Source organism: Acuticoccus sediminis (assembly GCF_003258595.1).
Classification (GTDB): Bacteria; Pseudomonadota; Alphaproteobacteria; order Rhizobiales; family Amorphaceae; genus Acuticoccus; species Acuticoccus sediminis.
On sequence record NZ_QHHQ01000004.1, the window covers coordinates 518,780 to 576,450 of the forward strand.

Below are 57,671 nucleotides of genomic sequence, written 5' to 3' on the forward strand. Positions count from 1 at the left end.
CGGTCGCCGAGCGGATGCCCACCGCCGCGCCCGGCGTCGGGTTCATCACGGAGCCGCGCGGCGCCTCGACGGTGATGTTCTCGAAGATACCGTGGTTGAGGGGGATCGTCTTGTCGTTGCTGAAGATGAAGTGCATCAGCTTCAGCGTCAGCCACGGGTGGCGGTGGCCACCGGTCGGGATGTTGTAGGCCGAGAGGACCTGCGGGTCCGAACCGGTGAAGTCGAGATGGATCCGCCCGGCATCGGCCGTCAGCGTGCAGCGCACGCGGATCGGGACCCTGGAATTGTAGTCGTCGTCCATCAGGTCCCAGAAGGTGTAGGACCCGTCCGGGATCATCTTCTGGACCGCGAGCGCCTTCGTGGCGGCGACCTCCGCGAGGTCCGCCTGGGCGTCGAGGAAGGTCTCGACCCCGTGCAGCGCGATGAGCTGCCTGACCCGCCGCTCGCCCACCAGAAGCGCCGAGAGCATCGCCTTGATGTCGCCGAGGTTGACGTCGGGCGTGCGGCAGTTGGCGCGGTAGAGGGCGAGGACGTCCTCGTTCATCACCCCCTCCTTCACCAGCTTCAGCGGCGGGATCTGGAGCCCCTCCTGGAAGTTGTCGCTGAAGCGGGGCGAGATCGACGAGGGCACACCGCCGCCGATGTCGGCGGAGTGGATGAAGTCCCACGCGTGGCAGACGATCTCCCCCTCGTGGAAGATCGGCCGGATGAGATGAAGGTCCGGCATGTGCGTCGCCAGCCCCTCGGAGAGGTAGGCGTGGTTGGTGATGACGACGTCGCCGGGACGCAGATCCTTCACGTGGGCGAGTGTCGGCCCGACGTGGCTGTCGAGGAACCCCGAGACGCCCATCACCTTCGGGTAGGCGAAGAAATGCCCTTCCGGGTTGGCGAGCGCGGTGCCGTAGTCGCCCGCCTCCTTCACGTAGGTGGTGCGGGCGGTGCGCTGGAGGGCGATGGCCATCTCCTCGGCGATGGCCGTCACCTTGTGGGACATGATTTCGACGAGGACGGGGTCGAGCCTCATTGCGCCGCCTCCCGCGACAGGTGGAGTGTGCCGAGGCGGTCGGCGACGGCGCGCCAGCCGGGCAGGATCAGCGTGGTGGTGTCCAGCTGCTCGATGATGGCGGGACCGGGTACCACCGCGCCGCGGCCGACGTCGGCGCGCTGGTAGACCGCCGCGCCGACCACCTCGCCGCGATGCCAGAGGGGGCGATGGCCCCTCGGGGCGGGCGCGGTCGCGTCAGGCTCGGGCAGCGCCACCGGGGCGACGCGGCCGATCACCCCGAGGCGCACGGTTGCCGTCTCGATCGGCGTCTCGTCCTCGCGGAACCCGTAGAGGCGGTCGTGCTCCGCGTGGAAGCGGGCAACGATGCCCGCCTCGTCGATGGTGTCGCGCTCGGCCGGCGGCACGATGATCTCGATCTCGTAGGCCTGCCCGCCGTAGCGCAGGTTGAACGAGACGGAGACGTCCGCCTCCCCCACGAGCCGCCCCTCGCGCGAGAGCCAGTCGCGGGCCTCGGCCTCCAGCGCCTCGATGAGGCTCTCGATGGTGGCCCAGCCGGAGCGGCCGGGCATGACCGCGCCGATCGTGTGGCGCGCGGTCCGCACGTAGTCCCGCCGCACGTCGGCGAGGATGGCGCCCAGCGCGCAGAACGTGCCGGGCGCAGTCGGCACCAGAACGGTGTCGAGCTGGGCCTCCTCCGCGAGGAGGCTCGCGTGGGTCGGCCCCGCGCCGCCGTAGGCGACGAGCGCGAAGTCGCGCGGATCGACGCCCGCAGTGGCGAGGAGCTTGGTGATCTCGGTCGCCATCTTGGCGCTGGCGACGCCGATGGCGGCGGTCGCCGCGCGCACCGCGCGGTCCTCACCGGCCGGGTAGCCGAGCCTGTCGGCGATGCCCTCCAGCGCCTGCCGCGCGGCCGCGACGTCGAGCGTCATCCGTCCGCCGAGGAACGTCGCCGGGTCGATGATGCCGAGCGTGATGTAGCAGTCGGTCATGGTCGGTTGCGTGCCGCCGCGGCCGTAGGACACCGGGCCCGGATCGGCACCCGCCGACAGCGGTCCCACCTTGAGGAGCCCCTGCGCGTCCACCCACACGATGGACCCGCCGCCCGCACCGATCGCGCCGACGTTGACGACCGGCATCATCAGCGGGAAATCGCCGACGAAGGTGGTCGTCGTGAACTCGGGCACCCCCGTCTGGCAGACCGCGATGTCGGCCGAGGTGCCACCCATGTCGAAGGTGACGAGTTGCAGCCGCTCCGCCGCGCCGCCCACCTTGGTGGAGGCGACGACGCCGGACGCCGGTCCCGACAGCACCGTGTCGATGGGCCGGTCGCGCGCGGTCTTGAGGCTCAGCGTCCCGCCGTTGTTGGCGGTGATGTAGATCGGCGCGGTCACGCCGTGCTTCTCGACCCGCGCTTCCAGGCGGTCGAAGTAGTCCGTCATCAGCGGGTGGATGTAGGCGTTCAGGCCGGCCACCAGCCCGCGCTCGTACTCGCGCACCTCCGGCCAGATGACACCGGACGAGGTGACCAGCACGTCGCCGAGGCGCGCGCTCAGCGCGTCGGCGAGCTCCGTCTCGAGCGATGCGTCGCGGTAGGCGTTGAGGAGGACGATGGCGACGGCATCGACGTCCGCGGCGCGCAGCGTCCCGGCCAGCGCATCCACCTCGGCCATGTCGAGCGGGGTGATGAGGCTGCCGTCCGAGCGCATCCGCGCCGACACCTCGAACACGAGGTCGCGCGGCACCAGCGGCATCTCGCGCGGGACGGTGAAGTCATAGGAACTCGGCAGGCGCAGCCGCGCGATCTCGAGGAGGTCGCGATTGCCTCTGGAGACGACCAGCGCCATCCGCGCGCCGCGCCGCTGGATGATCGCGTTGAGCCCGATGGTGGTGCCGTGGACGATCAGCTCGACGTCGCCGGGCGCGATGCCGTGCGCCCTGAACAGCGCATCGAGGCCGCGTTCGACCGCGAGGGAGGGATCGTCCGGGACGCTCGGCTCCTTGTAGAAGGCCAGCGTCGCGCGGGTCCGGTTGGCGAGAACGAAGTCAGTGAACGTACCGCCGACGTCGATGCCGATGCGGTAGGACGCGTCGCTCATGACGGCCTTTCATGATCAGGAAGGGGACGCCCGCGACGAGGCGCGGGCGGGAAGACGGCCGGCCCCGCTGCGGCGCCGGCCGGGTGGGGTCAGTCCATCGTGACCCAGCGGATCTCCAGCCAGTTGTCCGGGCGGACCGGCGCCGAGACGCTGTCCTTCATCGCGTAGACGAGGACCTGGTTGTAGAGCGGGACGTAGAGCTCCGCCTCGGTGATCTCGGCGTAGATGTCCTTCATCATCTGCGTGCGCTTGGCGGCGTCGAGCTCATCGCGCGCGGCGCGGATCTTCTCGTCGAGGGCCGGGTCGGAGTACTGGTTGTAGTTGTAGATGCCCTCGCCCGCCTCGTCGTTGCGGGTCATCAGCATCGTCTCCAGCGCGTACATGCCGTCCGCGAAGGGCGAGTTGAAGCCCATCATGAACGCCGACGTGTCCCGCTCCCACAGCTTCGGGAAGTACTGCGCGCGCGGCATCGCGTTGAGGGTGATGTCGAGGCCGATGCGCGACAGCATCGTCACCAGCGTCTTACAGACCTGCTCGTCGTTGATGTAGCGGTTGTTCGGGCAGTCGAGAGTGTAGGCGAAGCCGTTCGGGTAGCCGGCCTCGGCGAGGAGCGCCTTCGCCTTCTCCGGGTCATACGCCGGTGCCTCGTCGAGCGCGGCGTCGTAGCCGTTGTTCTTCGGCGCGAGGATCTGGTTCGTCTTCGAGGCGAGGCCGCGCATCACGGTCTTGATGATGGCGTCGCGGTCGATCGCGTAGCTGATCGCCTCGCGCACGTCCTTCTTCTTGAAGGGATTGCCCTCGGCCTCGACGTACTTCGGGTCGTCGCTGGCGAGGTCGAAGCCGAAGAAGACCGTGCGGAACTCGTCCACCTGCTCCAGCTTGATGCCGGGCGAGGCCTCGAGACGGGCGACCGCCTGGCTCGGCACGTCGATCACGAGGTCGAGCTCACCGGAGAGGAGCGCCGCGACGCGCGTCGGATCGCTGGAGATCGGCATGAACTCGATCGTATCGATGGAGTCGGCCATCTCGCCCCAGTAGTCCGGGTTGATCGAGAGGACCGTCTTGGTGTCCGGCTGGCGGCTCTCCAGGGTGTAGGGGCCCGTGCCGTTGGCGTGCAGCGCGGTGTAGCTCTCCTCGCCGGACTTGAGGTCCTGCGGCTTCAGCGCGCCGTTCGCCTCGGTCCACTCCTTGTCCATGATGGGGATGTTGGCGAGACGGTCCGGCAGCAGCGGATCGGGCTTCGCGGTGATGACGTCGACGGTGTGGTCGTCCACCACCTCGACCTTGAGGCCCGCGGTGTAGCCGGAGAACTGCGAGGTCTCCGCCTGGCTACGCTCGATGGTGAACTTCACGTCCTCGGCGGTGAACGGCGCGCCGTCGTGGAACGTCACGCCCTCGCGCAACTTGAAGCGCCACGTCGTGTCGCCGGTCTGCTCCCACTCGGTCGCGAGCATCGGCGCCTTGGCCATCTGCTGGTCACGGGTCACGAGCGGCTCGTAGATCCAGGACAGCACCGTGATGGTCGTCTGGATGTTCTGCGCCTGCGGGTCCATCGTTCCGGCGTCGGCCTGCGCGCCGATGCGCAGCGTCTTGGCATCCGCCGCCCCCGCGAGGAGGGTCAGCGCTGCGGCGCTTGTGAGCACCAGGCCGGCGAGCCGGGCCCTAAGGGTTCGTCCGCTCATGTACGTCCTTTCGGTCAGTTCGAGGGCAGTTCCGGCTGCGGCGGGAGGTCAGGGCCCCGCTCATCGCAGCCGCGGATTGAGCGCGTCGCGCAGCCAGTCCCCCAGCAGGTTGACCGCGAGAACGAGGATGAGGAGCGCGAGGCCGGGGAAGATGGCGAGCCACCATTCGCCGGACAGGAGGTAGGCGTTGCCCACCCGGATCAGCGTTCCGAGCGACGGCTGCGTCGGCGGCAGGCCGAGACCCACGAACGAGAGCGTCGCCTCCAGGATGATCGCCACCGCGAGCTGGATCGTCGCCAGCACGAACACCGGCGTCATCACGTTCGGCAGGATGTGGCGGAACAGGATGAACGAGGACGACTGGCCGATGATGCGCGCGGCGGCCACGTAGTCCTGCCGCGCCTCCACCATCGTCGCGGCGCGGATGGTGCGGGCGTACTGCACCCACCCGGCGAGGGCGATGGCGACGATCATCACCCAGATCGCGAACCGGTTGTGCGCCGCCTGCCCCAGCGCCGCGCGGATGACGCCGTCGATCAGCACCGCCACCAGCATCGCCGGGAAGGTGAGCTGAATGTCGGCGATCCGCATGATGACGGCGTCGACGATGCCGCCCCGGAACCCCGCCACGAGCCCCAGCCCGACGCCGATGACCAGCGACAGGGCCACCGCCGCGACGCTGACGAAGAGCGAGATCCTGAGGCCGTAGATGATGGCCGAGAGGATGTCGCGGCCCTGGTCGTCCCCGCCGAGCGGCAGCGACCACGAGCCGCCCTCGAGCCAGGCCGGCGGCCGGAAGGCGTCGGAGAAGTCGAGCGTCGAGAGGTCGTTGACGTTGTGCGGCGCGACGAGGTCCGGAAACGCCGCCGCCACCGCGAAGGCGATCACCACGACCAGCGACAGGAGCGCGACCGGGCTGCGCAGGAGATCGTGGAGGACGTCGTTGTCGCGCAGCACCGACCACAGCCCGAGCGGCGACCGGCGCGCGGCGGAGCGCGGGGCCATCTCGCTCATGCCCGGCCCCCGCTCGCGACGGTCGCCCGAAGGCGCGGGTCGATCGCGTAGTAGAGGAGGTCGACGACGAGGTTGATGGTCACGAAGAAGACCGCGATGAGGATGAGGTAGGCCGACAGCACCGGCACGTCCGCCGCCGCGACCGACTGCAGGAAGAGGAGCCCCAGCCCCGGCCACTGGAAGACCTGCTCGGTGATGACCGCGAACGCGATGACCGAGCCGAGCTGCAGCCCCGCCACCGTGATCACCGGCACCAGCGTGTTGCGCAGCGCGTGGTGGATGTGGACCGAGCGCCCCGGCAGGCCCCGCGCCTGGGCGAAGCGGATGTAATCCATCCGCAGCACTTCCAGCATCTCCGCCCGCACGAGACGCATGATCATCGCGATCTGGAACACCGAGATCGTGACCGCCGGCATGATGAGGGCCTTGATCCCGCTCGCGGTGAGGAAGCTCGTCGTCCAGCCGCCGAGGTCGGTCACCTGGCCGCGCCCGAAGGAGGACAGCCAGCCGAGCTTGACCGAGAAGATCCAGATGAGGAGGAGCCCCATGAAGAAGGACGGCATGGAGATACCGATGAGGGAGACCGCCAGCGCGAGGTTGCTGCCGACCCTGCCGCGCTTGAGCGCGGCGTAGATCCCGGCCGGGATGCCGACGGCGAGCGCCAGCACCATCCCCGTCGTGGCGAGCTCGATGGTCGCGGGGGCGCGTTCGGCGAGGACCCGCGCGACGGGCGTTCCGAGGCGGTAGGATATGCCGAAATTGCCCTGCAGCGTCTTCCACACGTAGTCGGCGAACTGCAGCACGAGCGGCCGGTCGAGGCCGAGTTCGGCGCGCAGCGCGTCGCGCTGGATCCCGGTCGAGTTGGCGCCGAGGATCGAGACGATGGGATCGCCGAGAAAGCGGAACATCAGGAAGGCGAGCACCATCACCACGGCGATCACCACCACCGCCTGCAGGACGCGCTGCACCAGGAAGAGGCTCACGCGCCCCCCTCCCCGCGCTCCAGCGCGACGGCTTCGGCCACCGCCGCGCCGAGGCCTCGGTAGTCGGCCGCCTCGTTGTAGACCTGCGCGCTGATCCTCAGCCACACGGCGCCGGCCAGCGTGGTGAAGGCCGCCTCGATGCCGTGCGCGTCGTAAAGGTGCGCACCGAGGCGGGCGACGCCCTCGCGCGTCGGCTCGGCGCCGGCCGGGAGCGATACCGTGACCATCGACTGGAACGCCGAGGGCACCGCGCCGAGGCCCGTTCCGAGGGCCGCGGCCGCGTCCTCGGCCGCCGCCAGCGCCAGATCCCGGTTGCGGTCCCGCAGCGCCGGTCCGCCGAGCGAGCGATGCAGCGCGACCGCCAGCGGCAGCGTCAGCACGGCGGACATGTCCCGCGTCCCCTGCTTGTCGAACTCCGGCGCGAAGCCCTGGCCGTAGGCGTGGGAAATGGCGAGCGGGTGAACCGGCGCGGCCGAGCGGCCCACCGCGACGAAGGCCGCGCTCTTGGCGCCGCACAGCCATTTGTGACCGTTGCCGACGTAGTAGTCCGCCCCGATCGCATCGACGTCGAGGTCGAGGAGGCCCGGGGCGTGCGCGCCGTCCACCAGAAGCGGCACGGCCCTCGCCCGGCACAGCGCCGCGACGGCGGCGACGGGGAACGTCACGGCCGAGCCCGACGCCACATGGTCGACGATGACGAGCCGCGTGCGCGCGCCGATCGCCTCGCCGATGGCGTCGGTCACCACCGCCGGGTCGGCAATCGGCATGCCCAGCGGCACGGTGACGACGCGCGCGCCGGTCGCTGCCGCGGCAAACGCCAGCAGCTGGCGCACGGCGTTGTACTGGTGGTCCGTCACGACGATCTCGTCGCCGGGCTCCAGCGCGAGCCCCCGGACGACGGTCGCCACCCCCTCGGTGGCGTTGACGACGAAGCCGAGACGCTCCGGATCGGTGCCGACGAAGTCCGCGACGGCGTCGGCCGCCTGCCGCAGCGCCCCCGGCAGCTCGCGCATGAAGAATCGGGCGGGATTGCGCTCCATCCGCGCGCGCCAGTCGGCCTGCCCGGCCTGGATCGCGCGCGGGGTGGCTCCGTATGCCCCATGGTTCAGGTAGCGCGTATCCGCGTCGAGCGTGAACAGCGCCCGTGCCGGCGCACCCCACAGCGCCGCGCCGGTGGCCGGCTCGCCGCGCCAGACCTCGCCCGGGTCCGCGCGGCGAGGCGGCTCCCCGAAGACCGCGTCGTCCGCCGCGCCCGCGCCGGACGCCGCCGACGCATCGTCGCGGCATGACAATTGCGAGGTCTCGTCAGGGCTCACGGCGGTCATCAACGGCATTCCAGAGCGTCGTTAGACTGTATAACAATTAGCCATGCCTTCAATCAAGGCAGAACTGGCCGATCGGCCCCGGCGCCGCACCACCTTCCACCCTTCATCACGCTGAGCCGGGCGGGATCGCCGAGGATGGAGAGGTCGGCCAGCGGGTCGCCGTCGACGAGCACGAGATCGGCGAGGAGACCCGGCCGGATCCGCCCCGCTTCGAGCTCCAGGAGATCGGCGTTCGTGGCCGTCGCCGCGCAGAGCGCCTCCATCGGCGACAGCCCGCCCTCCACCAGAAGCGCCAGCTCGCGCCAGTACATCGCGCCGTGGGTGACCTGGAAGCCGGCGTCGGTGCCGCAGGCGATGGTGACGCCGGACGCCTTCGCGCGTGCCATCGTCTCCCACTTCGCGGTGCGCGAGGCCTCCAGCCAGCGCCAGTGCACCGGGCTCACGCCCTGCGTCGCCCGGTCGATCTCGAAGTTGCGCTCGTTGACGAGCAGGGTCGGCACGAACACCGTCCCGGACCGGACCATCAGCTCGACGACCGCGTCGTCGGTGAAGTGGGCGTGCTCCACGCAGTCGACTCCCCGGCGGATCGTCTCGGCAAGCGCCTCCTCTCCCGTGGTGTGGGAGGCGACCTTGAGGCCCTTGCGGTGCGCCTCGTCGCACGCCGCCCCGATCTCGTCGGGCGCCATCTCCAGCCGGCACCACGCACCCGGTCCGCCATACGCCGGCCCGCAGGTGTTGAGCTTGATGAAGTCCGCGCCGCGCTTGGCCTCGAGGCGCACGCCGCGCCGGAATCCGTCGGCGCCGTCGCACGGCTGCGTCAGGCCGTCGAAGCGGGTCTGGTCGCCCCAGCCCGGCTGGTCCATGTGCCCGCCGGTCACCGACAGCCCACGCCCGCACGCGCGGATGCGCGGCCCCTCGACGTGCCCGGCCGCGATCGCGTCGCGCAGGTCGATGATGACGCCGCCCGGCGCGTGCATGTCGCGCACCGCGGTGATGCCGTGGGCCAGCGTCGCGCGCGCGTACCCCGCCGCGCGCAGGGCGATGGCGGGGTAGGACATCTCCGCGTGCTCGTTGCGGAAGGCCGCCTTCGTCGGCGCGCCGCTGTAGGCGAGGTGGACATGGGCGTCGATGAGGCCGGGGACGAGCGTGCGGCCCGCCGCGTCGATCACCTCGGTGCCGTCGGGGAAGCCGATGTCGTCCGCCGCGCCGACCGCCGCGATCCGGTCTCCCTCCACCAGCACGGCGCCCGGAAAGGGCGCGGCGCCGGTGCCGTCGACGATCGACGCCCGGAGGAGCGTCCGCGCGGGCCGGGCAGGCGCGGCGGGGACGACGGACAACGAGGTGGAATCGGCCATCTCTAGTGCTCCGTGACGATGTGGTCGGCGGTGCGCAGGGCCAACGCCTGCGCCGTGCTGGTCGGGTTCATCGCGCTGCCGGTCACGAAGACGCTGGAGTCCGCGAGGAAGAGGTTGGAAACGTCGTGGCAGCGGCCGAACCGGTCGGTGACCGACGTCTCGCGGTCGTTGCCCATCCGCGCGGTGCCCATGAGGTGAAACCCGGCCTGCGCCTTCAGCGGATCGACCGCGATCGCCCGCGCCCCGGCGGCGCGCAGCACCTCCTCGGCCCGGGCGATGGCGAAGTCGAGCGCGGCCCGGGACTCCGGCGCGAGGCGGTAGGTCATCTTCGCCGCCGGGTAGCCGTCGCGGTCGGTCACCGCGTCCGACAGGGTCACGCGATTGTGCGCCTCCGGCAGGTCCTCCGCGCAGATCGTGAGGCGCGCGACGTGGTCGAAGCGGGACGCGAAGGCGGCGTGGTGCCCCGTGCCCCATGGGAGCGGCCCGCCCACCGCGTCGGGCAGCGCCGCCTCGGCGGGACCCGGCCCCGGCCCGAGCTGCATCTTGAAGCCGCGCGGAAAGCCGCGCGCGGGATCGGGGACGAGGAACTCCAGGCAGACGATCCCGGCCTTCTGCCCCGGCGTCCAGCTCCCGACCGGCGCGTCGAGCAGCCCGTCGACGCGTGCGTGCGGGTGCAGCATCAGGTTCCGGCCGACGAGGCCGGAGCGGTTGGCAAGCCCCGCGCCGGTGCCCGACATCAGGAGCAGGCGCGGCGTCCCCACCCCTCCTGCCGCCAGCACGTAGCGCGACGCCCGCACCCGCACGGCGCCGTCGTCGGTGCCGCAGACCAGCGCCGTCACGCGGCCGTCCGGCCCGGTCTCGAACGTCAGCGCGCGGTGCCCCGTCAGGAGGCGCGCTCCGGCGGCGATCGCGGGCGCCATGTACGTCCGGTCCGCGCCGGCGGCGACGCGCGCCGGGCAGCCCGCGTCGCAGGGACCGGCGTGCGTGCAGAGCGCGCTGTCGCCGCGCGAAAGCTCCACCGGCCAGTGATGCCAGCCGAGCGCGTCGAAAGCCCGGGCCATCCGCCGGCCGACCGGACCGGCGGTCGGCACCGTCCGCGGCGGCGCCCCCAGCCCCGGCCCGCCGCCCCCCGGGGCGCGGTCGGGACCGGCCGGATCGCCCGGCACGGCGGCAAGGCCCATCACCCTCTCGTTGATGGCGTAGTAGCGGGCGAGGTCCGCGTGCGCGATCGGCCAGTCGTGCGCCACCCCGTCGAGGGTGCGCACGCGAAAGTCCTCCTCGCGGAACCGCGGAATGTGCGCCGCCCACCACAGGGTCGTGCCGCCGACCGCGTTGCCGATGGAGGCCTTGATCGGGCTGTCGCGGTCGTCGACCGGCAAGTCGCCGGCGCCTCGCCTGACATTCGGATTCTCGTGCAGCGGGCCGCTCCGCGCCGCGCCGTAGTCGTCGGCGCCGAAGCCGAACGCCGCCGCGTCGCGCGCGGCCCCCGCCTCCACACAGACGACGTCGATGCCGGAGGTCGCGAGGCGCCACGTGGCCGCCGCCCCGCACGCCCCTGCCCCGACCACCACGACGTCGGCCTCGACCGTCGCGCCGGCCGCCGCCGGCCCGCCGCGCGGCATGTCAGGGCGCCTCCCCGGAGACCGCCTGCCCCGGCGCGCCGACCCGCTCCTCGACCGCATCGACGGTGGGAACGGCGGCGATCAGGCGCCGCGTGTATTCATGGCGCGGCGCCTCGAAGATCGCGGCGGCGGGCCCGTCCTCGACCAGCCGGCCGCGCGACAGGACGCCGATGTCGTCAGCCATGAAGCGCACGACGGCAAGGTTGTGGCTGATGAAGAAGTAGGTCAGCCCAAGCTCGTCCTGCAGCTCGCGCATCAGGTTGAGGATCTGCGCCTGGACCGAGACGTCGAGCGCGGACGTCGGCTCGTCGCAGATGATGAAGTCGGCGCGCGTCGCGATCGCCCGTGCGATGGCGATCCGCTGGCGCTGGCCGCCGGAGAACTCATGCGGATAACGCACACCGTCATCCGGATGAAGGCCGACCCGCTCCAGCAGCGTCCCCACCGCGCCGAGCGTCTCCGCCCGGCCCTTGCGCTCGCCCGGCCCCATCAGCGGCTCGCCGATGATCGCGTTCACCTTCCACCGCGGATTGAGGCTCGAATAGGGGTCCTGGAAGATCATCTGCAGCCGCCGCCGGCCGGCCGCGTCGGCCGCCGCCTGGCCGGCACCCGTCACGGCGGCGTCGCCGATGCGGACCGTCCCGCGCGTCGGCTCCAGGAGCCCCGCGACCATGCGTGCGATGGTGGACTTGCCGGACCCCGACTCGCCGACGAGCGCATAGGTCGTGCCCTTGCGGATCGTGAAGGAGACGTCGTCCACCGCCGTGAGGGCGGGCGGCGTGCGGCCGGCGATGCGCATGGCGACGGTGCGGCGCGGGGCGAACACCTTGGTGAGCCCCTCGACCCGGACGAGCGGCGCGTTCATCGCGCGGCGTCCGCGTCGAAGAGGTGGCAGGCGACGTCGACAGGTCCGTCCCGCCGCAGCGACGGGCGCGACCGCTCGCACGGCCCGAACGATGCCTCGCAGCGCGGGTGGAACGCGCACCCCACCGGGATCGCGGAAAGGCGGGGCATGGACCCGGGGATCTGCACGAGCCGCTCAGGGCGGTGGGTGAGCGGCGGGATCGCCGCCATCAGGCCCCGGGCGTAGGGATGGCGCGGGCGGCGCACCACCTCGTCCACCGGCCCGACCTCGACGACGCGCCCGGCGTACATCACCGCCACCCGGTCGGCCATCCTGGCGATCACGCCCATGTCGTGGGTGATCAGCAGCAGCGCCGTGCGCCGCTCCCGGCAGAGCTTGCGCAACAGCTCCAGGATCTGCGCCTGGACGGAGACGTCGAGCGCTGTCGTCGGCTCGTCGGCGATGACGAGTTCCGGCTCGCCCGCCAGCGCGAGGGCGATCACGACGCGCTGGCGCATCCCGCCCGAGAATTCGTGCGGGTAGCTGGAGAGGCGCTGCTCGGCGTTGGCGATGCCGGTCTCCTCGAGGAGCTCGACCGCCCGCCGCCGGGCGCCCGCCGCATCGACGTTGAGGTGGACACGGATGGTCTCGGTAAGCTGGTCGCCGATGGTCAGGAGCGGGTCGAGGCTGACCGACGGGTCCTGGAACACCATGCCGATCCGCTTGCCCCGGATGGGGCGCATCTGCCGCTCCGGCAGATTGTCGATCCTGAGCCCGGAGAGACGGATCTCGCCGCCGGTGATCCGCCCGCCGCCGGCGAGCAGTCCGATCACCGCCGCCCCGGTCACCGATTTTCCGGCACCGGACTCCCCGACGACGCCAAGGACTTCGCCCTTGGAAATTTGCAGCGAGATGCCGTCCAGTGCCGTCAGCGATCCCCGCCGGGTCCGGAACTCTACTGTCAGATCACGAACCGACAGGACCGGTTCGCTCGGCGCGGACTGTGGTGCGCTCATCGGGAAACTGTGGCTTCCTCTCCGGACCCTCGATTGCCCGCTGCGAGGCAAAGCCCGTGCCATGGACGGTGCCATCTCGCCGGGAACAGCCCTGCATTCTTAACCGGTTGCCGCATCGGAGCAGGCCCCACAGCCGTACAAGTTTGTATAACAAACTAACATGATTGGGGGTATTGGCAATCCGCCCGATGCGCGCTGCACTGCCCGTCCCCACACGCGCCCCACAGCTGCCGAGAGGATGCCGATGCGATTGAAGGACAAGGTCGCCGTGATCACCGGGGGCGCGTCGGGCATCGGCCTCAGCGCCGCCCGGACCTTCGCCTCGGAGGGCGCCCGCGTCGTCCTCGTCGACCGTGACGAGGCCGCGCTCGGGCGCGCGGCGCAGGCGATCGGCCCGGCGGTGGCGCTCATCCTCCCCGGCGACGTCGGCGAGGAGGCCGACGTCCTCGCCCACGCCGCGGCCATCGACCGCGCGCTCGGCCCGCCCGACGTGCTCCTCACCGCCGCCGGCTGGTCCACGGGGCTGCGCGCGGCTGACTGCGACCTCGCATCATGGGAGGCGGTGCTGAAGACCAATCTGACCGGCACATTCCTCTGGGCACGGGAGACGGTGAACCGCATGACCGCAACGGGGCGCGGCGGCTCGCTCGTCTTCGTCTCGTCGCAGGTGGCGTTTGCGGGCGCGCGCGGCAACGCGGCCTACGTCGCCGCGAAGGGCGCCGTCGTCAGCCTCGCCAGATCGATGGCGAACGATCACGCGGCGGACAGCGTCCGCGTCAACGTGCTCGTGCCCGGGGCCGTCCAAACGCCGCTGCTGGAGGAGAGCTTCGCCCGCAATCCGGCGCCGGACGCGGCGCGGGCGAGGTCGCTGTCACGCCACCCGCTGGGCCGGCTCGGCCGGGCTGACGAGGTGGCGCGCGCCGCCCTCTTCCTCGCCAGCGAGGACAGCTCGTTTACGACCGGGTCTTGCCTGATGGTGGACGGCGGGTGGCTCGCCGGGTAGGCGGCGTCCCCTCAGCGTCCGACGACTTGGCGGCCGCCTTCGCTACCCCGGCCTTCACCGCCGCGCGCCGCTTCGGGGCGGCCGGTGCCGCCTCCGCCGTGGCCCGCTCGCCGCCGGCGCGCTGGTCCGCGGGTCGCGCCCGGACCGGCTTCGCCGCCTTGGCCGGCCCCTTGGCGGCGGTCTTCGCCGTCCCGCCCGCCTCGGCGGACGCCGCGGCCCCGGCGGACGACGCACCCTGACGCTCGGCGAGAATGTGGTTCTCCAGGATCGGGCGGATCTCCGCCGCGTCGACGTCGCCCTCGACCGCGCTCACGATGAGGTCGCGCAGCGCCTCGTGCCGGCGCACCACGACCCAGAGATCGACGTCGCGGAAGCGCGCCAGGTTGAGGATGATGAGGACGTGCCGGGCGATCGCCGTCCACAACGTCATGTAGATCGGGTTCTGCGCCGCCTCGCAGATGAGGGTGTGGAAGGCGACGTCCGCCTCCAGCATCTCCGACATGTCGCCGTTGCGTGCGGCGCGGGCCATCGCCTCGATGCCGTGGTTCAGCACCGAGACGTCGGACCGACCGTCGCGCCAGGCGGCGATGGCGTCGCGCATGAACAGCGTCTCGACCGCGAACCGGGCCTCCTGCACGCTGGCGACGGTGCGCTCGGAGAACGACACCACCTTGTAGCCGCGGTGCCCGCCGCCTTCGAGGATGCCCTGGGTGGCGAGGATCTTGAGCGCCTCGCGGACCGGCACGCGGCTGACGCCGAGCTCGGCGGCGAGCGCCGTCTCGACGATCCGTTCGCCGTCCGTCAGGTGGCGCGAGGCGACGGCCTGGGCGATATGGTTCGCGATCGCCTCCGGCAGGGCCTCGGCACGCTTGAAGGACGACGCTCCGGCCATTCCAGATCTTTTGCTCATCGCGGCAAATGCAGGCCTTCGCCACCAGTGTTTCGAGGAACGGACGGACCGCAACGTGTTGTGACGTGCCGCCGGAGCGAAGGCAAGCAGCAGCGCCGCCGGTCCGGCGGCGTCCGTCACCCGCGCCCCGGCACCGACATGGGGCGGGCGCCCGCGCCGCGGGCCGCGCCGCGGCGCCCGCGCTCCGGTACAACGGCCCGGAACACTGGCGAACCGCGATTTCGCATTGGTCGCGTCGACCCGCGATGGTGGCTGCAGGGTGCCGCCGCGGGGCCGTGGCCGGAACGGGTCATGGAACCGGGGATAACCTTGGGTGGGTACGGGCGCAGCGGCCGGACCGGGCGACAACACGCGCTAACCCTCGGACGGACCGCCGCCGGCGCCCGCCGCGCTGTCACAGCAATACTCCCCGCGCACCAACAAATCGCGAAAGCACAACCCAGACGTCATGAAGCCATTTGTAAATGACGTCGCGCCGGCTCGGGCGAATTCTGGCGGGCGAGCGTGTATTTCGGTTCAACTCTACTCTGAATTGCGGTAAAAATCCATAGCGAAATCGACAGCGAGACAAGAACCGGGATCGGGAGGAGACGATGCTGCAACGACCTTTCGCACTGCCATTCCGAGGCGAGCTCACCGCGCCGGGCGACGGCGGTTACGACCAGCGCCGCGGCCTCTACAACGGCCTGATCGACAAGCGCCCCGCCCTCATCGCGCACTGCACCGCGACCGCCGACGTCGTCGCCGCCCTCGCCTACGGGCGCGAGGCGGGACTGCCGATCGCCATCCGCGGCGGCGGCCACAACGGCGGCGGCCTCGGCTCCTGCGACGACGGCCTCGTGATCGACCTGTCGGGCATGAAGGGCGTCCGGGTCGACCCCCGCGCCCGCACCGCCCGCGTCGCCGCCGGCTGCCTGCAGGGCGAGGTCGACCACGCGACCCACGTCTACGGCCTCGCGGTGCCGAGCGGGATCTTCTCGACCACCGGCATCTCCGGACTGACGCTCGGCGGCGGCACGGGCCACCTGTCGCGCGCGTTCGGGCTCACGCTCGACAACCTGCTCGAGGCGGACGTCGTCCTCGCCGACGGCCGCATCGTCACCGCCAGCGAGGACCGCGAGCCCGACCTCTTCTGGGCGCTCCGCGGCGGTGGCGGCAACTTCGGGATCGTGACGAGCTTCCTGTTCCGCGCCCACCCCGTCAGCACGGTCTTCGGCGGACCGGTCTTCTGGGACATCGCCCACGCCGGCGCGGTCCTGCGCCGCTACCGCGACAGGCTGCCCGCCGCGCCGGAGGCGCTCGGCCTCTTCTTCGGCATCAAGACCGTGCCGCCGGTCGACATGTTCCCTGAACATACCCGCGGCCGGCGCGTGTGCGTCCTCATCGCCTGTTACAACGGTCCGGAGGACGAAGCACGCCTCGCGCTCGCGCCGTTCCGCAGGGGCCTGCCCGACCCGCTGATCGACGCCACCGGGCCGATCCCCTTCCCGTCGCTGCAGGCGATGTTCGACCCGCTCCTGCCCCCGGGGCTCCACTGGTATTGGAAGGGCGACTTCTTCGAGGCTCTCAGCGACGAGGTGATCGACATCCACCTCGCGCATGCCGCGCGCATCCCCACCAACTACAGCCTGATGCACCTCTACCCGATCGACGGGGCGGTGCAGCGCGTCCCGCCCCGGGCGACGGCGTGGAGCCGGCGCCACGCGCGCTGGTCGATGGTCATCGCCGGGATCGACACCGAGCGCGAGAACGCCGAGGCGATCACCCGCTGGGCCAAGGACTACTGGGCCGACCTCCACCCGCACAGCGACGGCGGCGGCTACGTCAACTTCCTGATGGGCGACGAGGGGGCCGACCGCGTCGCGGCCACCTACGGGGAGAACTACGACCGCTTGCGGCGCGTGAAGGCGGTCTACGATCCGCAGAACCTGTTCCGCATCAACCAGAACATTCCGCCCGCGGTGACGCACTGACGCGCCCTGGTCCGGTCCCCGGGGGGCGCACGATGGCGGGTGACATCGGCCCATGGCTGAAGGCGAACGGTCTCGAGCGCTATGCCGGGGCCTTCGCCGAGAACGACGTCGACATGCGGGCGCTGCCGCTCCTGACGGAGGCGGACCTGCGCGACCTCGGCCTCTCGCTCGGCCACCGCCGCATCGCGCTCGCCGCGATCGCCGCGCTCGCCGGTCCGCTCCCGCCGGCCGCCGACGCGCAGGAGGACGAGCGGCCCCACGCCAGGCTCGACGCCGAGTTCCGGCTGCTGTCGATCCTCTTCTGCGACCTCGTCGGCTCCACGGCCCTGTCGCAGGAGATCGACCCGGAGGCGATGCGAGAGATCCTGACCCGCTATCAGGACGCCGTCGCCGTCGCGGTGACCCGGTTCGACGGCTACGTCGCGAAGTGCTTCGGCGACGGCGTCCTCGCCTACTTCGGCTGGCCGCGCGCCTACGAGGATCACGCCGAGCGCGCCGTCCGCGCGGGCCTCGAGGCGCTCGAGCGGGTCGACGGCATTACCGCCGGCACGGGGCGCCTCGCCGCCCGCGTCGGGATCGCGACGGGCCAGGTGGTGGTCGGCGACCTGCAGACGGAGTACAGCCGGGAGGACGCCGCGGTGGCGGGCGAGACACCCAACCGCGCCGCCCGCATCCAGACCGCAGCGGAGCCCGGCGGGCTCTTGATCGACACCGAGACGGCGAACCTCACCGGCCGCGCCTTCCGCCTCGTCGACCGGGGGGAGATGGAGCTGAAGGGCTTCGCCCAGGCGGTGCACCTCTTCGCCGTCACCGGCGAGGCGGACATCGAGAGCCGCTTCATGGCGCACCACTGGGGCTCGCTCTCCCCCCTCGTCGGCCGCGGTCCCGAACTCGACCTCCTCAAGGCGCGGTGGCGGGCCGCGCAGGACGGCGAGGGCCAGGTCGTCGCCATCTCCGGCGAGGCGGGGATCGGCAAGTCGCGCCTTGTGGAAGCGTTCCTGGAGTCGCTCGGGAGCGAGCCGCACCGGCTCGTCCGCCTCCAGGGCTCGCCCTACCACACGCACAGCCCGCTGCACCCCGTCGCCGAGCGGCTGCGGCGCATCGCCGGGATCGGTGCGGACGACCCGCCGGCGACCCAGTTCGCCAAGCTGAAGGCGGAGCTCACCAAGTACTCCGGCGACCTCTCGTCCCTCGTGCTCCTCGCGGACCTGCTGTCGATCCCGATCGACGCCACGGTCGCACGGCCCAACCTGACGCCGCAGGAGGTTCGCGAGCGGACGTTCGACGCGCTGCTCGTCCGGCTCACCGGCTACGCCCATCAGGCGCCGACGGTCCTCGTCGTCGAGGACGCGCACTGGTTCGACCCGACCACGCTGGACCTTCTCGCCGTCTCGGCCGAACGAGCGGCCCACCTGCCGATCATGATCGTCATCACCCACCGCTCGGACTGGCACGCGGACTGGATCCAGGAGGCCGACGCCAGCATCATCGCCCTCCACCGGCTGGAGCGGCAGGAGGTCGGCGAGCTCGTCGGCCGCATCGCCTCCGGCCAGGCCGACCGGCTGCTCGACGACATCCTCGCCCGCACCGACGGCATCCCGCTCTTCGTCGAGGAGCTGGCGCGCGCGGCAACCGAAGGCCGCCTCACAAACGCCAGCGTACCGGACAGCCTGCGCGGCTCGCTCACGTCGCGTCTCGACCGGCTGTCGGTGGAGGCGCGGCTCGTGGTCCAGCTCGCCGCCGCAATCGGGCGCGAGTTCGACATGAGCCTCCTCCTCGACATCACCGGCCTCGATCCGGCCGGCCTCGACCGCGCCGTGGTGGACCTGCGGCGGGAGCGCCTCATCAGCGAGTCGCCGGCCGGACCCGGCGCCTACATGTTCCGCCACGCGCTCATTCAGGACACGGCCTACGGCGCCCTCCTCGCCTCCACCCGGAAGGCCTTCCACGGACGCATCGCGGCCGCGCTCGAGGCGCGCCCGTCGATGGTGGACGCCGAACCCGAGCTCCTCGCCCACCACCTCGACAGCGCCGGCGAACCCGGCAAGGCGGCCTGCTACTGGATGCGCGCCGCCCGCCGCGCGCTCGACCGCGCGGCCAACTTCGAGGCGGTGACGCTCGCCGGCCGGGCGCTGGAGGGCGTCACGCGCGCCACCCCCGACGACGACGACCGGCGCATGCGCGCCCGGCTTCTGCTCGGCACCGCGCTCGGCAACGCCGGGCGGCTGCGAGAGTCGCTCGGGCCGCTGGAGACCGCCGTCGAGCTCGCGACCGAACTCGGCGACCGCAAGGCGCTGCAGGAGGCCATTTTCGAGCTGGAGCGCTCGTGTTTCCTGCTCGGCGATCCCGACCACGACGCCGTCGACGGGCTGCAGACCCTGCTGCGGATCATCGACGCCGACGATGCGGCGACCGAGTGCCAGATCTCCTGCCGTCTCTCGCGCGCCTCGCTTTTGCGCGGCGACGTCGAAGGCGGGCGCCGCTACATCGCCCGCGCCGAACAGCTCGCGCGGCGCACGAAGGACAACGCCGCCCTTTTCGATGTCCTCTTCACGGCCTTCCAGCTCCCCGCCGGGCCGCAGTCCGAGATCCACACCGACCGCTGGGAGGAGCGCGTCGACGAGCTGATCACGCTCGCCGAGCAGCTCGGCGAGGACGACGCGCGCGGGCGGGCGCGCAGCATGGCCTTCGCCACCGCCGCGGAAATGGGCGACCGGAACCGGATGGACCGCGAGCTGCAATGGATGACCGACTTCGGGGAGGAGCGCGAACGCCTCCACATCAAGTGGATCGCCGCCCACGGCCGCGCGATGGTCGCCATCATGGAGGGCGACTTCGCCGCCGCCGAGGCCAATGCCGAGCAGGCCTTCGCGCTCGGACCGCAGACCTACGGCAGCAACCTCGAGGGCGTCTACGGGGTGCAGATGTTCGCGATCAGGCGCGAGCAGGCGCGGCTCGCCGAAGTGGCGCCGATCATGAAACGCCTGATCGAGCAGAACCCGTCCCAGTCGACGTGGCGGCCCGGATTCGCGATCGTCGCCAGCGACCTCGGCTTCGAAACGGCGGCCCGGCGCATTCTGGACGAGATCGCCGAGGAAGGGTTCACCGTCCCGTTCGACGGCATGCGCTCGACCACCCTCTCCTTCCTGGCGGAGGTGGCGGCGCGGCTCGGCGACGAAGCCCGCTCCGCCACGCTCTACGACCTGCTCGTGCCTTACGGGGCGATGACGATCACGGCCGGGATCACGACGCTCTGTTCCGGCGCCGCGGGCCGGTGCCTCGGCAACCTCGCCGCCACCTCGGGGCGGTGGGACGCGGCGGCCGAGCACTTCGAGACCGCGCTCGCCATCAACGAGGCGATGCGCGCGCCCGTCTGGCTGGCGCACACCCGGGCCGACTACGCCGCGATGCTGGAGCGTCGCGGGCGCCCGTGTGACCGGGCGGAACGGGAGCGCCTCCGGCGCGAGGCCCGCGCCACGGCCGTGCGGCTCGGCCTCGTCGCGCTGGGCCACCGCCTGGACACACCGGGCGGCGGGGCCGGATGAGCGGGCGTCAGGCGAACATCGCCGGCGTCACCTCGTCGACCGGCGTGATGACGTCGGCCGGCACGTTCGCCTTGCGCGCCGCCTCCCGGATGGCCTCCGCGTTGGGGGCTTCGTAGAGGCAATAGGTCTTGCGCTTGTCGGCCGAGAGGAAGGAATAGATCCACTGCACGCCGACCTCGTCGTTGACCGCCTCGATGCGAGGATTGTTCGCCCGCCAGTCTTCGAGCTCAAGCTGCTCGGCGAAATTCCGTTCGATCAGGAACTTGGGCATCGTGTCCTCCGAATTGTTATCGAATTGTGCCGGCTCGATCGAGACGACGACGATACCATTCGCGCCGGACGGGATCCACACGACCGGCCCGGAGACGGGGGCCACGTCCTTATTGTGCCAGATCTTCGTGTAATGAAGACTGCGCGGGGATTAACGGAGACGCAACTCGAACCCGTGCATCCACCGCCCGTCCTCCAATGGACGACGGCAGGCCGCATCCTCGCCGCAGACCGGTCCGCACGTCACACCACGAACGTCGCCTCACACGAACTCCGGCCTAAGGATGGGTGAATCATGTCAAATGTTTGCGCGCGAGATTCGCTTCGGGTTGTCACACGTAGGTCAGATCTGCAGTGTGACCTGCAGGGGCCAATCCCATCCCTTGGGCGCGGCGTCGTAACCAACCCCGCAGTGTTCGATTGAGCCGCCACATGAAATTTCGACCGTCGTCCGTCGCCGTGCTTGCCCGCGTCCCGCGATGGCAGGCCCTGTCCGTCGCGATCATCATGAGTGTGAACGCCGCCGGCCCGGCCTTCGCGCAGCAAGGCAACGCCGCGCCGCCCGCGGTGGTGGTCGCGCCGATCGCCGAACAGGACGTCTCGCGGAGCGACCGCTTCGTCGGCCGCGTCCAGGCGATCCAGTCGGTAAACCTCGTCGCCCGCGTCGAGGGCTTCCTCGAGCAGATCAATTTCAAGGAAGGGTCGACGGTCAAGAAGAACGACCTCCTGATCGGGATCGAGAAGGCGCCGTACCAGGCGCAGCTGGCCGCCGCGCAGGGCCAGCTCGCGTCGGCCAACGCCACGCTCGTCGGCACCCAGGCGAAGCTCAAGAACGCCGACGTCGTCCTCGCGCGGCAGAAGAACCTCCTGCAGCGTGACGTCGCAAGCCAGGCGCAGGCCGACGACGCCCAGGCCAACCGCGACGTCGCCGCGGCGAACGTCCAGGAGGCGCAGGCCGCCATCGAGCAGGCCAAGGCCCAGGTCCAGACAGCCGAACTGAACCTCAGCTACACCGACATCATCTCGCCGATCGACGGGCGCACCGGCGTCGTCTCGATCACCGAGGGCAACCTCGTGAACACCCAGAGCGGGACGATCGCGACGGTGGTCCAGATCGACCCGATCCGCGTCGCCTTCTCGATCCCGGAGACGCTGTTCACCAGGATCGCGCAGGCCGGGTTCACGAAGTCCGACAGGGGGCAGACCGTCCCCAACGTCGCCGGCTTCACCCCCGAGATCATCCTGCCGGGCGGCACTGCCTACGGTCACGACGGCAAGATCACCTTCGCCAGCAACCAGATCGACGCCGCGACCGGCACGCTGGTCATCTACGCCGACTTCCCGAACCCGGACGGGGTTCTCCTGCCCGGCGCCTTCGTCAACGTCGTGGTGAAGCAGGCTCAGGGGCAGCTTCTGCCGATCGTGCCGGTCTCCGCGGTCCTTCAGGACCAGCAGGGGCGCTACGTCTTCGTCATCGACAGCGACAACAAGGCCGAGGTGCGGCGCATCGAGACCGCCGGCCAGATCGAGAACGGCTTCCCGGTCACCAAGGGCCTGACCGCCGGTGAAACGGTGATCGTCCAGGGCCTGCAGAAGGTTCGCCCCGGCATCGAGGTGACGCCGACGCCGGCGAAGCCGACCCAGCCGGGCGACTCGACCTCCAGCGCCGCCAGCACATCGCCGGGCGCCGGCAGTTCGTCCGGCACCGCGCCCGCGAGCGGCGGCTCCGGCACCGCGCCGGCCGCATCCGGCGGCACCTCGACGACGAGCGCCCCGGCACCCGCGAGCGGGAACACATCCTCCGCCCCGGCGAGCACGAGCGGCAGCGGTTCGGACACGTCCGGCGACAGCGCCGGTCCCAGCGCCGCGAGCGACAGCGCCGGCGCGACCGACAGCAGCGGCTCGGCCGACAGCTCGGGCGGCAGCGCGGCCCCCGCGAGCGGTAACGACGCGTCCTCCTCTACTCCGGCCAGCGCCCAATGATCTCGAAGGTCTTCGTCGAACGGCCGCGACTCGCGATCGTCATCTCGCTCGTCCTCACCATCGCGGGCGCGCTCGCGCTCTACTCGATGCCGGTGGCCCAGTTCCCCGACATCACCCCGCCGGTGGTGCAGGTCACCGCGTCCTACCCGGGCGCCGATTCTGAGACCATCGCCGACACGGTCGGCGGTCCGATCGAGGAGCAGGTCAACGGCGTGAAGGACATGATCTACATGTCCTCGACGTCCTCCTCCTCCGGCACCTACACCCTGAGCGTCACCTTCGACATCGGCACCGACCCCGATATCGCCCAGGTGAACACGCAGAACCGCGTCTCCCAGGCGCTCGCGACGCTGCCGTCGACGGTGCAGGCCCTCGGCGTCAGCACCCAGGCCCAGTCGACCAACATGCTGGGCGTGATCAACGTGTTCTCGCCGGATGACTCGTTCGATCCGATCTACATTTCGAACTACACGACCATCAACGTGCGCGACCCGCTGTCGCGCATCAACGGCGTCGGCGAGGCCACCCTCCTCGGCGGCCTCGACTACTCGATGCGTGTCTGGCTCGACCCGATCAAGCTCGCCGCCGTCGGCCTCTCGACCTCGGACATCGGCAGCGCGATCCAGGCGGAGAACATCCAGGCCTCGCTCGGCACCATCGGCGGTCCGCCGATCGGCGACTCGCAGGTCGTCCAGTACACCGTCACCAGCCAGGGCCAGCTCCCCGACCCGACGGCGTTCGGCAACATCATCGTGCGGACCGGCAGCGACGGCGCCATCGTGCGCCTGCGCGACGTCGCCCGCATCGAGCTCGGCGCGCAGACCTATTCGTCGATCTCCAAGCTGAACAACAAGCCGGCCGCCTCCGTCGCGATCTACCAGGCTCCGGGCGCGAACGCGCTCGAGGTGATGAAGAACGTGCGGGCGCAGATGGAGACGCTTTCCCAGCGCTTCCCCAGCGGCCTCAAGTACGAAGTCGTCTACGACTCCACCCTCTTCGTCTCCGCGTCGATCAACGAAATCATCATGACGCTCGGCATCACCGCCGTGATCGTCATGATCGTGACCTTCGTCTTCCTGGGGAACCTGAGGGCGACGATCATCCCGGCGGCGACTATTCCGGTGTCGCTGATCGGCGTGTTCCTGGTGCTCGCGGCATTCGGATTCTCGGCCAATACCATCAGCCTGTTCGCGGTGGTGCTCGCCATCGGCCTCGTCGTCGACGACGCCATCGTTGTGGTCGAGAACGTGTCCCGCATCATGGAGGAAGAGGGCAAGGACAGACGCGAGGCCACCCTCGAGGCGATGCGACAGGTGCAGGGGCCGATCATCTCGACCACCCTCGTCCTCTTCGCCCTCTTCGGTCCGGTCGCCTTCTTCCCCGGGATCACCGGCGAGCTCTTCCGCCAGTTCGCGGTCACCATCTCGGCAGCGGTGTTCATCTCCTCGATCAACGCCCTGACGCTGTCGCCGGCGATCTGCGCCCTGGTGCTCAACCCGGCGACCAAGAAGGTGCTGCCGCTCGCGCTGTTCGACCGCGGGCTCGACAAGGTGCGTAACGGCTATGTCGGCCTCGTCAGCGCCATCGCCCGCCGCTCGCTGATCGCCGGCATCGCGATCCTGGCGGCCGGCATCGCGTCGGGCATCCTCATCGAGCGGACGCCGGGCGCGTTCATCCCGAACGAGGACCAGGGCGCGCTGTTCGTCGACGTGTCGCTTCCCGCCGGCGCCGCCCTCCCCCGCTCGCTCGAAGTGATGCAGCAGGTGACCGACATCGCCAACTCGCATCCGGGCATCGCGAACGTCATCACCGTGGCGGGCTACAGCCTCCTGACCGGCGCGCCGAGCTCCGGCTCGGGCCTCGCGGTCATCGTGATGGATCCGTGGGACCAGCGCACGACGCCCGAGCTCAGCCTGAAGTCGATCTACGCGAGCCTGAACGAGAAGTTCGCGGCGATCCCGGAGGCGAACGTCTTCGCCTTCCCGCCGCCGCCGATCCCCGGCCTCGGCGCCGCGGCCGGCTTCGACTACCGCCTCCAGGGCTTCAGCGGGCAGACCCCGCAGGAGCTGACGGAAGCCCTGCGCTCCCTGCTGGTGGCCGCCAACCAGGACCCGCGCATCGGCCGCGCCTACTCCAGCTACTCTGCCGACATCCCGCAGATCTACCTGGACGTCGACCGTGCCAAGGCGCAGAGCCTCAACGTGCCGATCTCGGCGCTCTACGAGACGCTCCAGGCCCAGCTCGGCTCGCAGTACATCAACAACTTCACCTACCTGGGGCGCGTGTTCCAGGTGAACATCCAGGCCGATGCGCAGTTCCGCAAGAACCTCGCCGACCTGAACCAGATGTACGTGCGCTCGACGGACGGCAACATGGTGCCGATCTCCACACTGGTGGAGCCGAGGTACACGCTCGGCCCGGACCTCTCGTTCCGGTACAACCAGTTCATCTCCGCCGCCGTGAACGGCAGCGCCGCAGCCGGCTATTCGGACGGCCAGGCCATGGAGGCGATGGAGGAGATCTCGGCCAAGACGCTGCCGGAGGGCTTCGGCTTCTCCTGGTCGAGCATGTCCTACCAGTCGGCGCAGCAGGGCAACGCCCTCGGCATCCTGCTGGGCCTGTCGGTGCTCTTCGGCTACCTCTTCCTGGTCGGCCTCTACGAGAGCTGGATGAACCCGTTCGCGGTGCTGGGGTCGGTGACGATCGCGGCACTCGGCGCGGTCGCCGCCATCTCCGCCTTCGGCATCGCCCTCAACGTCTACGTCCAGATCGGCCTCGTGCTCCTCGTCGGTCTGGCGGCCAAGAACGCCATTCTGATCGTGGAGTTCGCCAAGGAGGCGCGGGAGGCCAACCACACCCGCGTGGAAGCGGCGCGGCAGGCCGCCGAGATGCGTTTCCGCGCGGTGCTGATGACGGCTTTCGCCTTCATCCTCGGCGTGGTCCCGCTGGTGACGGCGACGGGCGCGGGCGCTGTGTCGCGCTTCGTGCTCGGCACGACGGTGCTCGGCGGCATGTTCGCGGCCACCTGCATCGGCATCGTGTTCATCCCGGGCCTCTACGTGATGTTCCAGTGGCTGGGTGACACGGTCAGCAACAACAAGCGCACGGTCGAGCGGCGTGGCAACGCCGCCCCGGTGCCCGGCGCCGCCCCGTCGGCGGAGTAACCGGACGGGCGGGCGGCCACGGGTCGCCCGCCTTCCCGCCGCCGCGGTCCCTGCCTCGCGGCCGCCACGTTCCGGCAGGCACTACAGTCAGCCCCCCTACAGAATGAAGTCCGACGCCGTGATGTGGTCGACCCCGTTGAGCTGGAGCTGCAGCTCGATCGCCGCGTCGTCGTCCAAGTTGACGCTGACGATGAGCGCGTCGCCGTAGACCACCGCGCCGACCTCTCCGGCGCCGGGGGCGGCCGTGCCGCCGAAGAAGCGGAACGCCTGGTTGCCGGCGACGCCGGCATCGGCGTCGAGTGCCGAGAGGTCGATGACGTCCTCCCCCGAGGTGAAGTCGCGGATCATGTCGCGCCGGCTGAACCCGTAGCCGGAGTCGCCCGCGCCGATCACCACCCGGTCCGCGCCCTCGCCCAGCACGTAGTAGTCCGATCCGGCACCGCCGTTCAGCGTGTCGTCGCCGGCACCGCCCACCAGCGTGTCGCGGCCCCCCTCCCCGAACAGCCGGTCGCCGCCGCCCTCGCCATAGAGCGCATTGCCGGCCCCGTTGCCGATCATCGTGTTGCGAAGGTCGTTGCCGTAGCCGACCTGTGCGCCGGAGCGCAGCTCCATCCGCTCCACATTGTCGTCGAGGCGGAAGGTCCCGGCGTAGCTGACGACGGTGTCGTAGCCGGCGCCCGTCTCCTCGACCACGACGTCGCTGCGCAGGCCGACGATGTAGGTGTCGTCACCGGTGCCGCCGATCATCGTGTCGTCGCCGGCGCCGCCGCTGATCGTGTCGTCGCCCGCCTCGCCGCGGATATGGTCCTGCCCGCCGAGGCCGTTCAGCATGTTCCCGAAGCTGTTGCCGACGAGCGAGTTGGCAAGGTCGTTGCCCGATCCGTTGAGCGCCGACTTCAGCAGCTCCAGCCGCTCCACGTCGTCCCCCAGCGTGAAGCTGATGTAGCTGCGCACGGTGTCGAAGCCCTCGCCAACGGTCTCGCGCACCACGTCGCCGGCATTGCTGACGGTGTAGCGGTCGTCACCGGCGCCGCCGATCATGGTGTCGGCCCCGCCGCCCCCGTCCAGCGTGTCGTCACCGTCGTGGCTGGTGAGGTAGTCATCGCCCGCCCGGCCGGTGATCCGGTTGCAGGCCGCGTTGCCGATCATCGTGTTGTCGGCGGACGAGCCCTGCACCGACCACGCCGCGCCGCGCAGGATCACACGCTCCACGTTCGCCGGCAGCGTGATGTTGAGGGCGGTCTCGATGGTGTCGATGCCCTCGTCCGCGCGCTCGATCACCCGGTCGCCCGGCTGGTCGACGATGTAGCGGTCGTCCCCGGCGCCGCCGATCAGCGTGTCGGTCCCGGCCCCGCCGTCGAGCGTGTCGTCGCCGCGCCCGCCGGAAAGGCGGTTGCCGAGCGCGTTGCCGGTGAGGAGATCGTCGCCGTCCCCCGACGTGGCGTTCTCGATCGCCGCGTCGGCGGCGAGGCTGAACGTCACGCCGTCGATGCGGCCGATGGCGCCGGCGACCAGACTGATCACGCTGTCGCTGAAGACGGCGGCGGCGTTGATCTCGTCGATGCCGCCGTCCGTGTCCGTCAGCGCGCGCCGGCCCGGACCGCCGGCGAAGTCCGCATACTCCTCGGTGTATATGTAGACGTCGTCCGTCGCGTCATGGCCGACGATGGAGAGCGCGGCGTTGGACGCCGTGCCGGAATCGCCGAGGTAGTCGTCGGTGATCGTCAGGGTCCATGTCCCCGCGCTCAGTTCGCCGAGGAAGGCGTTGCTGGCCAGCGTGAGGTCGCGGGCGCCGTAGTCCGTCGCGTCGGCACTGCCGAAGTTGTCGCGCATCAGCTCGCTCACGGTGCCGTCCGGCGAGGTGAGCTGGATCTCGAGGTCGCTGAGCCAGGTGTGACTCAGTCCGAGGTCGATCGCGACGCGCTCCACCGCGATGGTCTCGGCGACATCGAACGTCATCGTCACGGTGGCGAGGTCGGTGATCGCTACGCTCCCCTCGTTCGCCGCGACGCCCTCCACCAGCGCGCGGCTCTCCCACGTGCCGGTGCCGGTCCAGCTCTCGGCGAGGCGGACGGCGGCGAGCACGTCGACGAGGCCGAAGCCGTAGTCCTCGGAGAAGTGGAACCCGCCGCCGTTCCAGCCGTCGGCGCCGTTCCAGTCCCACTGGTAGCGCTCCGCCCCGGTGAGGCCGCTGCCGTCGAAGCTGTCCGCGCCGGTATGGACGGCGGTGGCGGCGAGGATCGTCTGCACGTCGCGGTAGCCGAGGTCCGGATTGGCCTCCAGCATCAGCGCCGCGACACCGGAGACCATCGGCGCCGCCGCCGAGGTACCGTTGAAGCCGCTCGTCACCTCGTCGCCGACGGTCGCGCGGTTGTAGCCGAGGTGCCCGGTGCGGTCGGTCGTCACCACGTCGCCCGGCACCGGCCCGCCGAAGGCGGAGACGAGGACGCTCGCCCCTTCGGTGGAATAGCTGGAGACGCGCCCGTCCCGCTCCACCGCCGCCACCGCGATCGTGCCCCACGACGCGGTGGTCCACGACCCCGCCGTATTGTCGAGCGAGCCACGCCCGTTGCCGGCCGACTTCACGATGATGCCGCCGAGCCCGTCCCGTCCCTCCGCGACGACGTCGGCGAGTGTCGCGTGAAGCTCCGCCTGCCGGGCGTTGAAGGCCGAATCGTAGAACGGCGTGACGTAGCCCCAGCTGTTGTTGACGACGTCGTAGTTCGCGAAGTTGGCGAACGCGTCCCGGAGCGAGATCGTCGGCCCGGCCGCGAGACCGTCGCCGGAGAGGTCGGAGGCCGGGATGGCGGGCATCGACACCAGCGTTGCCTCGTGCGCGATGCCGACCGCGCCGGTCTGGTTGCGCTGGGCCGCGATGATGCCGGCGACGGCGGTGCCGTGAGCCCCGTCGCGGTCCGGGTGATAGCCGTCGACCCCGGCGACCTCGAGGCTGAAATCGTAGTTCGGAAAGAGGTCCGGGTGCAGGTAGTCGACCCCGTCGTCAATCAGCGCGACGCGCACGCCCGCGCCGGTATAGTCGTCCCAGACCGACGCGCCCCCGGAGAAGAGGTTGAGGTCGCGCTGCCCGCCGGCGCCGTTGGCGAGGTGATACTGCGAGGCGAAGTAGGGGTCCGCCGGGCCGAGGTCGAGCACGACGAGGCCCGTGCCTGTACCCGTGCCGGGGTCGGCGCCGCCTTCCCGCCCCCCCGGGCCCGGGCCAGGGTCGATCGTCTCCACCCCCGTGTGGATGAGCGTCATCGGCGCATGTCCTGTCCCCGCGCCGCTGCCACCGGTCGATGACCTGCGGGCGTCGGCGCACACCTCGGAAAATGGGCAGCGCCTCTCCGGCGCTCTGTTGTTGGAGGGCCGCCCGGAGGACGGGTGGGTGCGCCGCGCGGCCAAAGCCGGTCACGCCTCGTCCGTGCCGGCGGCATCGCGCCTTCGGCACGGCGGATCGCGTCGGACCCGCCCCCCATCGCCCCGGGACGCCGAGCCCGACCCCGCCCGCGGCGTGGCGCCGGCGGCGAAGGGCGGCCCGACGGACCTCGGTCGCTGCGAGCCGGGAGAGCGCCCGGCGGTACGCCATGACGCACCGCCGGGCCCCCTCGCGACCCGGGACGGAGGCTAGGCGACGAAGATGGGTCGAGGCTGTGGCGCGCGCCCGCCGGTCACGCGCGGGGCTGTGACCTCGGCGAGGGCGACGGTCTGCGGCCTTGGTCGGCCGTCAGGCGGGATCAGAGGATGAAGTCGGTTCCGGTCAGGTAGACGACGTTGTTGAACTTCATCTGCAATTCGATCTCGGGGTCGCTGTCGACGTTGACGTAGAGGATCGACGTGTTGCCGAAGCTGTAATAGTTCATCTGGCCCGGCTCGGTGATCTCCGCGGTGCCGATGAAGTCGAACGCCTGGTTGCCGCTCCGGGTCCGGTCCGCGTCGAGCGCGGACATGTCGATCCTGTCGTGGTCGGCCCGGGTGAAGTCGACGATGATGTCCCGCGTCTCGGGCGTGTTGCCGGAATCGCCGTAGGAGATGTAGCGGATCGTGTCCGCCCCCTTGCCGAGCGTGATCCGGTCCTGGCCGGAGTTGCCGACCAGCGTGTCGTTGCCCTCATCGCCCATCAGCGTATCGTCGCCGCCGCCGCCCGAGATGGAATCGCCGCCGCCGGCCCCGTAGAGGCGGTTCGCGTCGCTGTTGCCCTGGATCACGTTGGCGAGGCCGTTGCCGGTCCCCACCGGACGCCCCGACCCCAGGGTCAGGTTCTCGACGTTGGCGGGCAGCGTGTAGCTCGGCATGTAGGAGAGGACATGGTCCGTCCCTTCGCCGCTCGCTTCCACGACGAGGTCGCCGCTGGCGGCGACCACATACTCGTCGTTGCCGGTGCCTCCGGTCATCGTGTCGTGGCCGCTGCCGCCGTTCAGCGTGTCGTCGCCGCCGCCGCCGGTCAGGGTGTCGCTTCCGTCGAGGCCCTGGAGGTCGTTGCTCGCGTCGTTGCCCGTCAACACGTTGTCCAGCGTGTTGCCGATGCCCCGGCGCGGACCGGACCCGCGGATGGTCAGGTTCTCGAGATTGTCGCCCAGCGTGTAGTCGAGATAGGCGAGGACGAGGTCCGTCCCCTCCCCGGCGTTCTCCGTGATCCGATCGCCGGCGACCGCGACGGTGTAGGTGTCGTTCCCCGTGCCGCCGATCATGCTGTCGTTGCCGTCGTTGCCGTTCAGCGTGTCGTCGCCGTCGCGGCCGACGATGTAGTCGTCGCCGTCCTTGCCCGTCAGCGTATTGTCCCGGGCATTGCCGAGGATCGTGTTGTCGAGGGCGTTGCCGATGCCCTGCGTGGCGTTGCCGAAGAGCTCCAGCCGCTCGAAGTGGTCGCCCAGCGTGAAGTTGAAGTAGGCGGCGATGGTGTCCCGCCCGTCCGAGGCCGCCTCCACGACGCTGTCGGTCGCGAGCGTCATGATGTAGCGGTCGTCTCCGGAGCCGCCTTCCAGCGTGTTGAACCCCTCTCCGCCGTCCAGCGTGTCGTTGCCGGCCCCGCCGATCAGCGTGTCGTTGCCGCCGAGGCCGCGCAGGACGTTGCCGCTGCCGTTGCCGACGATCAGGTTGTTCGCCGCGTTGCCGCTCCCGGTGATCGCGTTGCCGGCGAGCTCGAGGCGCTCGAAGTTCTCCGCCAGCGTGACGTTGTCGACGTAGGTGACGACCGTGTCGTTCCCCTCGCCCGGCTTCTCCACGGCGATGTCCTCGGGCAGGCCGACGACGTAGGTGTCGTCCCCCGTGCCGCCCGTCATGCTGTCCACCCCGGCGCCGCCGTCCAGCGTATCGTTCCCGCTCCCGCCCTCGATGGTGTCGTTGCCGCTGTTGCCGACGAGGCTGTCGTTGCCGCCGAGCCCGCTGAGGATGTTGGCCTCGGCGTTGCCGATGATGACGTTGGCGACGTCCGTCCCCGTCCCGGCGATCACCGAGCCCAGGAGCGTCAGGTTCTCGAGATCGCTCGTCAGCGTGAAGTCGCGGTAGGTCTGGACCGTATCGTTGCCGGAGCTCTCGATGATGGTGTCGCCGGCCGCGGCGACGACATAGGTGTCGTCCCCGTCGCCGCCGTCCATCGTGTCATTGCCGGCGCCGCCGTTCAGCGTGTCGTTGCCGGGGCCGCCGACCATCGCGTCGTCGCCGCCGCCGGCGTCGAGGCTGTCGTTGCCGGCCCCGCCGGCGAGCGTCGAATCGTAGTCGCCGATGCTGGTCAGCGTGTTGTCGCCCGCGCTGCCGATCAGCGTCGCGCCGTTGTAGACGGTGACGTTCTCGATCCCCCGCAGCACGTCGCGGGTGTCGCCCTGGTACTGGATGTAGCCGGCCGTCAGGTGCACCGCCCAGTGGGCGTCCACGTCGAGGTCGATGGCCGACCACACCAGCGTGTCGACCCCGTCCCCGCCGTCCCAGGTCGACGAGGCGGCGCCCGTCCCGGCATTCTTGATGAGCACGTCGTCGCCGGAGCCGCCGCCGTACTCGTCCGCGGCGCGGAAGGCGCTGCCGACCACCGTGTCGTTGCCCGAGCCGCCGTCGACGGTGTCGCGGTCTGCGCCGCCGACGATCGAGTCGTTGCCGCTGCCGCCGAGGAGCAGGCTCGGCCCGCCGCCGCCGTGGATGGTGTCGTTCCCGGCCCCGCCGTCGATCGTGTCCTCGCCGCCGCCGCCGGTCAGCACGTTGTCGAAGGTGCCGATCGCCAGGATGACGTTGTTGCCGCTGCTGCCGATCACCGGCGCGTCGTGGAAGATGGTGATGTTCTCGATGTTGATCAGCCGGTCGTAGCGAACGCCGTTGAGGTCGATCCGCCCGGCTTCGAGGTTCGCCGACCAGCCGGCCGCGGCACTGGCCCCGGCGACCGACCACTCCAGCGTGTCGCTGCCGAAGCCGCCGTCCCACGTGACCCCGTTCGGCCCGGCGTCGGCGGACTTCACGAAGACGTCGTCGCCGTCCTCGCCATAGAGCCGCTCGCCGGCGTCGCCGCCGGCCCGCAGCGTATCGTCCCCGTCGCCGCCGTAGAGCGTGTCGAGGCCGCTCTCCCCGTCGAGATCGTCGTTGCCGAGGCCGCCGAGCAGCCGGTCCTCGGCGGCCCCGCCCTTCAGCGTGTCGTCGCCGTCGTCGCCGCTCAGCGTGTCGGCGCCGTTGTCGCCCAGGACGAGGTCGTCGCCGGTGCCCCCGAAGATCTGATCGGCGGACCCGCCGCCGTCCAGCGTGTCCTCGCCCGCGCCGCCGAGAAGCGTGTCGTTGGAGGCATCGCCCCTAAGGACGTCGTTGCCCGCCTCGCCGTCGAGGAGGTCGTTTCCGCCGCCCCCCTCCAGCGTGTCCTGATCGTAGCCGCCGCGGATGCTGTCGTCGCCGTCGCCCCCCTCGAGGAGGTCGTCGTCGAAGCCGCCGTGGATGGAGTCGTTGCCGGCCTCACCGAGGATCGTGTCGTCCGCGTAGCTGCCGATCGCCGAATCGTTGCCGTTGCCAAGCCGGATGTCGTCGTCGCCGTAGGTGCCGTGGACCGAGTCGTCACCATCGCGCGAGCGGATCGTGTCGTCGCCCGCCCCTGCGAAGATGGTGTCGTTGCCCGAGCCGGTGGTGATGCTCTCCGCACCGTCGCCGCCGACGAAGTCCACGGCCGCCGTCCCCTCGTAGGCGAAGCCCTCGAAGCCGGAGACGAGGGAGCGGATCCGGTCGACCTCCATCCGGCCCGTGACGTAGTCGACCTCGATGGTTGCGGTCGTACCGGTCTCGAGGAGCAGCGTGTCCCGTCCGCCGCTGCCGTCGTAGCGCTCGCCGGCCTTCGGATCGTCGGCGACGATGACGTTGTCCGCCGCATCGCCGATCGGCCCCGGGATGACCTCGGCGTCCTCATCCATGGCGTGGTACGCCTCCCGAGCGCCGGCGGCGCGCGGACCCGGGCGGTCGCTCCGGGCGGTTCGCGGAAATGGAGATGCGTGATCGCACCCGGGTGCAGCGTCCTCTCATGGACGCGCATCAGACCACATCACCCTAAGATTGAAAAGAACCAGTATCGCAACTTTTCGGTGGGTCGGCCGCGCATGCCGGATGCGCCCTCCGCCGCAAACGAAAAGGCGGCGGCCCCGGGGGACCGCCGCCTGAAACGTGGAGCTGAGATGCCGCCCGAAGGCCGTGCGGTCAGCGACCGTCCGGGGTCTTGGCGCCGTACCACTTGTTGCGGACGGCGTCGGTGTGCTCCTCGGGACGGTAGTTGTCGACGTTGATGCCGAGCGAGGCGACGTTGAGGCGGCCGACGTTGGACAGGAGCTGGAACGCGGCCGCGTCCTTGTCGCGCTGCGCCTGCACCAGCGTGATCTGCGCGCTGATGAGGTCGCGCTGCGAGTCCAGAACGTCGAGCGTGGTGCGCTGGCCGACCCGCTGCTCCTCGATGACGCCTTCGAGGGCGAGCTGGGCGGAGAACACGCCGGTCTGTGCGTCGAAGATCGAGCGGACCGAGGCCTGGTAGGCCGACCAGGACGTGGCGACCGACTGGCGCACGATGTTGCGGTTGAGGTCGACCTGGATGCGCGCCGCGCCCAGGTTCTCCTTCGCCTGACGCACCTGCGCCGACACCTGGCCGCGCTGGTACAGCGGGATCGTCAGGTTGAGGCCGAAGCGGGCGTCGTCGGTGCGGTCGGCGAGGCCGACCGTGTCCACCGTCGAGCTCGCCGACGCGGTGGCCGACAGGCTCGGCAGGAACTGGCCTTCCAGCGCTGCCACGTTGAAGATGTTCACGTCGACGTTGAACAGCGAGGCCATGATCGCCGGGTGCCCCTGCTGGCCGGTGTTCAGCGCGGCGGCGAGGTCCTTCGGCAGCAGCCGCTCGACGTTGAAGTTGTCACGCAGGTTGTTGGCGACGAGGTTCGTCTGGCGCTGGTAGGTCGCCCGGGCCGCCTCGTAGTTCGCCTCGGAGGCGTTCAGCAGCGACTGCGACTCGGCGCGCCGGGCCTCGGCCTGCGAGACGTCCGTGCGGGTCCCCTCGCCGACCTCGAAGCGGTCGCGCGCCGCGCGGACCTGCTCGCCGAGGAACTCGACGTCGTTGCGGCGCAGGTTCACGATCTGGCGGTAGAGGATCACGTCGAGGAACGCGACCGCCGAGTTGAGGAGGATGTCCTGCTCGGTCACCTGCAGGTCCGCCCGCTGCGCCTGAACCGACGACTCGGCCTGCCGGATCGTGTTGCGGACCTGGAAGCCCTGGAAGATCGGCTGCTGGAGCTGCAGCGCGAACTCCACCTGGTTGTTGGATGTGTAGCCGCGCACGGCGCGAGCGCCATACACCTGCGTCGCCGAGGTCAGATAGGAAATGGACGCCTGCACGAGCGGCCGGTTCTGGGACCGGGCGATCGCGATATCCTCGTCCACGGCCCTGAGCTGGGCTCGCGCCACATTCAGCTGCGGGTTGGTCGAGTATGCTGACGCCAGGGATTCCGTCATCGTCTGAGACGACGCCGGGTTCCCCCAGACGGCCAGTGCGACCGCGGCCAAGGCTGAAACTCGGATACGACTTGGCATGCTCACGCCCTCTAGGAACCAGAGCATGTTTTAAGTGCAGGTCAATTCCTTGAGCCAGACCCCAGTTCCCCCCGACAGGGTCAGAACCATCAGGCCATCAGCGTGTGCGTCTTTCCTGCAACGACACATGAACCATACATGAAGGTCGCCGAGGATTGTCCACAGAGCGCAACGATCAGAGGTGGAACCGTGTCCGATCCGCCGTCTCCCGTCGACCGCGCCGCGGCGGTCAGAAGACGAACGCGGGCTCGGCCTTGAACCCGGGGAGAATCGTCGCCGCCGCGTTGATGCTGTAGCGCATCGAAACGCCGTGCTCGCCCTTGGCGAAGATCTGCACGCGGCCCGCCAGTCCCTCGCCGTGGATCGCGACGAGGCGGCCTCCGACCTTGAGCTGCTCGATGAGCTTGACCGGCTCCACGAGGATGGCACCGTCGACGAAGATCACGTCGTACGGCGCTTCCTTCGGCCAGCCCTCCTCGAGCGGACCGGTCACGACGACCACGTTGGAGACGTCCTCCTCGAGGTCGGCGGTGGCCCTGTCGGCGAGCTCCTCCTCGCACTCCAGCGCGATCACGGAGCCGGCGAGCTGTCCAAGGATCGCCGCGGTGTAGCCGAGGCCGGCGCCGACCAGCAGCACCACGTCGTCCTCGACCGGCTGGGCGGTCTGGATCATGCGCGCCAGGATCGCCGGTCGCGTCATGGTGCGGACCGGGCGGCCGATGGCGTCACGCTGGATCGGGAGGGCCTCGTCGGAATACGCGATGGCGCGCAGCTCGCCCGGCACGAACTTCTCGCGCTGGATCGAGAGGAACGCGTCCTGGATCCGGTGGTCTGTGACGTCGAACGTACGCAGCTGGTTGTTGACCATCCGAGTGCGCAGAATCGCCTCGTCACCCATCGTCGTTCTCCTCACGGGTCAATACCCGCGTCGTTGGGCGCACCGGCGAAGCCACCACCGCGCCGGTCAAGCTGGAGGCGACGGCCGGAATCGAACCGGCGTACACGGATTTGCAGTCCGCTGCGTAACCACTCCGCCACGTCGCCGCAGCCGGTTCGATACGCGAAAGCCCGGTGGACGGCAAGCCTGACATGTGCCCTCCTTACTTCACCCACAAGTACGACACCCCGGTGTTGCTGGCATGCGGCGGACTTGCCGGGGTAAGCACGCGTGCGAAACGAGCGTTCAAAGGTCCGATGGCGAAATTGATCCTCATCCTGATGGCAGCGCTGCTCGCGGTCGGTGAAGCGCAAGGCGCGCCGCAGGTGAGCGACCTCGTCTCCAGCGAGGCCCGCCTCAGCGCGAACGTGCGCGAGGACTGGCAGACCGGATCGGTTGTCGACGTGACGATGTCCGTCACCGAACCGGTCGACGGCTGGACCGTCGAGCTCGACGCCGGCGGCAGCATCGTGAACATCTGGAACGCGGTCGTGATGTCGCAGCGGGGGACGCGCTACGTGCTGGGTCCGGCGAGCTACAACCACCAGATCCGCGCCGGGACCAGCATCGAGTTCGGGATGGAGATCGACGGCGGCGGCGCCTTCTCGCTGGTCACCGCCGAGGTCAAGCTCGCCGCGGACGTTGCGGGCCAGGCCGCCGATGCCGCCATCGCCCCCCCGCCTCCGCCGCCGGGCACGGCGATCCCGACGCCGGGCGGCCAGCGGGCGCCGGCGGCACCCGCGGCGCCCGCCACCACCGCCGTCCCGGCTCAGGCCGTCGGCCTCGGCGTCTCCAATCCCACCGTCGCCGAGCCGCCGGGCGCCGCGCTCCAGCTCGCCGCCTTCGCGCCCGGGCCGTTCTCCGTCCGCGGCACGCGCATCGTCGATTCCGGCGGTCGCCCGGTCGAGATCCACGGCATCAACTGGTTCGGCTTCGAGACCGAGATCTACGTCCCCCACGGGCTCTGGGCACGCAACTGGCGCGACATGATGGACGAGGTGCGCTCGCTCGGCTTCAACACGCTGCGCATCCCCTTCTCGGGCGAGCTGGTCGCCACCGGCGGCGACGTCTCGGGCATCGACTTCGCCCTCAACCCGGACCTCGCCGGCCTCAACGGCATCCAGATCCTCGACCTCATCGTCGACTACGCCGACACCATCGGCCTCAGGGTCCTGCTCGACTATCACCGCGGCAAGCCGGGCGGCGGGCCGAACGACAACGGCCTCTGGTACGGCGACGGCCGCACCGAGGCCGACGTCATCGCCGAGTGGCAGGCCATGGCCGAGCGGTACCGCGACAAGCCGGCGGTGATCGGCGCCGACCTCATGAACGAGCCGCACATGGCCACCTGGGGGGACGGCTCGGCCACCGACTGGGGCGCGGCGGCGGGGCGCATCGGCAACGCCGTCCTCGAGGTGGCGCCGGACTGGCTCGTCATCGTCGAGGGCACCGCGGTCTACGACGGCGACACCTACTGGTGGGGCGGGAACCTGCAGGGCGTGCGCGACCATCCGGTCCGCCTCAGCGCGCCGGACAAGCTGGTCTACTCGATCCACGACTACCCGCCGTCGGTCTACGAGCAGCCCTGGTTCAGCGACGGGCGCCCCCTAAGGGAGGTGTGGGACAAGAACTGGGGCTACATCGTCAGGGACGGCATCGGGCCGGTGCTGATCGGCGAATGGGGCAGCTTCCTCGAGACCCACGCCGACCTCACCTGGGCGGCCGAGCTCTCCGACTACATCACGTCGCTCGGCGTTCCGTGGTTCTGGTGGTCGCTGAACCCCAATTCCGGCGACACCGGCGGCCTCCTCGCGGACGACTGGACCACGGTGCGGCCAGAGGTGATCCGCGTCCTCCAGCCGTTCCTCGCCACCAGCCGCCCGCCGGTCCCGCTCGCCGCGAGCGCGACGAACGCCGGCGCGGTGTTCGCGGTCACGCTGGACGCGCCGGCGGCGGAGAGCGTCGCGGTCAGGTTCGCGACGGTCGACGGCACGGCGACGGCCGGCAGGGACTACGTCGCCACCGCCGGCACCCTGACGTTCGATCCCGGCGAGACGCGCAAATCGGTCTCCGTTCCGATCCTGCCGGACGGCGGCGCCGGGGGCGACACGCACTTCTACCTCGTCGTCGGCGACGCCAGCGGCTCGCGCGCCTCCGGCACCGCGATCATCACCGGCGACTAGCGCGCGCCGGGCCGCCGCGCCGACCGGCGGCGCATGGAACGGAGCGGTCGCCCCCGGGTGCGTCAATCAATTTCGGTTTCATCGAATACCCGGAGATATCCTGCACAATCGGCAGTCTGGCGAGGCGCAGCCCGGCCTCGCTGTCCAATAACTGCGCAGACGGTGTTGAACGGTTGAGCGACTTGTACGTTGACTGGCCGAAGTGGGCGCCGCCGCGCCCTCTTGGCGCCCGACCGCGCAGACGCCCTGCCGCGGTCCCATTCCTCACGCGGGCCCGCTGGCGCAGGGCCGCAGTCCGGGAGCGTTCCATGAACGTGACGAACACTATCATCACCATCATCATCGTGGCCCTCATCGCGGCAGGTGGCGCCTACTACCTGGGCTACTTCGATGAGACCCCGCTGGAGCAGACGGGCGACGCGATCGAGAACGCGACCGACCGTGCTGGCGACGCGGCCGAAAACGCGGCGGACAGCGCGCAGGAGGCGGCCGACGACGCGGCCGCGGCGACCAACAACTAAGGGCACTTCGCACGCCATCATCAGCGTCGCGCGATCCGTTCGGCCGTGCTAGCGTATTGCTATGCAAGGTATGAACAGCGTCTGTGTTTATTGCGGATCGGCGACAGGCCATGATCCTCGTTTCGCTGCCGCCGCAGACGAGCTGGGCACGGCGCTCGCGCGCGCGTCCATCACGCTCGTCTATGGCGGCGGGTCCCTCGGCCTCATGGGCCGGATTGCACACAGAGTTCTGCAGGAAGGCGGCCGGGTCATCGGCATCATCCCCCGCTTCCTGCACGACCGTGAGGTGATGCTCACGGAGGTCACGGAACTCATCGTCACCGAGGACATGCACGAGCGGAAGCGGCTCATGTTCGAGCACGCGGACGGCTTCGTCGCCCTCCCCGGTGGCATCGGCACGCTGGAGGAGGTCGTCGAGATGATGACCTGGTCCCAGCTCGGCCGGCACGAAAAGCCGATCGTCCTCGCCAACGTGGCGGACTTCTGGGCCCCCCTCAACGCACTCATCCAGCACATGGTGCAGGCCGGCTTCATCCGCCCCGGCTGGGATGTCTCCTACGACGTCGTGGACACGATCTCCGAGGTCGTGCCGGTCCTGGTGGAGCGGCACGACGCCCTCGTGCGCGAGCGCACACCCGAGCAGGCCATGCTGCGCCGCCTCTGAGGCGGCGCCGGCAACCCCGCCCTCCCCCCGCACAACACCGCCCGCGCCACCCCACCGGTTGGACACCGATCCCGCCCGGTTCCCTGCGGCGCGCGCGACACCGCGGATGCCGATCCCGCCCCGGTACCCTGCGGCGCGGCGATCATGCCCGCATCGAGAACCGACCCCGTTCGGACGCCAGAAGGCCGGCACCGCCGGGCCTGTCCACCGGCGTGACCGGGGCGGCGGTCCGCACGCGGCCGGTCCCGCCGGCCGGAAGGGCTCGCGGCACCGGTGCGGATGCGATATCCGAGCGGCATCCGAGAGCCCCCACCCAGAGACCCCCATGCGTGACGAGAACGGCTGGACCGCCTCCGCGGAGGCGTGGATCGCCGACATGAACGGCGACGACGGGGACTGGAGCCGCCAATGCGTCCTCGATGCGCCGATGACGGCGCGCGCGCTCGCCGCACCGGTCGGCCGAATGCTCGACGTCGGCTGCGGCGAGGGGCGGTTCTGCCGGAAGCTGGCGGCGCACGGGATCGCGGCGGTGGGTCTCGACCCGGTGCCGGCCCTGCTGGAGTCCGCCCGCGCGCGGCACCCCGATGGTCCGGGCGGAGCGGGCGCGTACCTGTGCGGCCATGCCGAGGCGCTCCCCTTCGCGGCGAGCAGCTTCGACCTCGTGGTCTCGTACCTGACGCTGATCGACATCGACGATTGCGCCGCGGCGGTCGCGGAGATGAGCCGCGTCCTGACGCCCGGCGGACGGCTGCTGGTCGCGAACCTCGCGCCGCACTTCACCGCCAGCTCCGGCGGGTGGACCGAGGACGCGGAGGGCCATCCGCTATTCTCCATCGACCGGTACTACGAGGCGCGGTCGGAGTGGTTCAGCTGGCGCGGCATCAACGTGCGCAACTGGCACCGGCCGCTGAGCCTCTACATGGAGGCGTTCCTGTCCGCCGGCCTCGCCCTCACCCACTTCGACGAGCCACGTGCGGCCGGCACCGACGAGCGCGCCGTGCGTTACCGGCGCGTCCCCTGGTTCGTGATCATGGAGTGGCGGAAGCCGGCGTGACCGGCGCCGCCGTCAGGTCGCGAGGGACCAGGTGGTCGCGGGCCTGCCGTCGGCGTCCTTGCCGTCCTTGAGGACGACACCCTCGGCCTGGAGCTGATCGCGGATCGCGTCGGCGCGGGCGAAGTCCTTCGCGGCGCGCGCCGCGAGCCGCTCGGCCACCAGCGCGTCGACGTCGAGCGACAGGCCCGCCGCCTTCTCGGCCACGGCCGCGTCGACCGACGCCCGCACCCGGTCGAGGTCGATGCCGAGGAGCATGGCGCTCGCGCCGACGCCGGGCGCCCCGGTCCGCGCCATCTCGCCGAGACGGGCGATGGCGAGCGGGGTGTTGAGGTCGTCGGCGAGGGCGGCCACCACCGCCCCGTCCGCCTCGCCGTCCGCCGAAGGGGCGGCGGCCCAGGCACGCAGCATCGTACGCGCCTCGTCGAGGCGGCGCTCGGTCCAGTCGATGGGCTGGCGGTACTGCGTCATCAGCATCGCGAGGCGCAGCGTGTCGCCGTCGGCGCTGCCGAGCGCCTGCCGGATGGTGATGAAGTTGCCCTCCGACTTCGCCATCTTGCGCCCCTCCACCTGGAGGAAGCCGTTGTGCATCCAGACCGAGGCCATCTCGTCGTGGCCGAAGGCGCAGCAGGTCTGGGCGCGCTCGTTCTCGTGGTGCGGGAAGGCGAGGTCGATGCCGCCGCCGTGGATGTCGAACTCCTCGCCGAGATAGCGGTGGGCCATCGCCGAGCACTCGATGTGCCAGCCCGGCCGCCCCTCGACCTCGATGCCGGCGGGGCTCGGCCAGGACGGCTCGCCGGGCGCGGACGGCTTCCACAGCACGAAGTCCATCGCGTCGCGCTTGTAGGGCGCCACCTCGACGCGCGCGCCGGCCATCATCTCGTCCAGCGAACGCTTGGAGAGCGCGCCGTAGGCGCCGAACGAGGCGACCGCGAAGAGGACGTGCCCGTCGGCCACGTAGGCGTGGCCCCGCTCTACCAGGCGCTCGATGAGGTCGCGCATCTCGCCGATATTGTCGGTCGCGCGCGGCTCCACCGTCGGCGGCAGGCAGCCGATGGCGGCGATGTCGGCGTGGAAGTCGGCGAGGGTCGCCTCGGTGAGGTCGCGGATGGAGATGCCGCGCTCGGCGGCGCGCGCGTTGATCTTGTCGTCGACGTCGGTGACGTTGCGCACGTAGGTGACGTGGCCGTCGCCGTAGCGCGCGCGCAGCAGGCGGAAGAGCACGTCGAAGACGATGATGGGGCGCGCGTTGCCGATGTGGGCGAAGTCGTAGACCGTCGGACCACACACATAGAGACGCACGTTCCGGGGGTCGCGCGGGACGAACGGAGCCTTGCGGCGGGTGCGTGTGTCGTAGAGGACAATGTCGGTCATGTGGCGCGGTTATCCCGGCCACGGGCGGCGTGCAACATATTGTTTACGCCAACTTCGCGCGATTGTGGCGATACCGTGAGGATGACGTTCACCCGATTGCCCGTAAAGCCAATCACGCGTAATACGCAAGAAACGGCCCGTTACACGGCTTGATTGACCAGCTGTGTAGCAACATCTTAAAATTGAGGGCAGCCGAGATGGGAAAGTGTGTAAGCGCGATGGCCGCGTTCGCGGTTCTGATCGTGATGATCGTCGGGCCGCTTTATGCCGCGGTGAGCGGCTCTCATTCGTTCTCTGACGGAAGCCGCTGCACGATGGGCCAGATCGGCTGTGATACGCCGGAACGCGAGTCGTTTCCGAGCTGAAGACAGCGCTTCGGGGCCGGTGACGGCCCCGAGAGCGACGCGATACTGATGCGATATTCAGGTTACCTGCGGGCGATGACCCACACCGCGTGAATGATGCCGGGGATGTATCCGAGCAGGGTCAGGAGGATGTTCAGCCAGAACTGAAGTCCCAATCCGACCTGCAGGAAGACACCGAGCGGCGGCAGCAAGATAGCCAGCAATACGCGAACGACGTCCATGGTTGCACTCCTGTAGCTCTCTGCGAACAGAACGATCCAACCGCCGAAAAGATCCGTAAAACCTGCGACTTTTTGCGTAGCTGGTAGCGCCGCGCCTCCGGCCGCCCGCTTTCGGCGCCCGCCATGGCCCCCGACGGGGCGTCGGCTGACACGCGCCCGCGCCGTCGATCCGCCTCCCCCATCCAGTCCCGGCCCCACCCCGCCACCCGTCTCGGGACGCTCGCGCGGGCATGCGGCGTATGGGCGGGAGCGCAGGATCCGGTGCCCGCGCGCTGGACCGACCGGGGCCCGGAATGGAAATGGGGCAGCCATCAAGGTGCTGCCCCATTCCCTCGCCAAGTATTAAATCTTCGTAACCGGCGGGGCCGGCCTTCGGCACTTCGCAGCAGCGTCCGGCGGCAGTTCGATGCCGGTCGCCGCGCGCGGCCCGACCCGTCAGCGGACGGGGCGGATCATCCTCACGTCGAGGTCGCGGATCTTCTTGCGCAGCGTGTTGCGGTTCACGCCGAGGAGCTCCGCCGCCTTGATCTGGTTGCCCCGCGTCGCCGCGAGCGCGGCCGAGACCAGCGGATACTCCACGTCGCGCATGATGCGGTGGTAGAGCCCCGGCGGCGGCAGCGAGGCGCCGAACTCGGCGAAGTAGTCGTTGAGGTGCCGCTCCACCGACTCCTGCAGCGTCTCGGCCTGCGCCGGTCCGCTGCTGGCGGGCTGGGCGGGCGTCGACTGGTCGTCGAGCTCGTGCTCGATGTGGGCCCGCGTGATCACGTCCTCGGGGTAGAGGGCCGCGAGGCGGCGGATCAGGTTCTCCAGCTCGCGCACGTTGCCCGACCACCGGTGCGCCTGCAGCGCCGCCACGGCGTCGTTGTCGAGCCGCTTGGCGGGAAGCCCCTCCGACTCGCACTGCGTGAAGAAGTGCCGCGCGAGGTCGGCGATGTCCTCCTTGCGCTCGCGCAGGGGCGGCAGGCGCAGCGGCACGACGTTGAGGCGGAAGTAGAGGTCCTCGCGGAAGAGGCCCTGGCTGATCCACTGGCGCAGGTCGCGGTTGGTGGCCGCCACGATGCGCACGTTGGTGCGGATCGGCGAGCGGCCGCCGACGGTGGTGTACTCGCCCTCCTGCAGGACGCGCAGGAGGCGGGTCTGCGCCTCCATCGGCATGTCGCCGATCTCGTCCAGGAAGAGCGTGCCCCCCTCTGCCTGCTCGAACCGGCCGGGGTGGCGCGAGGTGGCGCCGGTGAAGGCGCCCTTCTCGTAGCCGAAGAGCTCCGCCTCGATCAGCTCCTTCGGGATCGCCGCCATGTTGATCGCGACGAAGGGGCCCTTGCGGCGCTTGCCGTAGTCGTGGAGCGCGCGCGCGACCAGCTCCTTGCCGGTGCCGGACTCGCCGTGGATCAGCACGGTGAGGTCGGTCTGCATCAGCCGGGCGAGGACGCGGTAGATGTCCTGCATCGCCGCCGAGCGGCCGACGAGGGGCATCGGCTCGCCCTCGGCGTGGTTGACCCGCTCCGGCGGCTTGCCCCGCGGCTCGTTCAGCGCGCGGCCGACGACGTTGATCAGCTCCTTCAGGTCGAAGGGCTTGGGCAGGTACTCGTAGGCGCCGCGCTCGGAGGCGCGGATCGCGGTCATGAACGTGTTCTGCGCCGAGATCACGACCACCGGCAGGTCCGGACGGCGCTTCTTCACCCGGGGCAGGAGCTCGAACGCATTCTCGTCCGGCATGATGACGTCGGTGATGACGAGGTCGCCGTCGCCTTGGTCGATCCAATTCCAGAGAGTCGCCGCGTTCGAGGTGCAGCGGACGTCGAAGCCCGCCCGCGACAGGGCCTGATTGAGAACCGTGCGGATCGCCCCATCGTCGTCCGCGACCAGGATCGTGCCACTCATGGGGTCACTCTCTCACTTCCTTCATATGCGGGCATCAGGATGCGCACCGTGGTACCGGCGTTCGAATCGATCTCGATGACGCCGCCATGGTCGCCGACGATCTTGGCCACCAGCGCGAGGCCGAGGCCCGTGCCGTTGGTCTTCGTCGTCACGAAAGGTTCGAAGAGATGCGGGACCAGGTCCTCCGGGACACCGGGCCCGTTGTCCTTGACGCAGAACTCCAGCGGCAGGGATACCTTGTGCGGCGAGCCGGGAGCGGCGACGCGCATCCCCGGCCTGAACGCCGTCGTGAGCGTGATGATGCCACCCTCCTGATCGGACAGCGCCTCGGCCGCGTTCTTCACCAGGTTGAGGAACACCTGGATGAGCTGGTCGTGGTTCGCATTGACCGGCGGCAGCGACGGGTCGTACGCCTTGCGGATCTCGAGGTGGCTGGCGAACCCGGACGCCGCGAGGCGCTCGACGTGGTCCAGCACGGTGTGGATGTTGACCGGGGCGCGCTGCACGGGACGCGCGTCGCCGAACACCTCCATGCGGTCGACGAGCTTGACGATCCGGTCGGTCTCGGCGGTGATCAGCCGGGCGAGCGCGCGGTCGTCCTCGTCGAGGGTCGGCTCGATCAGCTGCGCCGCGCCGCGGATGCCGGACAGCGGGTTGCGGATCTCGTGCGCCAGCATCGCCGCGAGGCCCGTCACGGAGCGCGCGGCGGCCCGCGAGGTCAGCGCGCGGTCGATCTTGTCGGCCATCGACGGCCGGTCGAGCGTCAGGACAACCATCTGCGGGTCTTCGGGGAGCGGCATCGCGTGGATGTCCACCACCTGGCCCTGCCCTAGACGGGGCGAGGAGAGGTCGACCCGGTACTCGACGAGCCCGGCGCCCGCCTGCCGCACCTTCGCGGGCAGCGACAGCAGCGGGCTGCCGAACGGCACGAACCGGTCGAGCGGCTTCTTCTGCAGGTGCGCCATCGAGGCGCCGAAGAAGGCCTCCGCGGCGTCGTTGGCGGAGATGATCTCGTCGTCCGGCCCCAGCACGACGATGGCGTGCGGGAGCGCGTTGAGGATGGCCGACGGCGTTACGCGGCGAGCGGCGGCGGTCATGCGGCGGCCTTCAGGGTTGCGCCGTCGGCCGCTGCGAACAGCGCATCGATGGCTCGGAGGGCCTCGGCAGGCGCCTCCGCGGTGAGTGCGGCTTTGCGCAGCGCGGCGGGCGCTGCGACATGGTCGGCGTAGGCGGCGGTGTGCTTGCGCATCAGGCGAAGGCCCAGCGCCGGGCCGGCATGCTCGAGGAGCAGTTCGGCATGTTCGCGCGCCAGCGCGCCGATCTCGCCGGCGGACCGCGGCACGGCGGGCCGGCGGCGCCCGTCGAGGTCGGCGCTGACGACACCCGGGAGCCACGGCGCCCCGAGCGCGGCCCGGCCGATCATCACCATGTCCGCCCCGCTCGCGGCCAGCGCGGCCCGGGCGGTCGGCGTGTCGACGATGTCGCCGTTGGCGGTGAGCGGCACCGTCACAGCCTCGCGTGTCGCACGGATCGCCCGCCAGTCGGCGGTGCCCGTGTAGCGCTGGCAGCGGGTGCGGCCGTGGACGGTGATCGCCACGGCGCCCGCGTCGACGGCGCGGCGGGCAAGCTCCGGCGCGCTCAGCGTGACGCGGTCATAGCCGAGGCGCATCTTCACCGTGACCGGGACGCTGACCGCGGACACCGTCGCCGCGACGAGGCTCGCGGCGTGCACCGGGTCCCGCATCAGCGCCGAGCCGGCCCAGCCGCCGACGACGCGCTTGGCGGGACATCCCATGTTGATGTCGATGATGTGGGCACCGGCCGCCTCGGCGATCCGCGCGGCCTCGGCGAGATCGTGCGGCCGGCAGCCGGCGAGTTGTACACAGTGAACATCGAGACCGCGGCCTTCGAGTTTCAGCCGCGTCTCCGCTTCGCGGGCGACCAGGCGGTCGCTCGCCACCATCTCGCTGATGACAAGTCCGGCACCGTAGCGGGCGGCGAGCTGGCGAAATGGCCAGTCGCTGACACCCGACATCGGCGCCAGCGTCGCGCGTCCCGCGAGGGTAACGTTGCCGACGGCACACTCATTCATATTTGGTTGGGCACCTCTGCGGCCTCACGGTGCTCATCTTTTGACCATGACACCAAAGTTGGCAAGTCCGTGTTGAACCGTTGAGGGGAAAACCTGTTTCGAGACCGATGAGCGGATCCCTTGTGCAGCGTCTGCCTGAAACGCCGCCGCCGTGCACCGCCGCCATCTGCCCGCATCCTCCGCACTGTCCGCGACGGCGCATCGGATTGCCCAACGGGGCGCCATATCTAAGGTCGCAAAATGGTCTTGGGTACCCACCCTGCGTCGCTCCCCACCGCTGATCTGGCCCGCGCGTGGCGGATGGCGCGTCGTCGCGGGGCGGGCTATGACGCCGCCATGATGCCCATCGACGCGATCATCGTTGCAGCCGGCCGCGGCACCCGCCTCGGCGGGGCGCTTCCCAAGCAGTACCTGCCCCTTGGGTCACGCACGATCGTCGCCCGCGCCGTCGACGCCTTTTTGGACCATCCGGTCATCCGGGACGTCGTCGTCGTGATCGCCGAGGGCGACGAGGAGCGGCTCGGGGCGGCGCTCGCCGACCGGCCGCGTGCCGTCCGGGTCGTCCATGGCGGCGAGACGCGGCAGGCCTCCGTCGCGAGGGGCCTCGACGCCCTCCCCGCTGCCGATCCCGCCGCCGGAGTGATGGTCCACGACGCCGCGAGGCCGTTCGTCTCGGCCGCCGTCATCGACCGCGTGGCGGCGGCGCTCGCGCAGTCGGCCGCCGTCATCCCGGCGGTCCCCGTCGCGGACACGCTGAAGCGCGTGGACGGCTCGGAGGTTGTCGCCACCGTCGACCGCAGCGCCCTCGTCCAGGTGCAGACCCCGCAGGGTTTCCACGTCGCGGCCCTGCGCGCCGCCCACGCCGCCGCGCGGGAGAGCGCCACCGACGATGCCGGCCTCGTCGAAGCCCAGGGAGGCCGCGTGACCACCGTTCCCGGCGAACGCACCAACTTCAAGATCACCACCGAGGATGACCTCGCCGTCGCCAGGGCGAGCCTCCTCGAGGTGCCGGTCGTCGGCCACGGCTTCGACGTCCACCGCCTCGAGAAGGGCGGGCCGATGATCATCGGCGGCCTCGTCCTCGACGTTCCCATGCGCCTGCAGGGCCATTCGGACGCCGACGTCGCCCTGCACGCGATCACCGACGCCCTCTTCGGCGCCATCGGCGACGGCGACATCGGCCACCACTTCCCGCCCAGCGACGAGGCCTGGCGCGGGGCGGCGTCGGACCGGTTCCTCGCCTACGCCGCCGACCGCGTGCGCAAGGCGGGCGGGCGGATCGTCCATATCGACCTCACAATCATGTGCGAACGACCCAAGATCGGTCCGGTTCGCGAGGCGATGCGGGCGCGGATCGCCGAGATCGTCGCCGTCCCCGTGACCGCCGTGTCAGTGAAGGCGACGACCACGGAGCGGCTCGGCTTCACCGGGCGCGGCGAAGGCATCGCCGCGCAGGCGACCGCCACAGTGCTGAGGAGCATGGAATGATCGACGACGACATCCGCGAGCGCGCCGAGGCCCTCCTGACCGCAGCGCGCGAGGCCGGCGTCATGGTGGTCACGTGCGAATCGTGCACCGGCGGGCTGATCTCCGGCTCCCTCACCGCCATTGCCGGCTCGTCGGACGTGGTCGAGGGCGGCTTCGTCACCTACTCCAACAGCGCCAAGATCCGCCTCGGCGTGCCCGAATCGCTGATCGAGGCGCACGGCGCCGTCAGCGAGGAGGTCGCCCGCGCCATGGCCGAGGCGGCCCGCGACCGCTCCGGCGCCGCGCCCAACCTCGTCAGCGTCTCGGTGACCGGCGTCGCCGGACCGGGCGGGGGAAGCGCCGAGAAGCCCGTCGGACTGGTCCATTTCGCCGCAGCGGCGGCAGGCGCGACCGTCCACCGGGAGTGCCGCTTCGGCGATATCGGCCGCGATTCCGTGCGCAAGACGAGCGTCCTCGAGGCGCTCAACCTGCTCGACGGCCTGATCGCGCCGGAATAACTGCGCAGCGCGCCGGGACCGATCTTCCCCGGCCCGGCGTTGATGTCCCGCAAAGGAGCGTCACCGGTGAACTGGCCCATCCTCGCGATTTTTATATTTGCAACGCTCCTGGCGGCCGCGACCGGGGCCTACTTCCGCCCCGGCCAATGGTACCGAACCCTCGCCAAGCCCGCATGGACGCCGCCGAATTGGGCGTTTCCTGTTGCGTGGACCATTATTTACGCGATGATTGCTTCGGCCGGATATGTCTTCACAGTTGCTGCGACGCCCGCCGAACGCGTCGTCCCGCTAACGGTTTTCGGAATTCAGCTCGCCCTCAATGCCGCTTGGTCGCCGTTGTTTTTCGGCGCGCATCGGATGGGATGGGCGCTAGCTGACATTCTTGTAATGATTGTCGCGATAGCTGCGACGATTGTCCTATTTACGCAAATTTCCCCTGTGAGCGGGGCGCTTTTACTCCCCTATCTCGTGTGGTCAGCCTTTGCTTCGTACCTGAACTACACTATCTTGCGGCTCAATGACCCGCGGCGCCGAGCCGCGATCAGACAATCAGCGGCAGGGTGATCCATGGATATGAACCTGGTCGTGTTGCTCGAGATCCTGTTGATCGCCGGCAGCCTTTTGACCTTTGCGGCATGCGAATTGCGCGATGCGCGTCGCAGCCTGTCGAGGGCGAAGGTCGATAGCCGAACCCGCAACGCGAATTGACCGATCGGTTTGTTTTGAGACAAACCGATAAGCGATGACACAAACCGCCGGATCGGACCTTACCAGAAGAGTCGAGGACGCTATCCGGCGGCACATCGCGGGGCGATGCGCCCCACCCCGCCTCGGACGCGCGATCGAGGACGCCATGCTCGCAGGCGGTTCCCGCGTCCGGCCCCGCTTCGCCCTCGGCGTCGCGCTGGCCTGCGGCGATGACCGCCCCTCCCTCTCCGACGCCGCGGCTGCCGCCATCGAGTGCCTGCACGCCGCCTCGCTCGTCCACGACGACCTTCCCTGCTTCGACGACGCCGCCATCCGCCGCGGTCGCCCCTCCATCCACGTCGCCCATGGCGAGGCGCTGGCGGTCCTGACCGGCGACGCCCTCATCGTCATGGCCTTCCAGGTCCTCGCCGACGTCGGCGACATCGCGGCCGAGCGGCTGCCGTGCATGCTGGCGGCGCTGTCCGCCTCGGCCGGCGTGCCGCGCGGCCTCGTCAGCGGACAGGCGATGGAGTGCGAGGAGACGGCCGACCTCGACGCCTACCACGCCGCCAAGACCGGGGCGCTGTTCGAGGCGGCCGGCGCGCTCGGCGCCGCCGCGTCGGGCGGCGAGACCGCCGTCTGGCGCCGGGTCGGCGCCCGGCTCGGCGCGGCCTACCAGGTCGCCGACGACATCCACGACGCGCTCGGCCTCGGCGGCGAGGGCAAGCCAACCGGCCAGGACGGCCTGCACGAGCGCCCCAACGCCGTCTCCAGCAGCGGGATGGACGGCGCCGTCACGCTGCTGCGCCGCCACCTCGACGACGCCATCGATGCGATCCCGGGTGGTGACGACGCTGACTCCCTTCGGGCCCTGATTCGCGAACAGACCGGCCGCTTCCTCCCCGCCGAGCTCGCCGCGCAGATCAGCGCATAGGCCCCTCACCACGCCTCACGGCAGCCGGTGCCTCCCGACGGCCCCGCGGCACATTCAAATTTCCGTGCGCCGGACCGGCGAAGCCTCGGAGTCCATTGCCGGATCGTGCCGTCGCGGCAACAATTGCGGCGAATCGAAAGCGCTGACGGATCAAATGGCCGCAAGCGACATTTGATTGCGCGCTATCCACGATAAGATGGCCCCGCGAAACGTTCGGGCGCGTCACCCTCTTGAAGGACCAGCCAAAGCATGCCTCGTTCCCGTGACTGCCATCGGTCGGGCGCCGGGTCACTGACCCGCCGTTCCCTGGTCCTGGGATCCACCGCCGTCGCCGTCGCGGGTTGTCAGTCGACCGCCGCCGTCGTCCCCGTGACGATCGCTGTCCCGGCCACGCCGGACATGTCCTATTTCCGGACGATCTACGGCCCGATCACCGACGAGCCCTTCCCGCTTCCGGCCGTCGACCTCAACAAGGTCCAGCCGGAGTATCTCCGGCGCGAGGTGCGCAACACCACCGGCGAGCGGCCGGGGACGATCGTCGTCGATACGACCAACAAGTTCCTCTACTACACCCAGCCCAACGGCCTCGCGATGCGCTACGGCGTGGGCCTCGGCCGCGCCGGCTTCGGCTGGGACGGCGAGGCGACGATCCCGCTGAAGCGCACCTGGCCGACCTGGACCCCGCCGGACGAGATGATCGACCGCGACCCGGCGCTCGAGAAGTACAGGGACGGCATGCCCGGCGGCCCCAGGAACCCCCTGGGCGCACGCGCCCTCTACCTCTTCCAGGGCGGGCAGGACACGCTCTACCGCCTCCACGGCACCGCCGAGGCCTACTCGATCGGCCGCAACGTGTCCTCCGGCTGCGTCCGCCTGCTGAACCACGACATCATCGACCTCTACAACCGGGCGCCCAAGGGCACCCGCGTCATCGTCCGCCCCGCCGCGATCTACTGATCTTCCGCACAGCGACGACAAGGCCTCCGCCGCTCGCCGCGGCCCCGCATCGACCTGCGGGGGCGCCCGAGGCGTCACGCGGCGCCGGCCGGTGCTGCTCTGGTTGCCGTTTCGGTCAATCGCCGACTAGCGTATTGGACCAGAAGAAGCGACGAGCGTCCGGAGGAACGATGCCCACGCCTGCCCCCACCACCCGCCGGAGCGGCTGCCTGTGACGACGGTGATCGTCGCGCCCGACGCGCTGGAGCGCTTCGTCCGTGCCGCCCTCGAAGCCGCGGGAGCCGACGCGGCGACCACGAACGCCGCCTCCCGCGCGATGATGCACGGCTCGCGCCTCGGCGTGGACAGCCACGGCGTGCGCCTTCTCGAGCACTACATCTCGGTGATGGAGGGAGGGCGCGTCAACAAGGCGCCGAAGCTCAGGTTCTCGTCCGGATTCGGTGCCGTCGCGGCGCTGGACGCCGACCACGCCCACGGCGCGCTGGCGGCCTACGCGGGGATGGACAAGGCCGTCGAGCTGGCCCGGACGGCCGGCATCGGCGCGGTCTCGATCCGCAACTCATCGCACTTCGGACCGGCCGGCGCCTACGCTCTGGCCGCGGCCGAGGCGGGCATGATCGGCTTCGCCACCTGCAATTCGGACGCGTTCGTACGCCTGCACGACGGCGCCTTCCGCTTCCACGGCACCAACCCGCTCGCCTTCGCGGTGCCGGCGGAGGGTAATCCGTGGCTGTTCGACATGGCGACCAGCGCGATCCCCTTCAACCGCGTGCAGCTCTACCGCAGCCTCGGCGTGGAGGTCCCGGCGGGCACCGGCTCCGACGACGCCGGCATCGACACGCTCGACGCGCACGCGGTGGAGATGCTGGCGCCGCTGGGCGCAGCCTTCGGCTTCAAGGGCGCGGGTCTCGCCGGCGTTGCCGAGATCTTCAGCGCGGTGCTGTCCGGCATGCGGCTCAGCTTCGACATCCTGCCGATGAACGGCGAGGACAGGTCGACCCCGCGCGAGCTCGGCGCCTTCGTGCTGGCGCTGCGCCCGGACGCGTTCGTCGACCGGGCCACCTTCGAGGATGGGATGCGCCGCTATCTCGCCGCCCTCCGCGCCTCGACCCCGCGCGAGGACGGCATGGTGATGGCCCCCGGCGACCGCGAATGGGCCGTCGCGGCCGAGCGCGTCGACGGGATCCCGCTGGATCCGGTCACGGTCGAGGGCTTCGGCCGCCTCGCCGAGCATTACGGCCTCCCCTCGCTGGACGTCCTCTGACGCCTTCATAGCCGGCCGTTGCCCCGGGTGCGGGCCGCGCCTCAGCGCTCGGCGCGCACGTTCGACGGGGTGATCGGCTCGCCGGTCGCCTCGTCCACCACGACGGGGCGCACCGGCTCGCCGGTGGCGCGGGAGACGAGCCGCAGCGGCGGCGTCTCCCCGTCGCACGGCACCACCTTCTCCCCCCACGCCATCAGCGTGACCAGCACCGGGTGGAACGCACGCCCGGTCTCGGTCAGGCGGTACTCGTAGCGCACCGGCCCGTCCTGATACGGCTCGCGGCTGAGGACGCCGGCGTCGACGAGCTTCCTGAGGCGGTCGGCCAGCACGTGCCGGGTGATCCCGAGCCGCTCCTGAAACGCCTCGAACCGGCGGACGCCGCGAAAACAGTCCCTCAGCACGAGCAACGTCCACCGGTCGCCGATGACCGACATCGCCCGGGCGACCGGGCACGCCTCGTCCTTCAATTCCTGCCAGCGCATCCCCCAGCGATACCGCACCTTGACAGGTTCCGAAAGGGAACTCACCGTTCAGTTCCAAAAAAGAACCGACTTGGGAGGAAGCGGATGACCGCTTCAGATGGCATGACGTGCGTCGCATCGCCGTCCGCGCAGGGTCTCGCCGCACCGCAGGCGCCTCCTCCCATGGCGACGGCACCGACGCGCATGGAGCTCGCGGCGATGCGCCGTGCGGCCCGCACCCGCCTCCTCCTCGAGGGACCCATCGGGCCGACGCTGGCCCGCCTCGCCGCGCCGAACATCCTGGCGATGCTGGTTTCCTCCATCCTCGTCATCGCCGAGGCGATGTTCGCCGGGCGGATCGGCATCACCGCGCTCGCCGGCCTCGCCCTCGTCTTCCCGCTGGTCATGCTCGTGCAGGCGATGGCGGCGGGGGCGATGGGCGGGGCGATCTCCTCGGCGATCTCGCGGGCGCTCGGCCGGGGCGATCCGGAGCGCGCGGCCGGGCTCGTCGTGACCGCCTGGGTCATCGGCCTCGCCGCCGCCCTCGTCTTCGCCGTCACGGTCGTCACCTTCGGGCCGGTGGTCTTCGGCTGGCTCGGCGGGGACGGCGAGGCGGTGGACGCGGCCTACGCGTACGCGCTGGTCTTCTTTCCCGGCTGCGTCACCTACTGGCTGCTCCACGGCACGCTCAGCGTCATGCGCGGCACCGGCAACATGCTGACGCCCGGCCTCACCCTGCTCGGCGTCGCGCTCGCCTCCGTGCCGATCTCCGGCACGCTGTCGCTCGGCTGGGGGCCGTTCGCGGCGCTCGGCATGCCGGGCCTCGCGGCGGGGCTCGTCACCGCGCACGGCCTCGCGGCGGTCGGCACCATCCTCTACGTGGTCTCGGGCCGGGCCGGGCTGCGGATCGACCGCGCCGCCTTCCGCCTGCGCCGCGAGCTCTTCGCCGATATCCTGAAGGTCGGTCTCATCGCCTCCCTCAACGCGCTGCAGAGCGTCATCACCATCATCATCATGGTGGGCCTCGTCGGTCGCTACGGACCGGAGGCGCTCGCCGGCTACGGCCTCGGCGCCCGCCTCGAGTTCCTGATGATCCCTGTCGTCTTCGGCATCGGCGCGGCGATGACCGCGATGGTCGGCTCCAACATCGGCGCCGGCGCGCGCACCCGCGCGCTCCGGATCGGCTTCACCGGCGCCCTCGCCGCCGCCGGCGCGGTCAGCTGCATATCGCTGACGCTCTCGATCTGGCCCGACCTCTGGCTCGGCCTCTTCGTCGATCCGGGCGAGACCGCCGTCCTCGAGGTCGGCCGCCGTTATTTCCACATCGTCGCCCCCTTCCACCCCTTCTTCGCCCTCGGCCTCGCGCTCTATTTCGCGGCACAGGGCGCGGAGCGGATGATCTGGCCGGTGTCGGCGAGCCTCGCGCGGATGGTGGTGGCATTCGGTGGCGCGCTCCTGCTGCTCGGCCCGTTCGGCCTCTCCGGAATCTTCGCGGCGGTCGCTGCGGGCATGCTCGTCTACGGGTCGATGACGGCGGCGGCGATCCTCATCACCCGCTGGCGTTGACCCGCCCCGGCCAAAGCGCCACGGAGACCGCCGGCGTTTGACGCTATGACGCCGATGTGGCACGCGATCTCCTTCGCTGCGGCGACAGACCACAGTCCCGCGCGTACAGGCTCTTATGGCGGGACCGGCTCCTGAATCGCCCGCCTCGGCGCCGCATGTGATTGAAAGTCTGGAGCCGGCTCCTACAGTCGGACTAGAGCTATTCGAAAGAGGTTCGGGTGCGTCCGCTTCTCCAGACGGTGAAATTTCCGAAAGACCTGCGCGCCCTGCCGGAGCGGGACCTGCCGCAACTGGCGGACGAGCTGCGCGCGGAGCTGATCGACATCGTCTCGACGACCGGCGGCCACCTCGGTTCCGCGCTCGGCGTCGTCGAGCTGACGATCGCGCTGCACTACGTGTTCGACACCCCGCGCGACACGCTGATCTGGGACGTCGGCCACCAGTGCTACCCGCACAAGATGCTGACCGGACGCCGGGAGCAGATGGGGACCCTGCGGCAGGCCGGCGGCCTCTCGGGCTTCACCAAGCGCTCCGAGAGCCCCTACGACCCGTTCGGCGCCGCGCACTCCTCGACGTCGATCTCCGCCGGGCTCGGCTTCGCCACGTCCGCCGAGCTGCTGGGCGAGGACCACGAGGTGATCGCCGTGATCGGCGACGGCGCGATGTCCGCCGGCATGGCCTACGAGGCGATGAACAACGCCGGCGCGCAGGACGCCCGCCTCATCGTCATCCTCAACGACAACGACATGTCGATCGCCCCGCCCGTCGGCGCGATGAGCGCCTACCTCGCACGCCTCGCGAGCGGCAAGCCGTACGTCACCATGCGCGAGGCCCTGAAGGGGCTGGTGCGTCGCCTGCCCCGCTTCGTCGAGCGGGGCGCGGCCCGGGCGGAGGAGTTCGCCCGCGGCATCGCCATGGGCGGCACCCTCTTCGAGGAGCTGGGCTTCTACTATGTCGGCCCGATCGACGGGCACAATCTGGACCACCTGCTCCCGGTGCTTGCCAACGTGCGCGACGCGGACAACAAGCCGGTGCTCGTCCACGTCGTCACCCAGAAGGGCAAGGGCTACCCGCCGGCGGAGAACTCGGCCGACAAGTACCACGGGGTCGGCAAGTTCGACGTCGTCACCGGCCAGCAGGACAAGGCCAAGCCCAACGCGCCCGCCTACACCAAGGTGTTCGGCCAGTCGCTGATCTCGGAGGCCGAGCGGGACGAGCGGATCGTCGGCATCACAGCCGCGATGCCGTCCGGCACCGGCATCGATCTCTTCGAACGCGTCTTCCCCGAGCGCACGTACGACGTCGGCATCGCCGAGCAGCACGCCGTGACCTTCGCGGCAGGCCTCGCGGCGGGCGGCTGCAAGCCGTTCTGCGCGATCTATTCCACCTTCCTGCAACGCGGCTACGACCAGGTCGTGCACGACGTCTCGATCCAGAACCTGCCGGTACGCTTCGCCATCGACCGGGCCGGCTTCGTCGGCGCGGACGGATCGACCCACGCCGGCGCGTTCGACGTCGCCTACCTCTCCTGCCTGCCGGGGATGGTGGTGATGGCCGCCGGTGACGAGGCCGAGCTCGTCCACATGGTCGCCACCGCCGCCGCCTACGACGACGGCCCGATCGCCTTCCGCTACCCGCGCGGCGAGGGTGTCGGCGTGGAGCTTCCCGAGCGCGGCGTGCCGCTCGAGATCGGCAAGGGGCGGATCCTGCGCGAAGGTTCGACGATCGCGATCCTGTCGCTCGGCGGCCGCCTCGCCCCGTCGCTGCTGGCGGCCGAGGAGCTGTCGGCCAGGGGCCTCTCTACCACCGTCGCCGACGCGCGCTTCGCCAAGCCGCTCGACCGCGACCTGATCACGCGCCTCGCCCGCGAGCATGAGGTGCTGATCACAGTGGAGGAAGGCTCCGTCGGCGGCTTCGGCAGCCATGTGCTGACCCTGCTGGCGCGTGAAGGCGCCCTCGACACCGGCTGCAAGGTCCGCCCGCTGACGATGCCCGACGCCTATATCGACCAGGACAAGCCCGACGCGATGTACGCCGCCGCGGGCCTCGACGCGGCCGGCATCGTCAGGACCGCCCTTGAGGCGCTCGGCGCCGGCGCACTCGCCAACCGCGCGTGAGCACCGCGCCGGCGATGGCCACTGCCGCGACGATCCGGGGCGACAACGACCGGGGCTGCGATGACCAGGGCTGCGATGACCGGGGCGATGACCGGGCGATGATGACCGGAATTGCGGCGACCGGGCCATGGCGCGGCGGGGCCCTGACCAAGCGGGGCGGCGATGAGTAGGGTCGAGCTCGTCCACGACGCCCATGCAACCCTCGGCGAGGGCGCCTTCTGGGACGAACGCGACGGCGTCCTCTTCTGGTGCGACATCGACGGCGGCCTCGTCCACCGCTTCGACCCCGGCGCGGGGCCGCTCCCGCCGATCGAGATCGGCGAGCGGGTCGGCTGCCTCGCCCCGCGGGAGGCCGGCGACCTCGTGATCGCCACGCAGTCCGGGCTCTACGACCTCGACCTCGCGACCGGCACCAGGACGATGTTCGCCGAGCCCGAGGCGCACCTGCCCGACAACCGCTTCAACGACGGCGCCACCGACCGTCAGGGCCGCTGGTGGGCGGGCACCATGTCCATCGCCCAGCCGCCGACGCCGTCCGGCACGTTCTATCGCATCGACGCCGACCGGAAGGTGACGCCGATGATCGACGGCATCTACACCACCAACGGCCTCTCCTTCTCGCCCGACGGGCGGACCATGTACTACTCGGACTCCAACGCCGCGGTGCGCACCATCTGGGCCGCGGACTACGACATCGACGCCGGGGTCCCCACCAATCGCCGCGTCTTCTTCGACACGCGGGTCGTAGCCGGCCGGCCGGACGGTGCCACCGTGGACGCGGACGGGTGCTACTGGATGGCCGGCGTCGGCGGCTGGCACATCGTGCGCCTCACCCCGAGGGGCGAGATCGACATGGTGATCGACATGCCGGTCGAGCGCCCGACCAAGCCGGAGTTCGGCGGCGCCAGCCTCACCGACCTCTACGTGACGTCCATCGGCACCGCCGCCGGCCCGGTCGGCGAGAACCAGCCGCACGCCGGCGGCCTCTTCGTGGTGACGGGCCTGCCGGCGCCCGGCCTCGCCTCCGCCCGCTTCAAGGGCTGATCCCTGCAAGGCTTCGCGCGCCGGCCGGGTCTCACCCCCGCGCGCGCCCCGCCGGGTGCGGGCGAGACCGGCGCTGCACGCCTCGTCCGCCGGAGAACGATCGCCCGCGCCGGAGCCTGCGACCGTCCGCCCGGGTGTTGATGGACATCAAGGTGCGCCCGCCCCATGGCCCCTACGTTGATACGTTATCGCTCCGTCCGGAGCGAAACCGGATCGGCCCCCGCCTGCGATGCGGGCGGGGCCTCGGCCTGTCCGGCGCGCAGCGCGGCCGGCTTCGGGCGCGGGAACGGCGTCCCCATGGTCGAGGCCGCCGAGCCGATCTAGAAACATGAACGTGAACCGACGAAATCACGGCACGGTTTGATATGGCGAAGATGATGAAGGCCGCGGTCGTCCGGGAGCTGGGCAAGCCGCTGGTGATCGAGGACATGCCCGTTCCGGAGGTGGGTCCGGGCCAGATCCTGATGAAGGTGGAGGCCTCCGGCGTCTGCCACACCGACCTCCACGCGGCGTCCGGCGACTGGCCGGTGAAGCCCTCGCCGCCGTTCA

General features: G+C 70.5%; 43 protein-coding genes and 1 tRNA gene (2 of these 44 running past the window's edge). 21 read left to right on the forward strand and 23 right to left on the reverse strand.

Going from position 1 to position 57,671, the window contains the following annotated elements; genetic code table 11:
- The 10 genes from DLJ53_RS20525 to DLJ53_RS20570 all read right to left on the reverse strand — a co-directional run.
- Window positions 1–1,024, reverse strand: partial view of a hydantoinase B/oxoprolinase family protein gene (locus DLJ53_RS20525; RefSeq protein WP_111348680.1) — the 5' portion only. Its footprint begins 995 nt before the window's first position; only the first 1,024 of its 2,019 coding nucleotides appear in the window; the start codon lies at window positions 1,022–1,024; its stop codon lies off the left edge, out of view.
- The gene (locus DLJ53_RS20530; RefSeq protein ID WP_111348682.1) at window positions 1,021–3,102 is read right to left on the reverse strand and encodes a hydantoinase/oxoprolinase family protein; all 2,082 of its coding nucleotides are present in this window, start codon (window positions 3,100–3,102) and stop codon (window positions 1,021–1,023) included. The genes DLJ53_RS20525 and DLJ53_RS20530 overlap by 4 nt, the downstream gene beginning before the upstream one ends.
- A gap of 89 nt (window positions 3,103–3,191) precedes the next feature.
- The gene (locus tag DLJ53_RS20535; protein ID WP_111348684.1) at window positions 3,192–4,784 is read right to left on the reverse strand and encodes an ABC transporter substrate-binding protein; all 1,593 of its coding nucleotides are present in this window, start codon (window positions 4,782–4,784) and stop codon (window positions 3,192–3,194) included.
- Between the two features lie 60 nt (window positions 4,785–4,844).
- Window positions 4,845–5,798, reverse strand: coding sequence for an ABC transporter permease (locus DLJ53_RS20540; RefSeq protein ID WP_111348685.1), 954 nt, complete (start codon window positions 5,796–5,798; stop codon window positions 4,845–4,847).
- On the reverse strand, window positions 5,795–6,781 hold the full coding sequence (locus DLJ53_RS20545; RefSeq protein ID WP_111348687.1) for an ABC transporter permease: 987 nt from the start codon (window positions 6,779–6,781) through the stop codon (window positions 5,795–5,797). The genes DLJ53_RS20540 and DLJ53_RS20545 overlap by 4 nt, the downstream gene beginning before the upstream one ends.
- Window positions 6,778–8,106: an aminotransferase class V-fold PLP-dependent enzyme gene (locus DLJ53_RS20550; protein WP_146620046.1), complete on the reverse strand. Its 1,329-nt coding sequence runs from the start codon at window positions 8,104–8,106 to the stop codon at window positions 6,778–6,780. Before DLJ53_RS20550 ends, DLJ53_RS20545 begins: the two co-directional genes overlap by 4 nt.
- Window positions 8,107–8,159: 53 nt before the next feature.
- Complete coding sequence (locus DLJ53_RS20555) at window positions 8,160–9,461, reverse strand: amidohydrolase family protein (protein ID WP_111348690.1); 1,302 nt, start codon at window positions 9,459–9,461, stop codon at window positions 8,160–8,162.
- Between the two features lie 2 nt (window positions 9,462–9,463).
- Window positions 9,464–11,083, reverse strand: coding sequence for a GMC oxidoreductase (locus tag DLJ53_RS20560; RefSeq protein ID WP_162409423.1), 1,620 nt, complete (start codon window positions 11,081–11,083; stop codon window positions 9,464–9,466).
- 1 nt (window position 11,084) lies between these two features.
- The gene (locus DLJ53_RS20565; protein WP_111348693.1) at window positions 11,085–11,948 is read right to left on the reverse strand and encodes an ATP-binding cassette domain-containing protein; all 864 of its coding nucleotides are present in this window, start codon (window positions 11,946–11,948) and stop codon (window positions 11,085–11,087) included.
- Window positions 11,945–12,943 carry an ABC transporter ATP-binding protein gene (locus tag DLJ53_RS20570; RefSeq protein ID WP_111348695.1) on the reverse strand — a complete coding sequence of 333 codons (999 nt, stop codon included), beginning with the start codon at window positions 12,941–12,943 and terminating at the stop codon, window positions 11,945–11,947. The genes DLJ53_RS20565 and DLJ53_RS20570 overlap by 4 nt, the downstream gene beginning before the upstream one ends.
- A gap of 244 nt (window positions 12,944–13,187) precedes the next feature.
- Here DLJ53_RS20570 and DLJ53_RS20575 point away from each other — a divergent pair, with 244 nt between their 5' ends.
- Window positions 13,188–13,946 carry an SDR family oxidoreductase gene (locus DLJ53_RS20575; RefSeq protein WP_111348697.1) on the forward strand — a complete coding sequence of 253 codons (759 nt, stop codon included), beginning with the start codon at window positions 13,188–13,190 and terminating at the stop codon, window positions 13,944–13,946.
- On the opposite strand, the gene DLJ53_RS20580 is transcribed toward DLJ53_RS20575, so the two are convergent.
- Window positions 13,897–14,838, reverse strand: a complete 942-nt coding sequence (locus DLJ53_RS20580) for a GntR family transcriptional regulator (RefSeq protein WP_162409425.1) — start codon at window positions 14,836–14,838, stop codon at window positions 13,897–13,899. The two genes, DLJ53_RS20575 and DLJ53_RS20580, sit on opposite strands and share 50 nt — an antisense overlap.
- 611 nt (window positions 14,839–15,449) lie before the next feature.
- On the opposite strand from DLJ53_RS20580, the gene DLJ53_RS20585 reads away from it, so the two are divergent.
- Both DLJ53_RS20585 and DLJ53_RS20590 read left to right on the forward strand, forming a co-directional pair.
- Window positions 15,450–16,829, forward strand: coding sequence for an FAD-binding oxidoreductase (locus DLJ53_RS20585; protein WP_111348700.1), 1,380 nt, complete (start codon window positions 15,450–15,452; stop codon window positions 16,827–16,829).
- Window positions 16,830–16,861: 32 nt separating this feature from the next.
- Complete coding sequence (locus DLJ53_RS20590; protein ID WP_111348701.1) at window positions 16,862–20,374, forward strand: AAA family ATPase; 3,513 nt, start codon at window positions 16,862–16,864, stop codon at window positions 20,372–20,374.
- A gap of 7 nt (window positions 20,375–20,381) precedes the next feature.
- Here the strand turns inward: DLJ53_RS20590 and DLJ53_RS20595 are convergent, their stop codons facing one another.
- Window positions 20,382–20,750, reverse strand: a complete 369-nt coding sequence (locus tag DLJ53_RS20595; RefSeq protein WP_244935115.1) for a DUF4242 domain-containing protein — start codon at window positions 20,748–20,750, stop codon at window positions 20,382–20,384.
- 326 nt (window positions 20,751–21,076) lie between these two features.
- On the opposite strand from DLJ53_RS20595, the gene DLJ53_RS20600 reads away from it, so the two are divergent.
- Window positions 21,077–22,627, forward strand: a complete 1,551-nt coding sequence (locus DLJ53_RS20600; RefSeq protein WP_111348703.1) for an efflux RND transporter periplasmic adaptor subunit — start codon at window positions 21,077–21,079, stop codon at window positions 22,625–22,627.
- Window positions 22,624–25,791 (forward strand): efflux RND transporter permease subunit, encoded by a 3,168-nt coding sequence (locus DLJ53_RS20605; protein ID WP_111348705.1) that lies wholly within the window; start codon window positions 22,624–22,626, stop codon window positions 25,789–25,791. The genes DLJ53_RS20600 and DLJ53_RS20605 overlap by 4 nt, the downstream gene beginning before the upstream one ends.
- Before the next feature lie 96 nt (window positions 25,792–25,887).
- On the opposite strand, the gene DLJ53_RS20610 is transcribed toward DLJ53_RS20605, so the two are convergent.
- From DLJ53_RS20610 to DLJ53_RS20630, 5 genes are all read right to left on the reverse strand, one after another.
- Window positions 25,888–29,049: a S8 family serine peptidase gene (locus DLJ53_RS20610; RefSeq protein WP_111348706.1), complete on the reverse strand. Its 3,162-nt coding sequence runs from the start codon at window positions 29,047–29,049 to the stop codon at window positions 25,888–25,890.
- Between the two features lie 476 nt (window positions 29,050–29,525).
- Window positions 29,526–33,164, reverse strand: coding sequence for a calcium-binding protein (locus DLJ53_RS20615; protein ID WP_111348708.1), 3,639 nt, complete (start codon window positions 33,162–33,164; stop codon window positions 29,526–29,528).
- Window positions 33,165–33,444: 280 nt separating this feature from the next.
- Window positions 33,445–34,740, reverse strand: coding sequence for a TolC family outer membrane protein (locus DLJ53_RS20620; RefSeq protein WP_202913259.1), 1,296 nt, complete (start codon window positions 34,738–34,740; stop codon window positions 33,445–33,447).
- Between the two features lie 307 nt (window positions 34,741–35,047).
- Window positions 35,048–35,716 (reverse strand): protein-L-isoaspartate O-methyltransferase family protein, encoded by a 669-nt coding sequence (locus DLJ53_RS20625; protein ID WP_111348710.1) that lies wholly within the window; start codon window positions 35,714–35,716, stop codon window positions 35,048–35,050.
- Window positions 35,717–35,788: 72 nt separating this feature from the next.
- Window positions 35,789–35,862: transfer RNA gene (locus tag DLJ53_RS20630), tRNA-Cys, on the reverse strand.
- Between the two features lie 150 nt (window positions 35,863–36,012).
- Here DLJ53_RS20630 and DLJ53_RS20635 point away from each other — a divergent pair.
- From DLJ53_RS20635 to DLJ53_RS20650, 4 genes are all read left to right on the forward strand, one after another.
- Window positions 36,013–37,938: a cellulase family glycosylhydrolase gene (locus tag DLJ53_RS20635; RefSeq protein WP_162409427.1), complete on the forward strand. Its 1,926-nt coding sequence runs from the start codon at window positions 36,013–36,015 to the stop codon at window positions 37,936–37,938.
- 308 nt (window positions 37,939–38,246) lie between these two features.
- Entirely contained in the window at window positions 38,247–38,459 is a 213-nt protein-coding gene (locus tag DLJ53_RS20640) for a hypothetical protein (RefSeq protein ID WP_111348713.1), read from the forward strand.
- Window positions 38,460–38,520: 61 nt separating this feature from the next.
- Window positions 38,521–39,123: an LOG family protein gene (locus tag DLJ53_RS20645; RefSeq protein ID WP_111348715.1), complete on the forward strand. Its 603-nt coding sequence runs from the start codon at window positions 38,521–38,523 to the stop codon at window positions 39,121–39,123.
- 325 nt (window positions 39,124–39,448) lie between these two features.
- A complete protein-coding gene (locus DLJ53_RS20650) occupies window positions 39,449–40,177 on the forward strand; it encodes a class I SAM-dependent methyltransferase (RefSeq protein WP_111348716.1) in 729 nt (242 codons plus the stop codon).
- 12 nt (window positions 40,178–40,189) lie between these two features.
- Here the strand turns inward: DLJ53_RS20650 and cysS are convergent, their stop codons facing one another.
- Entirely contained in the window at window positions 40,190–41,548 is a 1,359-nt protein-coding gene (cysS, locus tag DLJ53_RS20655) for a cysteine--tRNA ligase (RefSeq protein WP_111348718.1), read from the reverse strand.
- 218 nt (window positions 41,549–41,766) lie between these two features.
- Here cysS and DLJ53_RS35295 point away from each other — a divergent pair, with 218 nt between their 5' ends.
- Window positions 41,767–41,913 (forward strand): hypothetical protein, encoded by a 147-nt coding sequence (locus DLJ53_RS35295; RefSeq protein WP_162409429.1) that lies wholly within the window; start codon window positions 41,767–41,769, stop codon window positions 41,911–41,913.
- Between the two features lie 62 nt (window positions 41,914–41,975).
- Here DLJ53_RS35295 and DLJ53_RS20660 read toward each other — a convergent pair whose 3' ends face one another.
- From DLJ53_RS20660 to dusB, 4 genes are all read right to left on the reverse strand, one after another.
- Window positions 41,976–42,134 carry a YqaE/Pmp3 family membrane protein gene (locus DLJ53_RS20660; RefSeq protein ID WP_111348720.1) on the reverse strand — a complete coding sequence of 53 codons (159 nt, stop codon included), beginning with the start codon at window positions 42,132–42,134 and terminating at the stop codon, window positions 41,976–41,978.
- Window positions 42,135–42,569: 435 nt separating this feature from the next.
- On the reverse strand, window positions 42,570–44,015 hold the full coding sequence (ntrC, locus tag DLJ53_RS20665; protein ID WP_111348722.1) for a nitrogen regulation protein NR(I): 1,446 nt from the start codon (window positions 44,013–44,015) through the stop codon (window positions 42,570–42,572).
- Window positions 44,012–45,112, reverse strand: a complete 1,101-nt coding sequence (locus tag DLJ53_RS20670; protein ID WP_111348724.1) for a two-component system sensor histidine kinase NtrB — start codon at window positions 45,110–45,112, stop codon at window positions 44,012–44,014. Before DLJ53_RS20670 ends, ntrC begins: the two co-directional genes overlap by 4 nt.
- Window positions 45,109–46,107 carry a tRNA dihydrouridine synthase DusB gene (gene dusB / locus DLJ53_RS20675; RefSeq protein ID WP_111348725.1) on the reverse strand — a complete coding sequence of 333 codons (999 nt, stop codon included), beginning with the start codon at window positions 46,105–46,107 and terminating at the stop codon, window positions 45,109–45,111. The genes DLJ53_RS20670 and dusB overlap by 4 nt, the downstream gene beginning before the upstream one ends.
- Window positions 46,108–46,443: 336 nt before the next feature.
- Here dusB and DLJ53_RS20680 point away from each other — a divergent pair, with 336 nt between their 5' ends.
- The 7 genes from DLJ53_RS20680 (at window position 46,444) to DLJ53_RS20705 (ending at window position 51,934) form a co-directional block, all read left to right on the forward strand.
- Entirely contained in the window at window positions 46,444–47,595 is a 1,152-nt protein-coding gene (locus DLJ53_RS20680) for a bifunctional 2-C-methyl-D-erythritol 4-phosphate cytidylyltransferase/2-C-methyl-D-erythritol 2,4-cyclodiphosphate synthase (RefSeq protein ID WP_211100632.1), read from the forward strand.
- Window positions 47,592–48,092: a CinA family protein gene (locus DLJ53_RS20685; RefSeq protein ID WP_111348727.1), complete on the forward strand. Its 501-nt coding sequence runs from the start codon at window positions 47,592–47,594 to the stop codon at window positions 48,090–48,092. The genes DLJ53_RS20680 and DLJ53_RS20685 overlap by 4 nt, the downstream gene beginning before the upstream one ends.
- Window positions 48,093–48,158: 66 nt before the next feature.
- Window positions 48,159–48,656: a TspO/MBR family protein gene (locus DLJ53_RS20690; protein WP_202913260.1), complete on the forward strand. Its 498-nt coding sequence runs from the start codon at window positions 48,159–48,161 to the stop codon at window positions 48,654–48,656.
- 3 nt (window positions 48,657–48,659) lie between these two features.
- Window positions 48,660–48,800, forward strand: a complete 141-nt coding sequence (locus DLJ53_RS35300; RefSeq protein WP_162409431.1) for a hypothetical protein — start codon at window positions 48,660–48,662, stop codon at window positions 48,798–48,800.
- 34 nt (window positions 48,801–48,834) lie between these two features.
- The gene (locus tag DLJ53_RS20695; RefSeq protein WP_111348729.1) at window positions 48,835–49,713 is read left to right on the forward strand and encodes a polyprenyl synthetase family protein; all 879 of its coding nucleotides are present in this window, start codon (window positions 48,835–48,837) and stop codon (window positions 49,711–49,713) included.
- 369 nt (window positions 49,714–50,082) lie between these two features.
- Window positions 50,083–50,670 (forward strand): L,D-transpeptidase, encoded by a 588-nt coding sequence (locus tag DLJ53_RS20700; RefSeq protein ID WP_244935117.1) that lies wholly within the window; start codon window positions 50,083–50,085, stop codon window positions 50,668–50,670.
- Window positions 50,671–50,875: 205 nt separating this feature from the next.
- A complete protein-coding gene (locus DLJ53_RS20705) occupies window positions 50,876–51,934 on the forward strand; it encodes an Ldh family oxidoreductase (protein WP_425320970.1) in 1,059 nt (352 codons plus the stop codon).
- A gap of 41 nt (window positions 51,935–51,975) precedes the next feature.
- On the opposite strand, the gene DLJ53_RS20710 is transcribed toward DLJ53_RS20705, so the two are convergent.
- Entirely contained in the window at window positions 51,976–52,461 is a 486-nt protein-coding gene (locus DLJ53_RS20710; RefSeq protein WP_226580399.1) for a winged helix-turn-helix transcriptional regulator, read from the reverse strand.
- A gap of 39 nt (window positions 52,462–52,500) precedes the next feature.
- Between DLJ53_RS20710 and DLJ53_RS20715 the strand changes: the two genes are divergently transcribed.
- The 4 genes from DLJ53_RS20715 to adhP all read left to right on the forward strand — a co-directional run.
- Window positions 52,501–53,961: an MATE family efflux transporter gene (locus DLJ53_RS20715; RefSeq protein ID WP_211100633.1), complete on the forward strand. Its 1,461-nt coding sequence runs from the start codon at window positions 52,501–52,503 to the stop codon at window positions 53,959–53,961.
- A 218-nt stretch (window positions 53,962–54,179) separates the two neighbouring features.
- A complete protein-coding gene (gene dxs / locus DLJ53_RS20720; protein ID WP_111348732.1) occupies window positions 54,180–56,078 on the forward strand; it encodes a 1-deoxy-D-xylulose-5-phosphate synthase in 1,899 nt (632 codons plus the stop codon).
- A gap of 162 nt (window positions 56,079–56,240) precedes the next feature.
- A complete protein-coding gene (locus tag DLJ53_RS20725) occupies window positions 56,241–57,122 on the forward strand; it encodes an SMP-30/gluconolactonase/LRE family protein (RefSeq protein WP_111348733.1) in 882 nt (293 codons plus the stop codon).
- A 365-nt stretch (window positions 57,123–57,487) separates the two neighbouring features.
- On the forward strand, window positions 57,488–57,671 hold the 5' portion of the coding sequence (gene adhP / locus DLJ53_RS20730) for an alcohol dehydrogenase AdhP (RefSeq protein WP_111348735.1). The gene runs 845 nt beyond the window's last position; the window shows 184 of its 1,029 coding nt (coding positions 1–184); it begins with the start codon at window positions 57,488–57,490; its stop codon lies beyond the right edge, outside the window.

Coding starts and splice junctions, on each gene's coding strand:
- DLJ53_RS20530 (WP_111348682.1), bottom strand. CDS start 3,102: ATGAGCGACGCGTCCTACCGCATCGGCATCGACGTCGGCGGTACGTTC.
- DLJ53_RS20535 (WP_111348684.1), bottom strand. CDS start 4,784: ATGAGCGGACGAACCCTTAGGGCCCGGCTCGCCGGCCTGGTGCTCACA.
- DLJ53_RS20540 (WP_111348685.1), bottom strand. CDS start 5,798: ATGAGCGAGATGGCCCCGCGCTCCGCCGCGCGCCGGTCGCCGCTCGGG.
- DLJ53_RS20550 (WP_146620046.1), bottom strand. CDS start 8,106: ATGACCGCCGTGAGCCCTGACGAGACCTCGCAATTGTCATGCCGCGAC.
- DLJ53_RS20555 (WP_111348690.1), bottom strand. CDS start 9,461: ATGGCCGATTCCACCTCGTTGTCCGTCGTCCCCGCCGCGCCTGCCCGG.
- DLJ53_RS20560 (WP_162409423.1), bottom strand. CDS start 11,083: ATGCCGCGCGGCGGGCCGGCGGCGGCCGGCGCGACGGTCGAGGCCGAC.
- DLJ53_RS20565 (WP_111348693.1), bottom strand. CDS start 11,948: ATGAACGCGCCGCTCGTCCGGGTCGAGGGGCTCACCAAGGTGTTCGCC.
- DLJ53_RS20570 (WP_111348695.1), bottom strand. CDS start 12,943: ATGAGCGCACCACAGTCCGCGCCGAGCGAACCGGTCCTGTCGGTTCGT.
- DLJ53_RS20575 (WP_111348697.1), top strand. CDS start 13,188: ATGCGATTGAAGGACAAGGTCGCCGTGATCACCGGGGGCGCGTCGGGC.
- DLJ53_RS20580 (WP_162409425.1), bottom strand. CDS start 14,838: ATGGCCGGAGCGTCGTCCTTCAAGCGTGCCGAGGCCCTGCCGGAGGCG.
- DLJ53_RS20585 (WP_111348700.1), top strand. CDS start 15,450: ATGCTGCAACGACCTTTCGCACTGCCATTCCGAGGCGAGCTCACCGCG.
- DLJ53_RS20590 (WP_111348701.1), top strand. CDS start 16,862: ATGGCGGGTGACATCGGCCCATGGCTGAAGGCGAACGGTCTCGAGCGC.
- DLJ53_RS20600 (WP_111348703.1), top strand. CDS start 21,077: ATGAAATTTCGACCGTCGTCCGTCGCCGTGCTTGCCCGCGTCCCGCGA.
- DLJ53_RS20605 (WP_111348705.1), top strand. CDS start 22,624: ATGATCTCGAAGGTCTTCGTCGAACGGCCGCGACTCGCGATCGTCATC.
- DLJ53_RS20610 (WP_111348706.1), bottom strand. CDS start 29,049: ATGACGCTCATCCACACGGGGGTGGAGACGATCGACCCTGGCCCGGGC.
- DLJ53_RS20615 (WP_111348708.1), bottom strand. CDS start 33,164: ATGGATGAGGACGCCGAGGTCATCCCGGGGCCGATCGGCGATGCGGCG.
- DLJ53_RS20620 (WP_202913259.1), bottom strand. CDS start 34,740: ATGACGGAATCCCTGGCGTCAGCATACTCGACCAACCCGCAGCTGAAT.
- DLJ53_RS20625 (WP_111348710.1), bottom strand. CDS start 35,716: ATGGGTGACGAGGCGATTCTGCGCACTCGGATGGTCAACAACCAGCTG.
- DLJ53_RS20635 (WP_162409427.1), top strand. CDS start 36,013: ATGGCGAAATTGATCCTCATCCTGATGGCAGCGCTGCTCGCGGTCGGT.
- DLJ53_RS20640 (WP_111348713.1), top strand. CDS start 38,247: ATGAACGTGACGAACACTATCATCACCATCATCATCGTGGCCCTCATC.
- DLJ53_RS20645 (WP_111348715.1), top strand. CDS start 38,521: ATGCAAGGTATGAACAGCGTCTGTGTTTATTGCGGATCGGCGACAGGC.
- DLJ53_RS20650 (WP_111348716.1), top strand. CDS start 39,449: ATGCGTGACGAGAACGGCTGGACCGCCTCCGCGGAGGCGTGGATCGCC.
- cysS (WP_111348718.1), bottom strand. CDS start 41,548: ATGACCGACATTGTCCTCTACGACACACGCACCCGCCGCAAGGCTCCG.
- DLJ53_RS35295 (WP_162409429.1), top strand. CDS start 41,767: ATGGCCGCGTTCGCGGTTCTGATCGTGATGATCGTCGGGCCGCTTTAT.
- DLJ53_RS20660 (WP_111348720.1), bottom strand. CDS start 42,134: ATGGACGTCGTTCGCGTATTGCTGGCTATCTTGCTGCCGCCGCTCGGT.
- ntrC (WP_111348722.1), bottom strand. CDS start 44,015: ATGAGTGGCACGATCCTGGTCGCGGACGACGATGGGGCGATCCGCACG.
- DLJ53_RS20670 (WP_111348724.1), bottom strand. CDS start 45,112: ATGACCGCCGCCGCTCGCCGCGTAACGCCGTCGGCCATCCTCAACGCG.
- dusB (WP_111348725.1), bottom strand. CDS start 46,107: ATGAATGAGTGTGCCGTCGGCAACGTTACCCTCGCGGGACGCGCGACG.
- DLJ53_RS20680 (WP_211100632.1), top strand. CDS start 46,444: ATGATGCCCATCGACGCGATCATCGTTGCAGCCGGCCGCGGCACCCGC.
- DLJ53_RS20685 (WP_111348727.1), top strand. CDS start 47,592: ATGATCGACGACGACATCCGCGAGCGCGCCGAGGCCCTCCTGACCGCA.
- DLJ53_RS35300 (WP_162409431.1), top strand. CDS start 48,660: ATGGATATGAACCTGGTCGTGTTGCTCGAGATCCTGTTGATCGCCGGC.
- DLJ53_RS20695 (WP_111348729.1), top strand. CDS start 48,835: ATGACACAAACCGCCGGATCGGACCTTACCAGAAGAGTCGAGGACGCT.
- DLJ53_RS20715 (WP_211100633.1), top strand. CDS start 52,501: ATGACCGCTTCAGATGGCATGACGTGCGTCGCATCGCCGTCCGCGCAG.
- DLJ53_RS20725 (WP_111348733.1), top strand. CDS start 56,241: ATGAGTAGGGTCGAGCTCGTCCACGACGCCCATGCAACCCTCGGCGAG.